The organism is Haloferax profundi (assembly GCF_001469865.1).
Lineage (GTDB): Archaea > Halobacteriota > Halobacteria > Halobacteriales > Haloferacaceae > Haloferax > Haloferax profundi.
The window spans coordinates 1-54,123 of the sequence record NZ_LOPV01000091.1 but is presented as its reverse complement, the minus strand read 5'-3'; the positions used below and the strand labels follow the sequence as shown (position 1 = coordinate 54,123).

The 54,123-nt window shown below is 63.2% G+C and carries 64 protein-coding genes and 1 tRNA gene (1 of these 65 only partly in view); 28 read left to right on the top strand and 37 right to left on the bottom strand.

The window, feature by feature from the left end:
* Positions 1–695 carry the 5' portion of a M20 family metallopeptidase gene (locus tag AUR66_RS04360; RefSeq protein ID WP_058571270.1) on the bottom strand. The gene continues 400 nt to the left of window position 1, outside the view, so 695 of the gene's 1,095 nt are visible here — the first part of the coding sequence; its start codon is at positions 693–695; the stop codon falls past the left edge of the window.
* 116 nt (positions 696–811) lie between these two features.
* On the opposite strand from AUR66_RS04360, the gene AUR66_RS04355 reads away from it, so the two are divergent.
* Together AUR66_RS04355 and AUR66_RS04350 are read left to right on the top strand one after the other, a co-directional pair.
* Complete coding sequence (locus AUR66_RS04355; protein WP_058571269.1) at positions 812–2,449, top strand: methyl-accepting chemotaxis protein; 1,638 nt, start codon at positions 812–814, stop codon at positions 2,447–2,449.
* Positions 2,450–2,532: 83 nt separating this feature from the next.
* Positions 2,533–4,398: a PINc/VapC family ATPase gene (locus tag AUR66_RS04350; protein WP_058571268.1), complete on the top strand. Its 1,866-nt coding sequence runs from the start codon at positions 2,533–2,535 to the stop codon at positions 4,396–4,398.
* Positions 4,399–4,498: 100 nt separating this feature from the next.
* Here the strand turns inward: AUR66_RS04350 and AUR66_RS04345 are convergent, their stop codons facing one another.
* Positions 4,499–4,792 (bottom strand): MarR family transcriptional regulator, encoded by a 294-nt coding sequence (locus AUR66_RS04345; protein WP_058571267.1) that lies wholly within the window; start codon positions 4,790–4,792, stop codon positions 4,499–4,501.
* A gap of 125 nt (positions 4,793–4,917) precedes the next feature.
* Here AUR66_RS04345 and AUR66_RS04340 point away from each other — a divergent pair, with 125 nt between their 5' ends.
* The 4 genes from AUR66_RS04340 (at position 4,918) to AUR66_RS04325 (ending at position 8,624) form a co-directional block, all read left to right on the top strand.
* A complete protein-coding gene (locus AUR66_RS04340) occupies positions 4,918–5,226 on the top strand; it encodes an EMC6-like membrane protein (protein WP_058571287.1) in 309 nt (102 codons plus the stop codon).
* 2 nt (positions 5,227–5,228) lie between these two features.
* Positions 5,229–7,043, top strand: a complete 1,815-nt coding sequence (locus AUR66_RS04335) for a ribosome biogenesis/translation initiation ATPase RLI (protein WP_058571266.1) — start codon at positions 5,229–5,231, stop codon at positions 7,041–7,043.
* Positions 7,044–7,199: 156 nt separating this feature from the next.
* Positions 7,200–8,057 (top strand): VOC family protein, encoded by an 858-nt coding sequence (locus tag AUR66_RS04330; protein ID WP_058571265.1) that lies wholly within the window; start codon positions 7,200–7,202, stop codon positions 8,055–8,057.
* Between the two features lie 84 nt (positions 8,058–8,141).
* Entirely contained in the window at positions 8,142–8,624 is a 483-nt protein-coding gene (locus AUR66_RS04325) for a YbhB/YbcL family Raf kinase inhibitor-like protein (RefSeq protein ID WP_058571264.1), read from the top strand.
* Positions 8,625–8,631: 7 nt separating this feature from the next.
* Here AUR66_RS04325 and rtcA read toward each other — a convergent pair whose 3' ends face one another.
* Genes rtcA through AUR66_RS04310 form a run of 3 tightly spaced genes read right to left on the bottom strand, consistent with a single transcriptional unit; the run spans position 8,632 to position 10,679 of the window.
* A complete protein-coding gene (gene rtcA, locus AUR66_RS04320) occupies positions 8,632–9,648 on the bottom strand; it encodes an RNA 3'-terminal phosphate cyclase (RefSeq protein ID WP_058571263.1) in 1,017 nt (338 codons plus the stop codon).
* Complete coding sequence (locus AUR66_RS04315; RefSeq protein ID WP_058571262.1) at positions 9,649–10,098, bottom strand: universal stress protein; 450 nt, start codon at positions 10,096–10,098, stop codon at positions 9,649–9,651. It lies immediately after the preceding gene.
* Between the two features lie 59 nt (positions 10,099–10,157).
* Complete coding sequence (locus AUR66_RS04310) at positions 10,158–10,679, bottom strand: archaemetzincin family Zn-dependent metalloprotease (protein ID WP_058571261.1); 522 nt, start codon at positions 10,677–10,679, stop codon at positions 10,158–10,160.
* A gap of 39 nt (positions 10,680–10,718) precedes the next feature.
* Here AUR66_RS04310 and AUR66_RS04305 point away from each other — a divergent pair, with 39 nt between their 5' ends.
* The 4 genes from AUR66_RS04305 (at position 10,719) to npdG (ending at position 13,148) form a co-directional block, all read left to right on the top strand.
* Entirely contained in the window at positions 10,719–11,138 is a 420-nt protein-coding gene (locus tag AUR66_RS04305) for a UPF0146 family protein (protein WP_058571260.1), read from the top strand.
* Positions 11,139–11,252: 114 nt separating this feature from the next.
* Positions 11,253–12,107, top strand: a complete 855-nt coding sequence (locus AUR66_RS04300; RefSeq protein ID WP_058571259.1) for a TIGR01548 family HAD-type hydrolase — start codon at positions 11,253–11,255, stop codon at positions 12,105–12,107.
* 40 nt (positions 12,108–12,147) lie between these two features.
* Positions 12,148–12,357, top strand: a complete 210-nt coding sequence (locus AUR66_RS04295; protein WP_058571258.1) for a DUF7534 family protein — start codon at positions 12,148–12,150, stop codon at positions 12,355–12,357.
* A gap of 122 nt (positions 12,358–12,479) precedes the next feature.
* Complete coding sequence (npdG, locus tag AUR66_RS04290) at positions 12,480–13,148, top strand: NADPH-dependent F420 reductase (RefSeq protein ID WP_058571257.1); 669 nt, start codon at positions 12,480–12,482, stop codon at positions 13,146–13,148.
* Between the two features lie 57 nt (positions 13,149–13,205).
* On the opposite strand, the gene hisE is transcribed toward npdG, so the two are convergent.
* From hisE to AUR66_RS04275, 3 genes are all read right to left on the bottom strand, one after another.
* On the bottom strand, positions 13,206–13,508 hold the full coding sequence (hisE, locus tag AUR66_RS04285; RefSeq protein ID WP_058571256.1) for a phosphoribosyl-ATP diphosphatase: 303 nt from the start codon (positions 13,506–13,508) through the stop codon (positions 13,206–13,208).
* Between the two features lie 85 nt (positions 13,509–13,593).
* The gene (pdxT, locus tag AUR66_RS04280; protein ID WP_058571255.1) at positions 13,594–14,202 is read right to left on the bottom strand and encodes a pyridoxal 5'-phosphate synthase glutaminase subunit PdxT; all 609 of its coding nucleotides are present in this window, start codon (positions 14,200–14,202) and stop codon (positions 13,594–13,596) included.
* A 56-nt stretch (positions 14,203–14,258) separates the two neighbouring features.
* Positions 14,259–14,423, bottom strand: coding sequence for a preprotein translocase subunit Sec61beta (locus tag AUR66_RS04275; RefSeq protein WP_058571254.1), 165 nt, complete (start codon positions 14,421–14,423; stop codon positions 14,259–14,261).
* Between the two features lie 135 nt (positions 14,424–14,558).
* Here AUR66_RS04275 and trxA point away from each other — a divergent pair, with 135 nt between their 5' ends.
* On the top strand, positions 14,559–14,840 hold the full coding sequence (gene trxA / locus AUR66_RS04270) for a thioredoxin (protein WP_225317698.1): 282 nt from the start codon (positions 14,559–14,561) through the stop codon (positions 14,838–14,840).
* Between the two features lie 95 nt (positions 14,841–14,935).
* The gene (locus AUR66_RS20400) at positions 14,936–15,082 is read left to right on the top strand and encodes a 50S ribosomal protein L40e (protein ID WP_082682128.1); all 147 of its coding nucleotides are present in this window, start codon (positions 14,936–14,938) and stop codon (positions 15,080–15,082) included.
* Between the two features lie 17 nt (positions 15,083–15,099).
* Here AUR66_RS20400 and AUR66_RS04265 read toward each other — a convergent pair whose 3' ends face one another.
* A complete protein-coding gene (locus tag AUR66_RS04265) occupies positions 15,100–15,471 on the bottom strand; it encodes a hypothetical protein (RefSeq protein ID WP_058571252.1) in 372 nt (123 codons plus the stop codon).
* A gap of 1 nt (position 15,472) precedes the next feature.
* Positions 15,473–16,099, bottom strand: a complete 627-nt coding sequence (locus tag AUR66_RS04260; protein ID WP_058571251.1) for an MBL fold metallo-hydrolase — start codon at positions 16,097–16,099, stop codon at positions 15,473–15,475.
* Positions 16,100–16,270: 171 nt separating this feature from the next.
* Here AUR66_RS04260 and AUR66_RS04255 point away from each other — a divergent pair, with 171 nt between their 5' ends.
* From AUR66_RS04255 to AUR66_RS04245, 3 genes are read left to right on the top strand one after another with little or no spacing between them, the layout of a single operon-like run.
* Positions 16,271–16,441, top strand: coding sequence for a DUF5786 family protein (locus AUR66_RS04255; protein ID WP_058571250.1), 171 nt, complete (start codon positions 16,271–16,273; stop codon positions 16,439–16,441).
* The gene (locus AUR66_RS04250; protein WP_058571249.1) at positions 16,438–17,100 is read left to right on the top strand and encodes an endonuclease dU; all 663 of its coding nucleotides are present in this window, start codon (positions 16,438–16,440) and stop codon (positions 17,098–17,100) included. The genes AUR66_RS04255 and AUR66_RS04250 overlap by 4 nt, the downstream gene beginning before the upstream one ends.
* Before the next feature lie 24 nt (positions 17,101–17,124).
* The gene (locus AUR66_RS04245; protein WP_058571248.1) at positions 17,125–17,721 is read left to right on the top strand and encodes a uracil-DNA glycosylase; all 597 of its coding nucleotides are present in this window, start codon (positions 17,125–17,127) and stop codon (positions 17,719–17,721) included.
* 3 nt (positions 17,722–17,724) lie between these two features.
* Here AUR66_RS04245 and AUR66_RS04240 read toward each other — a convergent pair whose 3' ends face one another.
* The 3 genes from AUR66_RS04240 to AUR66_RS04230 all read right to left on the bottom strand — a co-directional run bounded on the left by AUR66_RS04240 (position 17,725) and on the right by AUR66_RS04230 (position 20,501).
* The gene (locus AUR66_RS04240; protein ID WP_058571247.1) at positions 17,725–18,762 is read right to left on the bottom strand and encodes a PhnE/PtxC family ABC transporter permease; all 1,038 of its coding nucleotides are present in this window, start codon (positions 18,760–18,762) and stop codon (positions 17,725–17,727) included.
* Complete coding sequence (locus AUR66_RS04235) at positions 18,759–19,505, bottom strand: phosphonate ABC transporter ATP-binding protein (protein ID WP_058571246.1); 747 nt, start codon at positions 19,503–19,505, stop codon at positions 18,759–18,761. The genes AUR66_RS04240 and AUR66_RS04235 overlap by 4 nt, the downstream gene beginning before the upstream one ends.
* A gap of 63 nt (positions 19,506–19,568) precedes the next feature.
* Positions 19,569–20,501 carry a phosphate/phosphite/phosphonate ABC transporter substrate-binding protein gene (locus AUR66_RS04230; protein ID WP_058571286.1) on the bottom strand — a complete coding sequence of 311 codons (933 nt, stop codon included), beginning with the start codon at positions 20,499–20,501 and terminating at the stop codon, positions 19,569–19,571.
* A 184-nt stretch (positions 20,502–20,685) separates the two neighbouring features.
* On the opposite strand from AUR66_RS04230, the gene hisH reads away from it, so the two are divergent.
* The 6 genes from hisH (at position 20,686) to AUR66_RS04200 (ending at position 26,671) form a co-directional block, all read left to right on the top strand.
* Positions 20,686–21,345, top strand: a complete 660-nt coding sequence (hisH, locus tag AUR66_RS04225; protein WP_058571245.1) for an imidazole glycerol phosphate synthase subunit HisH — start codon at positions 20,686–20,688, stop codon at positions 21,343–21,345.
* An 83-nt stretch (positions 21,346–21,428) separates the two neighbouring features.
* Positions 21,429–22,235 (top strand): prephenate dehydratase, encoded by an 807-nt coding sequence (gene pheA / locus AUR66_RS04220; protein WP_058571244.1) that lies wholly within the window; start codon positions 21,429–21,431, stop codon positions 22,233–22,235.
* Between the two features lie 88 nt (positions 22,236–22,323).
* Positions 22,324–22,734: an archaeal heat shock protein Hsp14 gene (hsp14, locus tag AUR66_RS04215; protein WP_058571243.1), complete on the top strand. Its 411-nt coding sequence runs from the start codon at positions 22,324–22,326 to the stop codon at positions 22,732–22,734.
* Positions 22,735–22,849: 115 nt separating this feature from the next.
* Complete coding sequence (gene hsp14 / locus AUR66_RS04210) at positions 22,850–23,296, top strand: archaeal heat shock protein Hsp14 (RefSeq protein WP_058571242.1); 447 nt, start codon at positions 22,850–22,852, stop codon at positions 23,294–23,296.
* A gap of 224 nt (positions 23,297–23,520) precedes the next feature.
* Positions 23,521–26,397, top strand: a complete 2,877-nt coding sequence (leuS, locus tag AUR66_RS04205) for a leucine--tRNA ligase (protein WP_058571241.1) — start codon at positions 23,521–23,523, stop codon at positions 26,395–26,397.
* Between the two features lie 55 nt (positions 26,398–26,452).
* A complete protein-coding gene (locus tag AUR66_RS04200) occupies positions 26,453–26,671 on the top strand; it encodes a DUF7535 family protein (RefSeq protein WP_058571240.1) in 219 nt (72 codons plus the stop codon).
* 45 nt (positions 26,672–26,716) lie between these two features.
* On the opposite strand, the gene AUR66_RS04195 is transcribed toward AUR66_RS04200, so the two are convergent.
* The 12 genes from AUR66_RS04195 to citZ form a co-directional block, all read right to left on the bottom strand.
* Positions 26,717–27,715, bottom strand: coding sequence for an ornithine cyclodeaminase family protein (locus AUR66_RS04195; RefSeq protein ID WP_058571239.1), 999 nt, complete (start codon positions 27,713–27,715; stop codon positions 26,717–26,719).
* Positions 27,716–27,946: 231 nt separating this feature from the next.
* Positions 27,947–29,590: a thermosome subunit beta gene (gene thsB, locus AUR66_RS04190; RefSeq protein ID WP_058571238.1), complete on the bottom strand. Its 1,644-nt coding sequence runs from the start codon at positions 29,588–29,590 to the stop codon at positions 27,947–27,949.
* A 215-nt stretch (positions 29,591–29,805) separates the two neighbouring features.
* Positions 29,806–30,198 carry a DUF7383 domain-containing protein gene (locus tag AUR66_RS04185; protein WP_058571237.1) on the bottom strand — a complete coding sequence of 131 codons (393 nt, stop codon included), beginning with the start codon at positions 30,196–30,198 and terminating at the stop codon, positions 29,806–29,808.
* Between the two features lie 66 nt (positions 30,199–30,264).
* Positions 30,265–30,435: a hypothetical protein gene (locus tag AUR66_RS21760; protein WP_191965802.1), complete on the bottom strand. Its 171-nt coding sequence runs from the start codon at positions 30,433–30,435 to the stop codon at positions 30,265–30,267.
* 463 nt (positions 30,436–30,898) lie between these two features.
* Positions 30,899–30,979 (bottom strand) — tRNA-Ser (locus AUR66_RS04180).
* A 33-nt stretch (positions 30,980–31,012) separates the two neighbouring features.
* Positions 31,013–31,219, bottom strand: a complete 207-nt coding sequence (locus AUR66_RS04175; RefSeq protein WP_058571236.1) for a hypothetical protein — start codon at positions 31,217–31,219, stop codon at positions 31,013–31,015.
* Positions 31,216–31,602: a Rid family detoxifying hydrolase gene (locus tag AUR66_RS04170; RefSeq protein WP_058571285.1), complete on the bottom strand. Its 387-nt coding sequence runs from the start codon at positions 31,600–31,602 to the stop codon at positions 31,216–31,218. Before AUR66_RS04170 ends, AUR66_RS04175 begins: the two co-directional genes overlap by 4 nt.
* Before the next feature lie 58 nt (positions 31,603–31,660).
* Positions 31,661–31,867, bottom strand: coding sequence for a hypothetical protein (locus AUR66_RS04165; RefSeq protein ID WP_058571235.1), 207 nt, complete (start codon positions 31,865–31,867; stop codon positions 31,661–31,663).
* Between the two features lie 23 nt (positions 31,868–31,890).
* Complete coding sequence (locus tag AUR66_RS04160) at positions 31,891–32,889, bottom strand: cytochrome d ubiquinol oxidase subunit II (RefSeq protein WP_058571234.1); 999 nt, start codon at positions 32,887–32,889, stop codon at positions 31,891–31,893.
* Complete coding sequence (locus AUR66_RS04155; RefSeq protein ID WP_058571233.1) at positions 32,882–34,303, bottom strand: cytochrome ubiquinol oxidase subunit I; 1,422 nt, start codon at positions 34,301–34,303, stop codon at positions 32,882–32,884. Before AUR66_RS04155 ends, AUR66_RS04160 begins: the two co-directional genes overlap by 8 nt.
* A gap of 193 nt (positions 34,304–34,496) precedes the next feature.
* The gene (ilvA, locus tag AUR66_RS04150; RefSeq protein WP_058571232.1) at positions 34,497–35,708 is read right to left on the bottom strand and encodes a threonine ammonia-lyase; all 1,212 of its coding nucleotides are present in this window, start codon (positions 35,706–35,708) and stop codon (positions 34,497–34,499) included.
* A gap of 428 nt (positions 35,709–36,136) precedes the next feature.
* Positions 36,137–37,276: a citrate synthase gene (gene citZ, locus AUR66_RS04145; RefSeq protein ID WP_058571231.1), complete on the bottom strand. Its 1,140-nt coding sequence runs from the start codon at positions 37,274–37,276 to the stop codon at positions 36,137–36,139.
* 318 nt (positions 37,277–37,594) lie between these two features.
* Here citZ and AUR66_RS04140 point away from each other — a divergent pair, with 318 nt between their 5' ends.
* On the top strand, positions 37,595–38,803 hold the full coding sequence (locus AUR66_RS04140; RefSeq protein WP_058571230.1) for a potassium channel family protein: 1,209 nt from the start codon (positions 37,595–37,597) through the stop codon (positions 38,801–38,803).
* A 6-nt stretch (positions 38,804–38,809) separates the two neighbouring features.
* Here AUR66_RS04140 and AUR66_RS04135 read toward each other — a convergent pair whose 3' ends face one another.
* Positions 38,810–39,100, bottom strand: a complete 291-nt coding sequence (locus tag AUR66_RS04135; protein WP_058571229.1) for a DUF7536 family protein — start codon at positions 39,098–39,100, stop codon at positions 38,810–38,812.
* 125 nt (positions 39,101–39,225) lie between these two features.
* Here AUR66_RS04135 and AUR66_RS04130 point away from each other — a divergent pair, with 125 nt between their 5' ends.
* Positions 39,226–40,182, top strand: coding sequence for a succinylglutamate desuccinylase/aspartoacylase family protein (locus tag AUR66_RS04130; RefSeq protein WP_058571228.1), 957 nt, complete (start codon positions 39,226–39,228; stop codon positions 40,180–40,182).
* 6 nt (positions 40,183–40,188) lie between these two features.
* Positions 40,189–41,292 carry a pyridoxal-phosphate dependent enzyme gene (locus tag AUR66_RS04125; RefSeq protein WP_058571227.1) on the top strand — a complete coding sequence of 368 codons (1,104 nt, stop codon included), beginning with the start codon at positions 40,189–40,191 and terminating at the stop codon, positions 41,290–41,292.
* A 15-nt stretch (positions 41,293–41,307) separates the two neighbouring features.
* Here AUR66_RS04125 and AUR66_RS04120 read toward each other — a convergent pair whose 3' ends face one another.
* Positions 41,308–41,583 carry a YgaP family membrane protein gene (locus tag AUR66_RS04120; RefSeq protein WP_058571226.1) on the bottom strand — a complete coding sequence of 92 codons (276 nt, stop codon included), beginning with the start codon at positions 41,581–41,583 and terminating at the stop codon, positions 41,308–41,310.
* Positions 41,584–41,726: 143 nt separating this feature from the next.
* Here AUR66_RS04120 and AUR66_RS04115 point away from each other — a divergent pair, with 143 nt between their 5' ends.
* Entirely contained in the window at positions 41,727–41,933 is a 207-nt protein-coding gene (locus AUR66_RS04115; RefSeq protein ID WP_058571284.1) for a hypothetical protein, read from the top strand.
* Between the two features lie 34 nt (positions 41,934–41,967).
* Here the strand turns inward: AUR66_RS04115 and AUR66_RS04110 are convergent, their stop codons facing one another.
* The 3 genes from AUR66_RS04110 to AUR66_RS04100 form a co-directional block, all read right to left on the bottom strand.
* Positions 41,968–42,702, bottom strand: a complete 735-nt coding sequence (locus tag AUR66_RS04110; protein ID WP_058571225.1) for a protein-L-isoaspartate O-methyltransferase family protein — start codon at positions 42,700–42,702, stop codon at positions 41,968–41,970.
* Positions 42,703–42,723: 21 nt separating this feature from the next.
* A complete protein-coding gene (locus AUR66_RS04105) occupies positions 42,724–43,662 on the bottom strand; it encodes a class I SAM-dependent methyltransferase (protein WP_058571224.1) in 939 nt (312 codons plus the stop codon).
* A 72-nt stretch (positions 43,663–43,734) separates the two neighbouring features.
* Complete coding sequence (locus AUR66_RS04100) at positions 43,735–44,391, bottom strand: HVO_0476 family zinc finger protein (RefSeq protein WP_058571223.1); 657 nt, start codon at positions 44,389–44,391, stop codon at positions 43,735–43,737.
* Between the two features lie 129 nt (positions 44,392–44,520).
* Here AUR66_RS04100 and AUR66_RS04095 point away from each other — a divergent pair, with 129 nt between their 5' ends.
* Entirely contained in the window at positions 44,521–45,795 is a 1,275-nt protein-coding gene (locus tag AUR66_RS04095) for an outer membrane protein assembly factor BamB family protein (RefSeq protein ID WP_082682127.1), read from the top strand.
* A gap of 47 nt (positions 45,796–45,842) precedes the next feature.
* Here the strand turns inward: AUR66_RS04095 and AUR66_RS04090 are convergent, their stop codons facing one another.
* On the bottom strand, positions 45,843–46,802 hold the full coding sequence (locus AUR66_RS04090) for an aminopeptidase (protein WP_058571283.1): 960 nt from the start codon (positions 46,800–46,802) through the stop codon (positions 45,843–45,845).
* Positions 46,803–47,003: 201 nt separating this feature from the next.
* On the opposite strand from AUR66_RS04090, the gene AUR66_RS04085 reads away from it, so the two are divergent.
* Positions 47,004–48,071, top strand: a complete 1,068-nt coding sequence (locus AUR66_RS04085; RefSeq protein WP_058571221.1) for a type II glyceraldehyde-3-phosphate dehydrogenase — start codon at positions 47,004–47,006, stop codon at positions 48,069–48,071.
* 126 nt (positions 48,072–48,197) lie between these two features.
* On the opposite strand, the gene AUR66_RS04080 is transcribed toward AUR66_RS04085, so the two are convergent.
* From AUR66_RS04080 to gap, 5 genes are all read right to left on the bottom strand, one after another.
* Positions 48,198–48,686: a metallophosphoesterase gene (locus tag AUR66_RS04080; protein WP_058571220.1), complete on the bottom strand. Its 489-nt coding sequence runs from the start codon at positions 48,684–48,686 to the stop codon at positions 48,198–48,200.
* A 65-nt stretch (positions 48,687–48,751) separates the two neighbouring features.
* Positions 48,752–49,933, bottom strand: a complete 1,182-nt coding sequence (locus tag AUR66_RS04075; protein WP_058571219.1) for a thiolase family protein — start codon at positions 49,931–49,933, stop codon at positions 48,752–48,754.
* 118 nt (positions 49,934–50,051) lie between these two features.
* Positions 50,052–51,260 carry a phosphoglycerate kinase gene (locus tag AUR66_RS04070; protein ID WP_058571218.1) on the bottom strand — a complete coding sequence of 403 codons (1,209 nt, stop codon included), beginning with the start codon at positions 51,258–51,260 and terminating at the stop codon, positions 50,052–50,054.
* Between the two features lie 57 nt (positions 51,261–51,317).
* Positions 51,318–51,890, bottom strand: coding sequence for a hypothetical protein (locus AUR66_RS04065; protein WP_157532993.1), 573 nt, complete (start codon positions 51,888–51,890; stop codon positions 51,318–51,320).
* 102 nt (positions 51,891–51,992) lie between these two features.
* On the bottom strand, positions 51,993–53,045 hold the full coding sequence (gene gap / locus AUR66_RS04060) for a type I glyceraldehyde-3-phosphate dehydrogenase (RefSeq protein ID WP_058571216.1): 1,053 nt from the start codon (positions 53,043–53,045) through the stop codon (positions 51,993–51,995).
* Between the two features lie 255 nt (positions 53,046–53,300).
* On the opposite strand from gap, the gene AUR66_RS04055 reads away from it, so the two are divergent.
* A complete protein-coding gene (locus tag AUR66_RS04055; RefSeq protein WP_058571215.1) occupies positions 53,301–53,663 on the top strand; it encodes an Hsp20/alpha crystallin family protein in 363 nt (120 codons plus the stop codon).
* A gap of 21 nt (positions 53,664–53,684) precedes the next feature.
* On the opposite strand, the gene AUR66_RS04050 is transcribed toward AUR66_RS04055, so the two are convergent.
* Positions 53,685–54,123, bottom strand: a 439-nt coding sequence (locus AUR66_RS04050) for an ATP-grasp domain-containing protein (RefSeq protein WP_394326252.1), incomplete at its 5' end; no start/stop codon positions are given.

Genomic DNA, 54,123 nt, shown 5'->3' with positions numbered 1-54,123 from the left:
CCGTCTATCTCGGTGACGGCGATGCTCCCGGAGACGGTGTGTCCGAGTACCTCTGTTTCGGGGAACGTCGATTCGCGGACGATATCCACCGCGTCGCAGGCGCGGTAGACGGCGTTCTCGCCTCGCTCGGGTTCGCTCGCGTGGCAGGCGGTTCCGCTCACGACCAGCGTGCTCGCCCGGCGACCACGGTGGGCGACCACCACGTCGGTGCGGTCCGGTCCCGAGTAGTTCGTCGAGCCTTCGGCGACGATGGCGTAGTCGAGCGAGAGGCCGGCGTCGAGGGCCGCACGGACGCCCGTCCCACCGATTTCCTCGCCGACGAACGACGCGAAGACGACTTCGTTCGTCGCTGACTCGGCCGCGTCTCGGAAGGCGAGCATCGACGCCGCGACGGCACCTTTCATATCTGCGGACCCCCGCCCGTAGAGTCGTCCGTCACCCGATTCGACGACGTAGTCGCCGTCGTCGGTCAGTTGCCGGGGTGCTGGCGGAACGACGTCGTGGTGCCCGACGAGTGCGAGCGATTCGCCGACGCCGGCGTTGACGCGCGCGACGACGTTCCCCGCGTCGTCTCTGGTCACGTCTGCGTCCGTCTCGTCTCGAAGCCACGTCTCGATGAAATCGCCGGCGGCAGTCTCGTCTTCGTGGCTCGGAATCGAGACGAGGTCGGTCGTCAGCGCGTCGAGTTCGTCCATGCCGTCGTGTCGCGGCACCACCGCAAAAGTATGCGCCGTGGCGGCAGGACACACCGTGTTCTCAATCCTCGGGAATACGGGACCGGGATTATACCAGAATCTGTGAATGTCTGTGTATGCGCATCGCCTCGGCATACGAACGGGTGCTCTGGGGAAGCATGGACGCCCTCGGTGTCTCGGACTCGGTCGAACGAAAAATCGTCGCGGCAGTCGGCATCCAATTCGTGGTGTCTGTCGGGCAGGCCGCGTTGCCGTGGGTCGCGACGGGAACGACTCGCCTCGTCCTCTCGGCCGTCCTCTTCTTCGGCGCGACTCTCGCGTTCGTGAACACCGTCTTCATCACTCGCAAAGATATCGTCTCGCCAATCGAGCGAATCTCTGAATCGGCCGCCGGTGTCGCTGCGGGCGACCTCTCGTCGACGCCGCCGACCGTCGAGGGCGACGACGAAGTCGCTCGACTCGCGGACGACTTCGGGTCGATGCACGACCACCTCTGTATCGTCTCGGCGCAGGCGACTGCCCTCGCAGACCAGGACTTCGACCACCCGTCGTTCGACGAGGAGATGCCGGGTGAGTTCGGCGAGGCGTTAGACCGGATGCAACGTGACCTCGCGGACTACACGCGGAACCTGCAACACCTGGTCGAAGCGTTCGCCGAGGCCACTGCACGGGCGCAGACCGGCGACCTGACGGCGACTATCGACACGAGCGAGTGGGGCGTCGACGACGAACGCTACGAGGCCGTCGCCGAGACGTACAACGACCTCGTCTACACGCTCTCGACGACGCTTGGCGAGGTCCAGACGTTCGCCGAAGAAGTCTCGGAGATGAGTGCATCTGCACAGCAACACGTCGAACAGGCGAACGCCGCCAGCGAGGAAGTCGCCGCGGCGGTCAACGAAATCTCCGACGGTGCGAGCACGCAGACGACCCACCTCCAGACGGTCGCCGACGAACTCAACACGCTCTCGGCGACGGTCGAAGAGATTGCGGCCTCTGCGGACGAAGTCGCTCGGACTGCGGAGACGGCGTCTGAACGCGGTGAAGTCGGGCGTGACGCCGCCACCGCGGCGATGAAGGAGTTAGACGCCGTGGAGGCCCGCATCGACGACACTGCAGAGGCGGTTGCCGAACTCGCCGACGGTATCGAGAAGATAGACGAAATCGCCGCCTTCATCGACCACGTCGGGTCACAGACCGACCTGCTGGCTATCAACGCGGCAATCGAGGCGGCCCACGCCGGCGAGGCAGGCGACGGGTTCGGTGTCGTCGCACAGGAGGTCAAATCGCTCGCCGAGGAGACCCGAGATTCGGCCGACGAAGTGTCCACGCTCATCGCCGACATCACCGAGCACTCCGAAGAGACGCTGGCCGACGTGCGCGACATGAACCAGCAAGTCACCGACAGTCTCGACACCGTCAGCGAGGCAATCGAGGAGTTCGAGACCATCGTGGACATGGTGACCGATATCGACGCCAGCGTGGCCGAAGTGAGCGACGCGACAGACCAGCAGGCGCAGTCGGCACAGGACATCGCCGTCCGCGTGGACGACGTGGCGAACATCTCCGAAGAGACGGCGGGGCAGTCGCAGACCGTCGTCGAGACGGCGGACTCCCAGTCCGAATCCATCGGTGACCTCTCCGAGCAAGCGGCAGTCCTCTCGTCGCGGGCGGCGAACCTCGAAGGACTCGTGGGGTCGTTCGAGGTCATCGACGAAGACGAGCGACAACGCGCCTCGCCGGCAGACGACTGACGACTTCGACCCCCCTCGATTCGCCCTCCCGAAGGGTCCTCTCCATCTATACCCTTATCCGTCCCCACCGCGAAAATCCGCGCATGAAGATAGTGCCGGACACGAGCGCGGTCATCGATGGCCGTGTGTCCGAGCGAGTCGACGACGGAACCTTCGACGGTGCCGACGTTCTCGTCCCCGAGGCAGTCGTGAGCGAACTCGAATCGCAGGCCAACGATGGCCGCGATACGGGGTGGGAGGGTCTCTCTGAACTCCAGCGCCTCGCCGAGTTCGCCGACGACGGCGTCATCGAACTCAAATACGTCGGTCGACGCCCGAGCGCCGGTGAGACGAAAGGCGCACACGAAGGTGACATCGACGCGCTCATCCGCGACATCGCCGCCGAGCGGTCTGCGAAACTCCTCACCAGCGACGTCGTGCAAGCCGAAGTCGCCAAAGCGAAAGGCCTGTCCGTCGAGTACGTCGAACCCGTCGTTCGCGGGTCTGGTGACCTCATCATCGAGCGGTTCTTCGACGACCAGACGATGTCTGTCCACCTCAAGACGGACACCAAGCCGAAAGCCAAGCGCGGCGCAATCGGCGAGATGCACTACCAGACTATCGACGACGAGGTGACAGACGAGGCGACCATGAACGAGTGGGCCGACGACATCGTCAACTCCGCTCGCGCCTCGCCCGACGGCTTCATCGAACTCTCGGAACCGGGGATGAACATCGTCCAGTTCCGCGACTACCGTATCGCCGTCGCCCGTCCGCCGTTCGCCGACGGTATCGAGATTACCGCTGTTCGCCCCATCGTCAAGACCGAACTCGAGGACTACGAGTTCGCCGACGAACTCCGTGACCGCCTCGCCGAGCGCCAGCGCGGTGTCCTCATCGCCGGGTCGCCCGGTGCCGGGAAGTCCACGTTCGCGCAGGCCGTCGCCGAGTTCCTCAACGACAGCGACTACGCGGTCAAGACGATGGAGAAACCGCGTGACTTGCAGGTCGGCCCGCACATCACGCAGTACACCGCTCTCGGCGGCGACATGGCCAAGACGGCCGACTCACTCCTCCTCGTCCGTCCCGACTACACAATCTACGACGAAGTCAGAAAGACCGAGGACTTCTCCGTCTTCTCCGACATGCGCCTCGCCGGTGTCGGCATGGTCGGCGTCGTCCACGCGACGCGCGCCATCGACGCTCTCCAGCGTCTCGTCGGCCGGGTCGAACTCGGCATGATTCCGCAAGTGGTCGACACCGTCGTCTACATCGAAGACGGTGCGGTCCACACGGTCTACGACGTGAGTACCGAAGTGAAGGTGCCCGAGGGCCTCTTCGCCGAGGACCTCGCGCGCCCCGTCATCCAGATTCGCGACTTCGAGACGGGCACGCCGAAGTACGAGATTTACACGTTCAACCGGCAGGTCGTCACCGTTCCGCTCGGCGAGGAAGGCGACAAGAAAGAAAGCGGCGTCTCCCGACTCGCCAAGCAGGAAATCGAGCGCGAGATTCGGTCTATCGCCCGCGGCCACGTCGAAGTCGACTTGAAGGGACAGAACCGCGCCGTCGTCTACGTCGAAGACGACGACATCTCGTACGTCATCGGAAAGGGCGGCGGACGCATCTCCGACGTGGAAGACCGCCTCGGAATCGACATCGACGTGCGCACCCACGACGAGAAACCGTCGCAGGGCGCTCCTGCCGGCCAATCGACCGGCGGCCAGTCGTCTGGCGGCCAGTCGAACGACGGCGTCGTCGTCACGCCCGAAGTGACCTCTCGGCACGTCATCGTCCGGATGGACGGCCACGTCGGCGAGACGGTCGAAGTCCGCGCCAACGACCAGTACCTGTTCACTGCGACAGTCGGCCGCGGCGGCGACATTCAGGTCTCACGCGGCAGCGCTATCGCCGAGGAACTCGAAGACGCGATAGACAAAAAGCAGCAAATCACGGTCGTCCCGGCCTAACGTCGGCCCGCGGCCGAATCGTCGGCAGTTTCGACTGGTTTTCGACACGTCACAACACGTCGGTGAGGGAACCGACTGCGAAGCGGTGAGCGGTTCGCGCTTACTCGGCGCAGCAGGCCTTCTCTTTACCGCCGTCGGCTTTCGCCTGCGCTTGCTGGGGCGCGAGGTCGGTCAGTTGATAGAGATTCTGGCGAGCGTCAGCAAAGTAGACGTCCTCGTCGACGATTCCAATCCCTTCCAGTCGTTCGAGCGCGTATCGAACAGTTCGCGCAGAGAGCATAGACTCCTGTACGATGCCTTTCTGGGTGAGTGGGCCGTTGTATTCGAGTACTTTGAAAACGAGCTTCGCACTCGGTGGGAGGTCGTCTAGACTCTCCTCTTCTGTTCCAGCCATCGTTACGAATCCAGACGCGCGACCAGCATAAACCTTGTTGGCTTGCGATTGGCCGACAACGCTTTATCGACAGACGCTGCCGGAGGAACGAACGCCTTTTGATGCCGGCTATCGCAGGGGAACACATGGCCACGGAAACGCAGACCGAACTCTCCGGCCACCTACGCGGAGTGACGGTCACAACACTTGCCTGCCTCGCCGGCATCGCCGCCGCGGTGCTCTCCGGCGTGGTGGTAGGGACGACGGTCGAGGCCGCGACCAATCAGTTGGCGGTTGGTATCCTCGGCGCGTTCATCCTCGTCCAGCTCCCGGTGCTTCGAGCCGTCGGCATCGACATCTCCGGGGCGAAAGATTACCTCTACGTCGTGTTCATGACGTTCGCGCTCTGGTTCATCTCGTTCGCCATCCTGCTGACCTCGGGTGTTCAGCTCTAATCATGGCAGACGATAGTATCGCAGTCGTCGACTTAGACCGGTGTTCTCCGGACCGCTGTAGCTACGAGTGTTCGAACTTCTGTCCGCCGAACCGGACGGGAAAAGAGTGCATCACGCTCCGCGGCGAGGACGCCGAACAAGGAGGCCCGGACCAGGTCCGAATTTCCGAGGAGATATGTCTCGGAGAGACGTGTGGTATCTGCGTCGAGAAGTGCCCGTTCGACGCCATCGAGATCATCAACCTCCCGTCTGAACTCGACGAAGACCCGACCCACCGCTACGGCGAGAACGCCTTCTCGCTGTACGGCCTGCCGGTCCCCGAGGCGGGGTCCGTCACGGGTATCCTCGGGCCGAACGGTATCGGTAAGACCACCGCCGTCCGCGCACTCGCCGGCGAGATGGTGCCGAACCTCGGCAACTACGACGACGACCCGACGTGGGAGGCGGTCCTCGACCGCTTCCGCGGCACCGAACTCCAGAACTACATCGAGCGAGTTCGCGACGGTGACGTGACCATCGCACGGAAACCGCAGTACGTCGACCAGATTCCCAAGCAGTTCGACGGGAAGGCCCGGGAACTGCTCGAAGCGACCGACGAGCGTGGCGCACTCGACTCGTACATCGAGCGCCTCGACATCGGCCCCGTCGTCGACAACGACATCGACACGCTCTCTGGCGGTGAACTCCAGCGCGTCGCCCTCGCGGCGACGCTGGCCCGTGACCGCGACTTCTACTTCCTCGACGAGATCTCGCCGTACCTCGACATCGGCCAGCGTGTCACTGCGGCGCGTCTCATCCGCGAACTCGCCGAAGAAGAAGACAGAGCGGTCCTCGTGGTCGAACACGACCTGGCGATTCTCGACTTGCTCGCCGACACGCTCCACGTCGCGTACGGTGAACCCGGGGCGTACGGTGTCGTCACCGACCCCAAGTCTGTCAGAAACGGCATCAACGAGTACCTGAAGGGCTATCTCACGAACGAGAACATGCGTATTCGCCCGGGAGCGATTACCTTCGAGGAACACGCGCCTCGTGAGACGACGAAGGCCGAACCTCTCATCGAGTACCCGGAAATCCGGAAGTCCTACGGCGAGGGCGAGTTCTCCCTCGACGTGGACGCCGGGACCATCTACAACGGTGAAGTCCTCGGTATCGTCGGCCCCAACGGTATCGGGAAGTCGACGCTCGCACAGATGTTCACGGGCGACCTGACGCCCGACGTGGGCGAACTCGACTTCGCACTCGACATCTCGTACAAGCCGCAGTACATCGAAATCGACCAACCGATGCGCGTGGACGCGTTCCTCTCGTCTATCACCGACCAGTTCGGGTCGTCGTACTGGAACACCGAGATTGCGAACCCACTGCAACTCAACCGCATCATGGAACGCAACCTCACCGACCTCTCCGGCGGTGAGCGCCAGCGTGTCGCCATCGCGGCGTGCCTCTCGCAGAACGCCGACCTCTACCTGCTCGACGAACCGTCGGCCCACCTCGACGTCGAACAGCGTGTGCAGGCTACGTCGGCTATCCGCCGCTACGCCGAAAATCACGACGCGACGGTCATGGTCATCGACCACGACATCTACATGATGGACCTGCTCGCGGACCGCCTGATGGTCTTCGACGGCGAACCATCCATCGAAGGTCACGCCTCGAAACCGCAGGAGATGCGCGACGGCATGAACGACTTCCTGTCGGACCTCGACATCACGTTCCGCCGCGACGAGCGCACCCAGCGCCCGCGCATCAACAAGCCGAACTCGCAACTCGACCGCGAACAGAAGCGGTCTGGCGAGTACTACTACGCCGAGTAGTCGGGCTCGCGTTTCCGGCCGTTCTCAGTCAGTCGATTCTTCAGCGAACAGCGAGTGTCTCTCGTCGTCTGACGAACCCGGCCCAGTGACACTCGCCGTCGTTGGTTACACCCGTGATACTGCAGTATTTTTCTCGATTACTGGCGAACACCGAGTATGACGAACTCCACTTCTGAATCCGCTTCGTTGACGGATGCGACGCACCTCGGGAGAGTCACGCTTCGTGTCGGGTCGCTCGATACTCTCGTTCCGTTCTACCGTGATGTCGTCGGCCTCGACGTAGAACGCGAGGGGTCCCAGGCCGTCTGCACTGCCGGTGACGACCCACTCGTCGTCCTCGACGAAGACCCGGATGCACCCAGACGAAGACGCGAGCAGACCGGACTGTTCCACCTCGCGGTTCGCGTCCCCGACCGGGGCGCACTCGGTGACGCCCTCGCTCGAATCCGAGACAACACCTCGTTGTCTGGCGCATCCGACCACCTCGTGAGTGAGGCACTGTACCTCCGCGACCCGGAAGGAAACGGCGTGGAAATCTACCGTGACCGGCCGCGAGACGAGTGGCCACGGACAGACGATGGTCGCGTGAAGATGGACACGCTCCCGCTGGACCTCGAATCACTCCTCGCGGACGCCCATGGTGACGACTCTGCGCCGAGCGGGACCGACCTCGGACACGTCCACCTCGAAGTTTCGGACCTCGCGCAGTCGCTCGCCTTCTACACCGACGCCCTCGGGATGAACCTCCGCGACGATGGCTATCCAGACGCCGCGTTCGTCGCCGCAGGCGAGTACCACCACCACGTCGGACTCAACCGCTGGAACGGACGACGCGCGCCGGCGGGTGAGGGTCGTGGCATCTCGTGGTTCGAAGTCGTCGTCCCCGACGCCGACACGCTCCACGTCGTCCGCGAGTCGCTGACGCAAGCAGGTCACGCCGTCGAGGAGTCGAACGGCACACTCGTCGTCTCCGACCCAGACGGAATCGAGATACGTGTGACCGCCTCGCCGTAGTGCCCAGTAGAACGGCCCTCTCACCTGAGACCAGTCGTTTCGACCGAACCAACCGTTTTGTCACTGGTCGACCAAGGAGTTCCTATGGAACCAGCCGACCAGAGCGACGCGTCGGGGACACTCACGCTGCGGAGTCCCGCGTTCGACGACGGAACCGCGATTCCCCGAGAGTACGGCTACACGAAGCAAAACGTCAGTCCCCCACTCGAAATCGAGGGCGTCCCGGCGGAGGCGAAGTCGTTGGCGCTGGTGATGGACGACCCCGACGCGGTGAAACCAGCGGGACAGGTGTGGGACCACTGGGTCGTCTGGAACGTCGACCCCGCCACGTCGGAAATCGCCGAAGACGATTCACCGCCCGGTGCCGTCGAAGGGACGAACAGTTACGGCAGTCGCGGGTACGGCGGCCCCAACCCGCCGGACGGCGAACACACCTACCGATTCGTGCTGTACGCTCTCGACACGGAACTCTCACTCGAATCGGGTGCGACGAAGTCGCACCTCGAACGCGCCATCGACGGCCACGTATTGGGTGAGACACGACTGACCGGGACGTACGCGCCCTGAAAAGCGACTATTCGAGGTGTTCGACGAGCACCCCGTCGTCAGCCTCACGCACGTCGATATCGTAGCCAAAGGCCCGAATCACGTCGAGGTTGGTCTGGACGTGTTCGGTCACTGCCGGAATCCGGATGCGCCCTCCGGCGAGCGCGACCCAGACGAGCAGTTGGTCGGCCATGTGCCGGTCGAGTGGTGCGTCACCACGGTACCACTCGGTGAACACCTCGGCCGCCCGCGACCCAATCGTCTCTGCGGGGACGCCACGCTCGCCGTAGGCGTCGAATCCGGCGACGACGTCTCCGCACCGTGCGGCGAGAACCACAGCAGTCCCCGGTGAGGTACTCTCGGTGTAGGTGACAGACGGTCGAATCGGTACGTCGATTCCCGCATCGGCGAGGGCGTCGCGGACGCCTTCGACTTGCCTGTCGGCGACCGACGCCTCGGCGAGTGCGTCGCTGGCGACTGAGTACACGTCGAGGGCGTCGAGTGGCGGACGACTGCGGAAGTCGAGTGGGTCGGGGTCCGACGGGTCGATTCGAACCGTGAGTTGTCCGCCGCCTGCTGGGTAGAACCCACGTCGGTTCACGGCGACGTCGAAGGAGACACCGAACCGCGAACACAGCGGGCGCTTCACGTACCGGAGATAGTCTGCGGGCGGCGACCACCGAACGTCGGTTCCGCCCGAGACGGTGAGTGTCAGTGGGTCGTCGAGGGCGACGGCGACGGGAAGTAGTGTCTCACTGACCAGTGTCGTGCTTCCGGCCGTCCCCACCGACACGTCGACGGGCGAACTCGTCACCGTGCCGGGGTCGAACCGGAGGGTTTCGGACCCTTCGACGCCGCCGTCAACGTCGGCATCTGCGACCGATTCGGCGACCGAGACACACGCGACGTGTTGTGCTTTGAGCCCCGGCGGTGAACGGGTGCCGCGGATGTTCTCCATCTCGAACGCCTCGCCAGTCACGAGTGAGAGCGAGAGTGCTGTTCGAACGAGTTGTCCGCCGCCTGCGCCCCCGTCGAGGTGGAGCATTCAGCGGACGACGGTGACCGGGCACGACGCCCGTTCGACGATTTCCTTGGCGACGCTCCCCACGAGACCCTCGTACCGTTTCGAGATGCCGCGGTGGCCGACGAAGAGACCGTCGGCACCGACGTCGTCTGCGTACGCCGGAAGCGCCTCGACGGGGTCGCCGTAGAGGAGTTCGGTCGTCGCTTCGACGCCTGCCTCGGTGACGTGTTCGAGTGCCTCTTCGAGGACACGCTCTCCGCGCGCTTCGGCGTCTTCGAGACTCTCGGCGGCGAGTCGGTCACCCGCGTCACCGATTCCGGTCACGGGTTCGGTTCCTCCTTCGACCACGACGTGCGGTTCGACCGAGTGGACGATGGTAATCGTCGCACCCAGCGGTTCGACCATCGTGAGGGCGTAGTCGAGTGCACGGTCGGCGGCCTCAGACCCATCTACTGCAACGACGAAGTTCATGGATGAATACACGTGCCGTGACGAGAAAAAAGGAGGAGACTGCTATCGCGTCCGGAGAATTAGTGGATGAGACGACTACAGGTGCCGCAGAGGTTCTCTTCTTTGACGTCGACTTCGCGGACCGTCGGCGAGAAGGACATCACGCACTTGTTGTTGTCGCAGTGTTCGAGGCCGAGTGTGTGGCCGATTTCGTGGACGACTTCCTTTCGAACGCGGTCCGAGAGGACTTCGTCGGCGGGTTTGTTCGTGATGCCGCCGTCTGAGGAGGTCTGGAGGCGGTACGTCGAGATGACAGAGCCGTTGCCGTTGAGGTACGCCAGCCCGAAGACGTAGTTTCGGCGACGGTAGTAGAGGTCCTGTGCCGTGATTCCGATGTTCTTTTCGCCGCGCCCCACCCGACTCGTCAGTTCGATAAATTGTTCTGCCCGGTACTGATTTCGGCTTCTATCGAACGCGCCTTCGGGGATGGCTTGATTCGACTGGACGGTCACGTCACAATCGTAGACGGACCGAAGCCCCGCGGATGCCTCTCGCTTGACTGCGGCAGAGATATCCCCGATAGGCACGATATCGACAAGCATGCGAGGGATTAAGCGGTGGCGCTTCATAAATATCCCGACGTGAGAGATTCGTTGCGCGACGCTCTCGTAACTCGGTTGGATGGGTACGAGCGAGTGGTCGAAGTTGGTATCGGACGGGCGTCTGCCGTCGCCGCCGAACTCGCCGAACGCGGCGTCTCCGTCGTCGCCGTCGACGTGTACGACGTTCCCGTCCCCGAGGGTGTTCGATTCGTCCGCGACGACGTGGTCGCCCGCGCAGACGCCCCCGAACTCGGCCCCTACGAGGGCGCCGATGCAATCTACGCGCTGAACGTCCCCGTCGAACTCCACGCACCCACTGCCCGCGTCGCCCGTCGCGCAGACGCTGATTTTCTTTTCACGACGCTCGGCTACGACGAACCGTCGATTCCGGTCCGCAGAGTGTCGCTTCCCGGCGATACGCTCTACGTCGCCGACGATGGACCCGGCGCTCGGCGGTAGTTTGGCAGGCCACACGTCTCTTGCAAGCACCTCGGGGCCTACGAGCACCCAACGGCCCGCACCCACCTCGCCGACAAGAGTAAGGCACTTGCCTCCCCGTTACACCGTTCAGGTATGCACGCGGACGCTGTCGTCTTCGACATCGACGGGGTACTCGTCGACGTCGCCGACTCCTACCGGCGCGCCATCGTCGAGTCTGTCGACCGAACCTACGGCACGACCATCTCCCGTGACGACGTCCAGCAGTTCAAGGACGCCGGCGGGTTCAACAACGACTGGGAACTGACCTACGCGGCAGCACTCTACGTTCTCGCCGCCCGTGAAGTCGATGTCTCACTCGCCGAGTTCACCGACGAGATTGCCGAACGCGGCGGTGGTCTCGACGCCGCCGAGGCCGTGGTCGAAGCGACGCTCGACGACCCGGCTATCGTCTTCGAGCAGTGGGATACGGATGGCCTCCGTGAGACGTTTCAGGCGCTCTACCTCGGCGCTGACCTCTATCGTGACCTCGAAGGTGGCGACCCGCCGTTCGAAGCAGCTGGCTACATCCACGACGAACCAGTCTTGCTCCGCCCCGAGACGCTCGACGCCCTCGGTGACCGTGAAGTCGGCGTCGTCACTGGTCGACCATCCGCGGAGGCCGACATCGCCCTCGACCGGGTCGCACTCGACGTAGACGACGACCACCGATTCACGATGGACGACTGGGACAACGGCAAACCACACCCTGCAGCACTCGTGACTGTCGCCGAACGACTCGACGCTCGGTCTGTCGTCTTCGTCGGCGACACCCTCGACGACGTGAAGACGGCGCTGAACGCAGATGCCGCCGACCCAGAACGCGTCTACTACGGCGTCGGCGTCCTCTCAGGTGGCCTCACCGGCGACGAGGGCCGACAGAAGTTCGCCGAAATCGGCGCATCGGCGGTCGTAGAGGACGTGAACGACGTTCCGGGCCTCCTCGACTGATGATGGGTTCGTCGACGAGACAGCCGGTGGGTGGTCGCTGATGGGGCACTTCCGCGCGTTCATCGTCACGCTCCTCGCACTCGACGCAGTCGTCTTCGTCGTCGGAGCGTACCTCACCCCACCAGACCCGTTCGTGCAACTCCTGCTCGTCGGCCCTGCGCTGTTGTTGGCACCGGCGGTGGCGTGGTGGTTGGTCTACCGCGACGGATTCGAACGGGTACAAGCGCTCTTCGAACCCGACGACGAGTGACGGACGTCGTGTCGAATCCAGCGACGAGCGGCGGACGGCACCGAAGTTGTCGCCCGAAAAACACGAGGCAGAACCCACCGGACGCGTAACCCTTTACGTCACCCCAGTCCGCACATGTGGGTATGCGAATCGCACTCCTCGGTGGGACCGGCGACATCGGCGAAGGACTCGCTCTCCGCTGGGCCTACCACACCGACCACGAGGTCATCATCGGGTCGCGCGACCCGGACAAAGCCCGCGCGAAGGCAGACGAGTACGAGACGGAACTCTCCAGTCGCGGACTCGACGTGAAGGTCAACGGCTTCACGAACGAGATGGCCGCCGACCGCGCGACGGTCGTCGTCCTCGCCGTGCCGCCGTACCACGTCGCCGACACCATCGAGACTGTCTCTGACTCACTCGCCGATGGAGACATCCTCGTCACTCCCGCGACCGGAATCAAACGCGACGACGACGGGTTCCACTACCACCCACCGAAAGCAGGGAGTGTGACGGCACTCGTCGCCGACGCGGCACCCGATGGAATCCCGGTCGTCGGTGCGTTCCACAACCTCGCGGCCGGTCGTCTCGCCGACCTCGACGCCGACCTCGGCATCGACACACTCCTCGTCGCCGACGACCCCGACGCGAAAGAGACGGTTCGACTCCTCGCCGAAGGCATCGACGGACTCCGTGCTCTCGACGGCGGTGCCCTCGCCAACGCGGCGGAAATCGAGGCGGTTACCCCGCTTCTCATCAACGTCGCCCAGCACAACGAGGGACTCCACGACCTCGGCGTTCGATTCCAGTAACCGGGCGACAGAACCAGTCGAGGCTACTGTCCCTCCGACAGAATCGGCTCGTCGACCTCAGAATCGACTCTTCAGTTCTTCGCGCAGGTCGTCGAGCGACGCGTCGTTCATCGCCAGTACGACGAGCAGGTGGTAGACGAGGTCTGCACTCTCGTAGAGCAGTTCCTCTCGGTCGTCGTCTTTCGCCGCGAGGATGGTCTCTGTCATCTCTTCGCCGAGTTTTTCGAGGGCGTAGTTCTCGCCTTTCTCGTGCGTGAACAGGGTCGTCGTGTACGACCCCTCGGGTAACTCGGCTTTCCGCGACTCGATAGTAGAGAAGAGTTCGTCGAGAACCTCGTCGGTCGGCGTGTCCGCGTCCATGGTCGCACGACGGGCGGGGGCGGAAAAAGACCCTCTGATTCCGGCGGCAGTCGCCGTGTCGGCGTTGGCTCGAATCCCGTATTCCCTACGCTTGCGCTTCGACTTCCAGTTCGTCGAAGAACGCCAGGTCGTGAATTCGGCTGTCAGGGGTCAGTTCGGGGTGGAACGAAGTGCCGACGACGGGGCCGGCGCGGACGGCGACGGGATTACCGTCCCACTCGGCGAGGACTTCGACGTCGTCTCCAACGTCGTCGATGAGTGGTGCGCGGATGAACACCGCCGGGAACGGCGAGTCGAGGCCCTCCACGTCGAGAGGCGCTTCGAAACTGTCGACTTGACGACCGAAGGCGTTGCGGTCGACGGTCACGTCGACGAGGTCCAGCGTCTCGACGCGGTCGTCTTTCGCGTCGCTGGATGCGACGATGAGACCCGCGCAGGTAGCGAGAACAGGCTTTCCGGCGTCGACGTGTGCCTCGATTTCGTCGTCGATTCCCTCGCGTTCGAGGAGGCGCGAGATGGTCGTCGACTCGCCACCCGGCATGAGAAGCACGTCACAATCGGGGACGAGTCCAGCACGTCGAATCTCGACGATTTCCGCGGTGACGCCGTGGGCCTCGGCGGCGCGTTCGATGGCGTCGGCGTGCTCGGAGACGTCGCCCTGAACGGCGACGACACCGGCGCGTAGCGTATCCATAGACGAATCTCGGGAATGCGAGGACAAAAATCGACCGTTCGTTCGGTGCGCCGTCGTCAGAACGCGAAGGCGTTCAGCACCAAGATGCCGATGCCGAACAGGGTTCCTAACGCCACGACGGTCTTCGGGTCGACTCGAATTGCGTTGCGGTCCTCCGCGTCGAAGTAGCGGACGAGACCTGCGCTCGACATCAGACCGCCACTGTTCTGGCCCTTGCTCATGCCCCATGGTCTGTGCGTCCGCCGCCTAAACGTTTCGGCTCGAGGCCGCCGACGGGAAGGAATCGATGCCGCGAGTCACGTAGATGGCGGGTCAGGACGCCGCATGAGTAATCCTTATGCGCGGGGGCAAGCAAGGTGCGTCGGGATACGATGACTGTTCGACTCTTGGACTTTTACGCGGACTGGTGCGGCCCTTGTAAGACGCAGGACCCGATTCTCGACGACCTCGAAGACGACTACGAGAGCGTCGCGTTCGAGAAGGTCGACGTCGACGAAGAACAAGACGTGGCCAACCAGTACCAGGTGCGCTCGCTCCCCACGCTCATCGTCGAGAACGACGATGGCATCGTCGACCGATTCGTCGGTGTGACCCAGCGTGAGGACATCGAGGCAGCGCTGAAGCAGGCCGGCGCGTAAGCGCTCACACGCATTTCTTCGACCATCCGTATCGACCGCGAGCGGCGGCGATGTGTCTCGCAAGCGTTATACAGACGGGGACGGGAGTCGTATGCATGGCTAGTGACGCTGCGACGAAGCGGACGCTCGAAAAGCAGATTTGCATGCGCTGCAACGCGCGAAACCCGAAGAAAGCGAAGCGGTGCCGCAAGTGCGGTTACAAACACCTCCGTCCGAAGTCCAAAGAGCGCCGCGCTGCGTAAGACCGCTCGTCTTTCTTCTACGATTCTCGACGGTACAGCACGACGAGCACCGCGACCAGTGCTATCTGGACGATTTTGTCGACGACACCACCGACGCCGAAGACGTCCGGCCAGTTGAACGCGACGTAGAGGACGATTTGCCCGACGGTGAACGGAATTCCGAGGAGAACCGCCCGCGAGCGTGTCTGTTTGTCTCCTCGGAGGACTGCGACGATACCACCCGCGAACCCTGCTGCCGCCCCGATGAAGGCGAGTCCGAGTGGGTCGGCGAGGTTCGACGCGAGTGCGCCCGCACCGAGGACGAGGTGGATGACGCCGGTGATTGCCGCGAGGACGATTCCCAGATAGTGGAGGCGCGTCAGTTCGGGAGGGCCGGTCGGTGCGGCCATCTCACTCCTCCGGGTACTTCGGTTCCCGGCGCTCGGCGCGTTCGAGGGCGCGGGCGACCACGTCGCGGACGGTGTCGCCGCCAGTCTCGTTCTCGAATACGTCGCCGTGGCCGGCGTACATCGCTTCGACCGTCTCCGGGAGTCTGTCGAAGAGCGTCTGTAAACTGGAGATGAGGCGCTCGCGAGATTGCCCCGGCAGGTCGGTGCGGCCGAAACTCCCGTCGTCGAACGCGCCGTCGTTGTACACGACCACGTCTCCGGAGAACAGTGACCGACCGCTCACGAGCGAGACGTGGTCGTCGGCGTGGCCCGGTGTGTAGACGACTTCGAACGACTCGTCGCCCATCACGACTTCGTCGCCGTCTTCGAGTTCGTGGGTACGCAGTGGGTGGTCTGCGTAGGCGTATACGTCCGGGTCGAACCGGTCCACGACGGCGTCCAACTCACCGACGTGGTCTGAGTGTTGGTGGGTGACCACGACGGCGTCGAGGTGGTCTGTGTGTTCTGCGACCACGTCTTCGACGCCAGTCATCGTCCCGGCGTCGACGAGAACCGTCCGGTCGCCGAGGACGAGATAGGCGTTACAGGTAAAGACGTCGGCGTCGGCGGTGACTGGGATGACTTCCATACGACCGTGTACGTGTCCGAACGAAAAAAGCCGGTGGGCGCAGGCCAGTGCTCCGGCGTGAACCGGTGTGGTCTGATTCGAGAACGACAGTGCCGCCGAAAAAGCGGCCCCAGAACACCGGGATTCGTGCGGCAAACCATTTTTCAGTGTCGGTCGTCTATATGAGACTGTATGGGATTCGGGAGCTACGACGAGTCTGAGCAGGGCGACCAGAACGTCGATTTCGACGAAGAAGACGGCGTAGAGACGAGCAAAGAGAACCACGAAGGCAAAGTCGACTTCGAGATTGGCGCGTCGAACGACGAGTTACTCGACCGCCTGCAGGAAATCAAAGAAGAGTGAAGACAGGGACCCGCGCGCTCGGGATTGCGGAGTCGTACTCCGGGACAGCGCGCGTGCCCACAGCGGACCACACTGACTCAGGACATTCTTCGGCAGTCTCGTCTCCGGACAGCGACGCCGATACCGACGCGACGGCCACACCCGACGGTCACACGAAGAGCGTCCTCTGCGGCGCTGTCGTCCGTGCCGACCGTGTGGTCGACGGACTCGCGTTCGAGACGTGTACTGTCGGCGGTGACGACGCCACCGACGCCATCGCCTCGCTGTACCGGTCGCTCGGCCGTGAAGACGTTCGCTACGTTCTCGTCTCGGGTATCGCTCCAGCGTGGTTCAACCTCGTCGACATCGGTCGTCTCGCGTCTACCCTCGACCGACCGGTCCTCTCCGTCTCGTTCGAGGAGAGCGAGGGCCTCGAACCTGCACTCTCCGAACACTTCGCTGGCGACGCACTCGACCACCGTCTCGAAATCTATCGCAACGCCCCACCCCGTCGTGCTGTCGAGGTGAACGCTGAACGAGTCTTCGTCCGTGCCGCCGGGTGCGACGACGACGAAGCAGCGCGGGTCGTCCGCGCGTTCACGCCGACCGGTGGCCGACCAGAACCACTCCGTGTGGCGCGGATGGCCGCCCGTGCGGCGCGGCAGTTCGTTGGGAATTAAGCCGGTCCCCTCCTCGAAGCGAGTATGGAACACATGGAGGGCCTCTGCGTGACCGACTGCGAGCAGTGTCCCGAACTCGTCGAGTCACGGAGTCGCATCGTCAACGGGGTCGGCCCCGACGACGCCGACCTGCTCTTCCTCGGCGAGGCTCCCGGCGCGAAAGAAGACGAAGGCGGTGAACCGTTCGTGGGACGCTCCGGGTCCGTCCTCGACGACGCACTCCGCGAAGCAGGACTCGCCCGCGCCGACGTCCGCATCACCAACTGCGTCCGCTGTCGGCCGCCGGACAACCGCGACCCGAGGGCCGAGGAACTGGCCAACTGCAAGGGCTACCTCGCCCGCGAGTTCGAACTCGTCGACCCCGAACTCGTCGTCACGCTCGGGAAGGTTCCTTCACAGCACCTCCTCGACCGGAGCGTCGCCATTACGAACGAGTCGGGGTCCGTCGTCGACGCCCGCCTCGGCGACGAGTCGTACCGCGTGCTCCTCTCTGTCCACCCCGCGGCGACGCTCTACGACCGGAGTCAGCGCGAGGGGTTCTTCGAGACTATCGCGCGGGCCGCCGACCTCTCCGGCCTCGCGGATTCGTCCGACGGGCAAGCGAGTCTCGGCGACTTCTGACAGTCACTTCGACGACGTCCCGAACCACTTGCTGGTGTCGGCGAGGTCGACGAGGACGTCGGTGATGCTCTTCGCTTCGGACTCACCGGGACGGAGTCGCGCGCGGAGCCGTGACGACGTGAGTTCGACCGACAGCACGATGACGATAATCATCGCGATGCCGGCGGCGGCCTGGTCGTACGCGAGGAGACTGAGTCGACCTTTCACGTACTGACCGATACCGCCAGCACCGACGACACCGAGGGAGACGGCGATTCGGACGTTGATCTCCAGGATGTAGAGCGTCCACGCGACGAACGACGACGATACCTGGCTCAGCATCCCGAAGACGACCGTCTGTGACGACGCTGCCCCAGTCGACGAGATGGCTTCGATGGGTCCGTCGGAGACCTCTTCGAGTTCGTCCGTAAATAGCCGCCCGAGGTTCCCGATGGTGTCGGTCCCGATAGCCAGCATCGCACCCACGGGGGTGATGCCGACCAGCGGAATGTAGATGAGCACCCAGACGAGCGCCGGCACTGCCCGGATGACCGACATCGTGCCACGGAAGATGAAGTTGAACGGGAACGGCGTCACGCGCTCGGAACCGAGAACACCGAAGACGAGCGCGAGCGGAAAGCCGATGACCGTGCCGGTGAACCCGATGACGATAGTCGCGACTGCCCCGCCCACGATGCTCAGCCCATCGTCTCTGTTGAGGACCGCGTCGAGGAGCGAGGCAGGATTCAGCAGGCTCTCGACGAGTGCCGTGAAGCCGTGGAGCTCGTTCTGAATTGCGAAGAGCGTGAAGTAGTGGAAGTCAGGAGAGACGAACTCGGCGACGTTGTTCAGGAACTGCGGAAGTTGCCGATAAATCTGGGCGACGGTGAAGCCGAGGTACGTCATCCCGATACCAGTCAGCGACAGCAACGCGACGAGGCCGACGAAGGTGAGTACTCGACGAATTAGCTGTGCCCGCTCGATACTCACGAGCGCATCTTCGATGTACCGCGGCGTCGAACTGTGTTCGCCGCCGTCGGTGCGGACGTCGTCCTCGCTCATCCCATCGCCTCCACCATTCCGGCTTCCTCGTCGTCGTAATAGATGTGGTCGACGACGTCCATCGTCAGGTCGTCGCGTCCTCCATCGAACACGACCTGTCCGTCTCGCAGACCGATGTATCGTTCGCCGAACTCACGTGCGAGGTTGACCTGGTGGAGACTCGCAACGGTCGTCAGGTCTCGCTCGTGGGCGGCTGTCTTCATGTAGCCCATGACCTCCTCCGCGGCTTTCGGGTCGAGACTCGCGACGGGTTCGTCGGCTAACAGGAGATTCGGTCGTTGGACGAGGGCTCGTGCGATGCCGACGCGCTGTTTCTGTCCACCCGACATCGAGCCCGCGCGCTGTCGCGCTTCGTCGAGGAGTCCGACCGTGTCGAGGGCTTCGAGAGCAGCAAGTTTGTCCGACCGTTCGTACTGCGTCGTGAGACTCTCGACGAGCGAGACACGCGAGAGGGCACCGGTCAACGCGTTGCGGTAGGCGCTCATGGTCTCGACGAGATAGTGCATCTGAAAGACCATCCCGACGTCCGACCGACGACCGGTAACCGGGTTGTCGTTGATGTGGACGGTCCCCTCTGTTGGCTGGGTAAGTCCGTTGAGGATGCGGAGGAGCGTCGACTTCCCTGCCCCCGATGGTCCGAGAAGGACGACGAACTCACCTTCGGGTATCTCGAAGGAGATGTTCTCTACGGCGACGGTGTCGCCGAACCGTTTCGTGACGTTCTGTACGGAAACTGCAGGCATTGGTTTGTTTTCTGGAAGAAAGTAGTTCGTTGTGTCCACCGATACGTCCACTGAGGCGACCGATTAGCCCTGATTCAGGAGGTCGGTCGAGAGGTCGAGTTCGTTGGCGACTTCGATGACCGGCTGGTACGTCTCGAGGTTGGCCTCGCGGACACTGTCGAACCAGAGGTCGTCGTCGGTGCCTCCCTCACCGTCGGCTCCGTTGTAGACGCTCTCAGGAGCGTTCTGAAGTGCATCGACGAGGTCCGTCTGCTCCTGTTCGGAGAGGTTCGGGCTGACGACCATCGGAGCGCGAGGAATCCCGTCGTACGTCTTCACGTACTCGTAGCCGTCTGCGACTTCGCCGTCGTCGCCGAGTGTGATGAACTGCCCAACGCCGGCGGCGGCGACCTGGTCGTTTTCGAGCGCGGCGAACGCTTCTGCGTGTCCCGACCAGACACCCGTGAAGTCCGCGCCGGAGTCACTGACCGGTGCCTCACCGATAGTGAGGCCCGCTTTCTTCAGCATGTAGAGTGGATACAGAGAGCCAGACGCGGAAGTCATGTCCGCGAAGCCAACTTTCTCACCCTCGAGGTCGGTCAGCGAGTTGATCTCCGAGTCCTTCTTCGTCACGATGACACTCGTGTAGTCCCACGACCCGTAGGCGTGCCGCTGGAGTGCGATGTTCGCTTTGTCAGCCTTCACACCGAGGGCTGCCGCGAAGGGTCCAGTTTCTGCGATGTCCGCTGTTCCGGAACCGAGGCCCTGTAGCACTGCGGAGTAGTCGGCGGCGTACTTCAGCTTGACCGTCGTTCCAACCTGCTCTTCGAGATACTCAGCGTACGGCTTGTACTGCGACCGCATGTAGTCTTGCGGCTCAGTTGGCGACATCATGAAGTTGATCTCGCCGTTTCCGTACGCTTGTTCACCGAAATCACCGATACACCCGCTGAGTCCTGCCATACCGAGTGCCCCTGCAGCACCGGCCTTTTTGAGGAAATTCCGTCGAGAGGACATGTATTCCAGTCTGAAAGTCATAGAGTTTGAGGTTAAGTCTTCCTATTTTTTCTACGTATCAATCCCTAAAACCAAGATTCTATTGCGGTCTCCCGAAGAAAACATAGAACGGTCGGTCGATTTCTAAATTCGCGACGGTCGCCGAGACGGAAACTCACTTGCCCACCCTCTTCGAAGAGAGAGTATGAGCACGACACAGGCGTCTGAGGAGACGCTCGCCGACGTGGTGATGGTCGACTACGGTCTCGGCAACCTCCGGAGCGCCATGCGCGGCCTCGAACGTGCGGGTGCGAACGTCGTCATCTCTGACGACCCGGCCGACTTCGAAGACGCAGACGGCATCGTCCTCCCCGGTGTCGGTGCCTTCTCCGAGGGGATGGAGAACGCGGGCCCGTTCCGCGAACCGCTCGCAGAGGCCGCCGACGCAGGGACGCCGATATTCGGTATCTGTCTCGGCATGCAGATGTTACTCACCTCGTCCGAAGAAGCAGACCACGCAGGTGAGGGCGAAGTCGAGGGCCTCGACTTCATCCCAGGACGAAACGTCCGCTTCGACGAGGGCCAGAAGGTTCCGCACATGGGGTGGAACGAACTCAATGTCCAGCGCGACCACCCACTCGTCGAGGGCGTCGACGGCGAGTACGCCTACTTCGTCCACTCCTACTACGCCGACCCGGACGACGAGGATGCTATCGTCGCAACCACCGACTACGGTGTGGAGTTTCCGGCCGTCGTCGCTAACGAGGAAGGAACGGTCTTCGGCACGCAGTTCCACCCCGAGAAGTCCGGTGAGACCGGACTGACTATCCTCCGCAACTTCGTCCAGTTCTGCGCCGACCGATAGGTCGCGTCTGGCTTTTCTGACGGCCATCGGTCGAATCTGCCACCCCCGACGGTCTTTTGTCGTCCCTGCGTGAAGGGAGCGTCATGCAGGCAGTCACCCTCGGCCCGGCGGGCACCTACTCTCATCGCGCCGCCCGCGCCGTCGCGGACGACGTCGCCTTCCGAGAATCGGTCACGTCCATCGTCGATGCCGTCGCCGACGGGTCGTTCGAGCGAGGCGTCGTCCCCATCGAGAACAGTATCGAAGGGAGCGTCACGGAGAGTCTCGACGCCGTGGCGAACTCGAACGTCAGCGTCGTCCAAGAGATTGTCACGCCGATTCGACACGCGCTCTTGGCCCAAGGCGACGACTTCGATATCGTGGCGAGTCACTCGCAGGCCCTCGCACAGTGTCGAACCTACCTCGACGAGAACTACCCAGACGTGACCCTCGAAGCAGTCGCGAGCACTGCTCGCGGTGTCGAACGTGCCCGCGCCGACCCGTCTGTGGCGGGTATCGGGCACCCCGACAACGCAGGGGACGATTTAGAGATAATCGCCGAAGACATCCAAGACCGCTCGTCGAACGCGACGCGCTTCCTCGTCGTCGCTCCCGAGTCCGCGCGCTCCGACGCCGGCGGGAAGACGTCGCTCGTCGTCTACCCGAACGCGAACTACCCCGGCCTGCTCCTCGAACTCCTCGAAGCGTTCGCCGAACGCGACATCAACCTCTCGCGTATCGAGTCGCGTCCGAGTGGGAACCGTCTCGGCGACTATCTCTTCCACATCGACGCCGACGCGGGACTCTACGAAGAACGGATGCAAGGAGCACTCGACGACGTGGAAGGCATCGCCCGAAACGGGTGGGTCCGCGTCCTCGGGTCGTACGACACGCGGCACGTCCTGTACTGACGTTCGGTCGATATCGACCGCGTCCCCGCTCCCAACATGTGAGGACGGGCACATCTTTCATTGCCGTCGCTGACGAAGTATGAGACGTATGCAACGAAATCCATTCGACGAGATAGAAGACCTGTTCGACCGGATGGGCCGGTCCTTCGAGGACTCTGGCCTCGCGCGATTCCAAGACATCTCACTCGACGTCGTCGAGTCCGACGACACCATCGAAGTCGTCGCCGACCTGCCCGGATTCGAGAAAGACGACCTCGACGTGAGCGTCCGCGGGCGACAACTCTCTATCGCCGCCGAGCGCGAGGCGTCGACCGAAGCAGAAGAGGAAACCTACGTCCGACGAGAGCGCAGTCACCGCTCAGTCTCGCGGTCGGTCACGCTCCCGGCCGAAATCGAGCGCGAGAACGTGTCTGCCACGTACCGCAACGGCGTCCTCACTATCACGCTCCCGAAGGCAGAACCGGACGCCGACGATTCGCAGAGCATCGACATCGAATAACGGAATCAAATTTTTAGGATACTGGCGCGAGGCGTCCTGTGCGTGCTATTTGCTACACTAGTTCCGGAAATGGTTATCTCCTCAGATGGCGTCACTATCCCTCGGTGAAGTACCGATGATGCGCCGAAACAACCCATTCGAAGACGTCGAAGAACTGTTCGAACGACTCTCTCGCCAATTCGACGAGATGGGCCACCAGTTCGACCGATCGGGCATGATGCCCTCGCCCCGCATGTACGACATGGCCGTCGACGTCTCCGAGTACGACGACAGACTCGTCCTCTCTGCCGACCTCCCGGGCTACGAGAAAGACGACATCTCCCTCTCTATCGCCAACCAGACGCTGACCATCGAGGCCAAGCGCGACGTGACAGAAGAGCATGGCGAAGGCGAGTACCTCCGCCGTGAACGCCGCCAGCAGTCCGCCCGCCGGACGATTCGTCTCCCCGAGATGGTCGACGAAGAGAACGCCTCTGCCTCCTACCGCAACGGCGTCCTCACTGTCACGCTCCCCAAGATGGACGTGACGCCCGACGACTCACACCGCATCGATATCGACTGAGTCCTCGGTGTCTCTCCCGCTGCCTGCTCAACTGGGCCACTTACACGTTGTTTGTTTTATCTCGCTGTTACCACTGACTCTGCTGCCCCGCTGACCTTCGTCCGATTTCCCCCGCCACTCACGTTCGACTCGGTGGTGTGTCTGTGACAACATCTGCCGCAATCAGACAGCGCCGGAAGTCGAGTATAGGAGTTATTTTAGGTCGGCGTGCCACTACCACGGATATGGACTACGACCCGCAGGAACTCGAAGCGCGTTGGCGAGAGCGCTGGTCCGAGTCCGGCCGATACGAGGCCGACCCGGACGCAGACGCCGACGACGCGACGTTCGTCACGGTTCCGTATCCGTACCCGAGTGGTGGGATGCACATCGGGCACGCACGAACCTACACCGTCCCGGACGTGTACGCTCGCTATCGACGTCAGCAAGGCGACAACGTTCTGTTCCCCATCGCCTGGCACGTCACCGGCACGCCGATTATCGGTGCCGTCGAGCGACTGAAGAAAGGCGAAGAGAAGCAACTGTCCGTCCTGAAGGACACCTACAACGTCTCCGAAGACACGCTCTCTGACCTGGAGACGCCGATGGGGTGGGCACGCTACTTCATCGAGGAACACTACAAGAAGGGGATGCAGTCGCTCGGCCTCTCCGTCGACTGGCGTCGTGAGTTCACGACGAACGACGAGCGCTACTCGAAGTTCATCGAGTGGCAGTACCGGACGCTCCGCGAGCGCGGACGACTGGAGAAGGGCCTCCACCCCGTCAAGTTCTGTACGAACGAAGAACAGCCAGTTACGACGCACGACCTGCTCGAAGGCGAAGAAGCGGAGTTCCAAGAGTACACGCTCGTCCGCTTCGGATGGGAACGCGACGGCGAGTCCGTCGTCGTCCCGATGGCGACGCTGCGCCCCGAGACGGTCCACGGCGTGACGAACGCCTACATCGACCCCGAAGCGACCTACGTCGTCGCCGACGTGGAAGGCGAGACGTGGTTCGTCTCCGAGTACGCGGCCGCGAAACTGGAGTACCAGGCCCACGACGTAGAGATTCTGGAGACGGTCGAAGGTTCTGAACTGGTCGGCCAGTTCGTCGAGAACCCCGTCACCGGCGACGAAGTCCCCGTCTTACCGGCCGGATTCGTCGACGCCGACAACGCGACGGGTGTCGTCATGTCCGTTCCGGCACACAGCCCCGACGACTACGTCGCACTGCAAGAGGCGAAAGCCGACACCGACTACCTCGAATCGTTCGGCATCGACCCCGCCGACGTGGAAGCCATCGAGCCGATTCCAATCCTCGACATCGACTCCGAGGACGACGAGTACGGTGAGATTCCCGCGAAGTCGGCAGTCGAGAACGCTGGCATCGAGTCGTCCGACGACCCCGCACTGGAGAAGGCGACGAAGGACCTCTACAACAAGGAGTTCCACGCCGGCCGCCTGAAGGAGTTCTACGGCGACTACGCTGGTGCCATCGTCGAGGAGGTCCGCGACGACTACAAGGCCGACGGCATCGACGCCGGCCAGTTCGACGTGATGCAGGAGTTCTCTGAGGAAGTCGTCTGTCGCTGTGGCGGCGACGTCGTCGTCGCCGAACAGGACACGTGGTTCCTGTCGTACGACGACGAAGACTGGAAGCAACTCGCCCACGACGTGGCCGACGGCCTCGACGCCATCCCGGAGAACACGCGCGACGAGTACCACCACACCATCGACTGGCTGAACGGGTGGCCCTGTATCCGCAACTACGGTCTCGGGACGCGCCTGCCGTGGGACGACCAGTTCGTCATCGAACCGCTGTCGGACTCGACCATCTACATGGCGTACTACACCATCGCCCACCGCCTGCAAGATATCCCGACGGAGGAACTCACGCAGGACTTCTTCGACACGCTGTTCTACGGTCCCGAGGCGGCCGACGAGGCCGACGAACGCGCCCTCGAACTGCGCGACGAGTGGGACTACTGGTACCCCGTGGACTACCGGTTCTCTGCGAACGACCTCATCACGAACCACCTGACGTTCTACCAGTTCCACCACGGCGAACTGTTCGACCAGGCTCAGTGGCCACAAGGCATCGTCATCATGGGCATGGGCCTGCTCGAAGGCGAGAAGATGTCGTCCTCGAAGGGTCACGTCGTCCTCCCCGGCGAGGCCATCAGTGAGTACGGCGCGGACACCGTCCGCTTCTTCCTGCTCAACTCCGCCGAACCGTGGCAAGACTACGACTGGCGCGACGACCTGGTCGGGTCGGTCCACAACCAACTCGAACGGTTCTGGAACCGCGCACAGGAGATTATCGCCGACCCCGGTCCAGAAGACCGCCCCGACCTGGAGACCATCGACCGATGGCTCCTGTCGAAGCTTCAGGACACGGTTCGCGACGTGACCGATGCGATGGACGAGTCCGAGACGCGCTCTGCTAGTCAGGCCGCCTTCTACAACTTCGAAGAGGACCTGCGCTGGTACCGCCGCCGGACGGACCTCGACCGCCCGGCCGCCAAGTGGACGCTCCGAACCGTCCTCGAGACGCGCCTGCGCCTGCTCGCGCCGTTCGTCCCGTTCATGACGAACGAACTCCACGAGCAGTTGACCGGCACGCCGGCCGAAGACGCACCGTGGCCCGAACCGGACACCGAGTTCGACGACGAGACGGTCGAACTCGAAGAACAGCAGGTCGAACGCCTGACCGAAGACATCCGCGACATCATCGACGTGACCGACTCGGACCCCGAGACGCTCCGTGTCTACGTCGCGGCGGACTGGAAGCGCGACGTGTTCGAGACGGTCGTCGACCAGGGTGACAACGTCGGTGCCATCATGGGTCAGGTCATGCAGGACCCCGACCTGCGAGAGAAAGGCAACGCCGTCAACGACCTCGTCCAGGACCTCGTGAGCCAGACACGTGGACAGGACGAGACGACGCTCCACGCCCAACTCGAACTCGACGAGGCGGGGACGTACGAGCGTGCTGCCGGCTTCCTCGCCCGCGAGTTCGACGCCGACGTCGAGGTGTACGTCGAAGACGACGAGGACATCGTCGACCCGGCCGACCGCGCGTCGAAGGCGATTCCGTTCCGCCCCGCGGTCCACCTCGAATAACCGCGAGCACCTGCTCGCCGGTCATCTTATCCTCTCGGCCAACGTACAGGAATCCATGAGCGAAGAGGAATCCCTGTCTCTCCCGGAGAAGGCCTACCAAACTGTCACGCCGGGGTCGAGCACGCGTCCCGACATGGAGATGGACTCTATCGGGTGGACGATGTTTCTCATCCTCGCCGTGCTCTTCGTCCCGCTCTTGCCCTTCATCGTCATCGTGTACGTGTTCTCCAAACTGTTCGATTACCTCGCGGCACAGCGTGGGTCCGGGGAATAACGTGAAGAAAGAGGAGAACCGCTAGCGGGTGGATTCGTCGTCGAGTTACTCGTCGGCGAGGCCCAGCAGGTCGAAGGCGTAGCCGTTGTCGTTCTCGATAGCGTGTTCGTAAGCGACGTGTGCGGCTGCGACGTCCTGAATCGCGAGTCCGGTCGAGTCGAAGACGGTGATGCCGTCGTCGTCGGTTCGGCCGTCTTTGCTTCCTACGACGATTTCGCCGATTGCGCCGTAGATGTCGTCGTCGGAGAGGACGCCCTCGTGGTACGGGACGTTGATTTCGCCGGAGTGAGTCGTCTGAGCGTGGTCGTCGATGACGAGTTTCGCGTCCAGAAGCACCTCGTCGGCGAGTTCGTGCTTGCCCTCCGCGTCGGCACCCATCGCGTTGATGTGGGTGTGGTCGCCGACGGCGTCGCGGGGGACGATGGGCGATTCGACCGGCGTGACCGTCGAGAGCACGTCACACTGAGCGGCCTCCTCGATGGATCCTGCGCGGATGTCGAACTCGGCTTCGAAGGCGTCGATGAAGTCGGCGACGCGTTCTTCGTCGAGGTCGGAGATGACGACTTCCTCGATGTCGCGGACCTCGCTGATTGCGCGCAGTTGCGTGTACGACTGGACACCAGCACCGATGATACCCATCGACGAGGCGTCTTCGACGGCGAGGTAGTCGGTGGCGACTGCGGCGGCCGCGCCCGTGCGGAGCATCGTCAGTTCCGTGCCGTCGAGGAGCGCGAGGGGGAACGCGTTCTCGGGGTCGGAGTAAATCATCGTGCCCATGACGGTGGGGAGGTCGAATTTGTCGCCGTTGTCGGGGTGGACGTTGACCCACTTGATGCCTGCTGCGTCCCAGTCGCCTGCGTCGAGGTATGCGGGCATCGACCGGAAATCGCCGTTGTACTGCGGAAGGTCGATGTACGACTTCGGCGGCATCTGGGCGTCGCCAGATTCGTAGGCGGCGAAGGCGTCCTCGATGGCCGAGATGAGCTCCGGCATCTGGACGTTCTCGTGGACGTCGTCTTTGTTCAGTAGCAGCGTCTTGCGCATGGAGGCACGTTCCCGTACTACCTACTTAGTTCGTTCTATTTCTGGATGCAAGTCCAACTCTTACTCTGAAAGTGAGAGAATCGTCCAACTTGTTTAGAGTGTGACTAGTTGACACAGCGTGTCACGGCGAGCGGTGCAGTGGCTACTCGGGTCAGCGGTGTCTGTCGAAAAAGAATCGGTCTGTCGTGCGGTGCTGGCGTCGGTGTGGGTGTATAGGGTATTAGCCTAACTTCACATTGCGCCGCCCATGCCGCCCATACCGCCCATGCCACCCATGCCGCCGGGTGCGCCGCCCTCTTCGTCGTCGTCGCCGCCGGTGGAGAGGTCACCAGCAGCGATGATGTCGTCAATCTTGAGGACGAGGTTCGCGGCTTCGGAGGCGGAGGCGATAGCCTGCTCCTTGGCGTGGGCCGTCTCGACGACACCAGCCTCGAACGCGTCTTCGACGTCGCCCGTGAAGACGTTCAGGCCAGCGCGGACCTGTCCGTCTTCGTGGGCCGACCGGAGGTCGACGAGCGTGTCGATGGAGTCGAGACCAGCGTTCTCGGCGAGGACGCGCGGGACGAGTTCGAGCGCGTCGGCGAACGCTTCGACGGCGAGCTGCTCGCGGCCGGAGACGGAGTCCGCGTAGTCGCGGAGGCGCGAGGCGAGTTCGACTTCGATGGCACCGCCGCCAGCGAGGACGCGGCCGTCGGCGACCGTCGAAGCGACGACGTCGAGGGCGTCCTGAACGCCGCGTTCGAGTTCGTCGACGACGTGGTCGGTCGAGCCACGGAGGAGGAGCGTGACGCCGTGGACGTCGTCGCCGATGCCTTCGACGTAGAACAGTTCGTCGTCGGCGTCACGGCGGATGGAGGCCGTGCCGAGGTCGGCGGACTCGATGGAGTCGAGGTCCGAGACGATGGACGCGCCCGTGATGTTCTTGAGGAACTTGACGTCGGACTTCTTCGTGCGGCGGACCGCGAGGATGCCCTTCTTCGCGAGGAAGTGCTGGGCGAGGTCGTCGATGCCCTTCTGGCAGAAGACCACGTCAGCGCCGGAGTCGACGATCTGGTCGACCTTCTTCTTCAGCTGCGCTTCTTCCTGGTCGAGGAACTTCTGCAGCTGGTCGGGGCTCTCGATAGAGACGTTCGTGTCGATGTCGGTCTCTTCGACTTCGACGGGCTCGTTGAGGAGGAGGACGTCGGCCTCGTCGAACTGGACCGGCATGTCGTCGTGGACGGGGTCCTTGTCGATGACCGCACCGGTGAGGAGTTCGGACTCGGACGCGGAGCGGCCGGTCTGCGTCTCGATGGAGATGTTCTCGAGGTCGACGACGTAGGAGCCATCGTCGGCTTCGACGGTGACCTGCTTGACGGCGCGGACGATGAGGTCCGCGAGGAGCTCCTTGTTGAGTTCGGAGCTCTTGCCGGTCATCGAGGTCTCGGCGACCTTCTTCAGGAGTTCTTCGTCGTCGGGTTCGACGCGCTCTGCGATGTCGTCGACTTCCTCGCGTGCCTTCTCGGAGGCGAGGTTGAACCCACGGATGATGGCCGTCGGGTGGATGTCCTGTTCGAGGAGGTCCTCGGCGTTCTTCAGGAGTTCACCCGCGATAGCGACTGCCGTCGTCGTGCCGTCGCCTGCTTCGTCTTCCTGCGTCTCGGCGACTTCGACGATCATCTCGGCCGTCGGGTTGTCGATGTCCATCTCCTTGAGGATGGTGACACCGTCGTTCGTGATGGTGACGTCGCCCATCGAGTCGACGAGCATCTTGTCCATCCCCTTCGGACCGAGTGTGGAGCGTACTGCTTCTGCGACCGCTCGTGCGGCGCGGATGTTGTACGCCTGCGCGTCGCGGTCTTTGACGCGCTGGGAGTCTTCACCGAGAATGATCATCGGCTGACCCTGTTGCATTCGCTGGCTCATAGACACCCGCTGATTGTTTGTGATTCTATATAAATGCTACGCCGAAGGTTCGCGGGTCGAATTCGTCTCACGGAACGCGCAACGCACGTAATCGAGAGATAGTGCCGCCCTCACAGTGGTTTCGGGCCTCTGTGTGGGACGCCAACGCATGGCACAATTGGGTGCGATTATCCTCGATTTATATACTATTCGTCGACCGGTTCTTTCCAGTGGACGGTTATGGTCCCGACGGCGAGGGCGTCGTCGCTCGACTGGTCGCGCACGACTTGAAGCGTGTTCGTCCCACCGACGAGGTCCGCGCCGACGATGGTGTCGACCCAGTATTGCCAGCCATCTCTCGGCGGGATATCGAACCCGGAGAGTGGGTCGCCGTTGATGTGTATCTCGTGACCGTAGTCGCCGACGTCGAACGCCTGAATCCCAAGATACGCCTCTCGAGGGTCGTCAGTCGGGACGTCGAACTCGAACACGTCCGTCTCGTCGCCGACGTCGTCCGCCCAGTCGAGATTCAGCGCGTCGTCGTCGGGGTGGAGGTGCGACCCGACAAATATGGTCGCGTAGTTCGCACGGTGTGGCACACTCGAAGGTTACGAGTGCGTCGATAAAAATGGAAGTGGCCAGATAGCCGAGACTGGCCTCGCGCGTCAGTTTTCGTCTGGAAGTTCGTCCGCGATGAACTCCCCGGAGATGTCGTCGAGCGAGGGCTCGTCGTCTTCACCGTCTAACACCTCTAATTCTTGTTCGTACAGCCGTTCGGTAAGCTGGGTCCGCTTGTTGAGGCCCTTCTTCTCACGGCCGCTTTTGGTGTCAGGCATTGTCAAACGTGGTATTGTGTCGCATGGTGATGAATGTTTTGGAGGCGGTACCGAGACGGGAGGTGTCGCTGTCGAAACTCGAACGGCACATCCTGTCGGCCAATAACTGTGTTGTAGATTGTTATTGTATCCGTGTCACAATATACTTGTTCGCCGTTCTCTGCCGCCGAGAACAGTCACGACACTGTTGACGGTTGGAGGCGAACGTTATTGGATTCGGGAGAATAGTGTGGTTAGTGCAGGTCTGGTCCGGTCCGGGCTGTCTTCGGAAGAAGCGCCAGGAGAGGGATTTGAACGCCGTGAGACGGACGTCTCACGTACTCACGCTCACTTCGTTCGCGTGAACTCCACTCGCAACGCTTCGCGTTGCTCGCTAGTTCAAATCCCCTCGTCAACGTTCTCCCGAACTCGCCGTCCGCAGCGCGACGAGACGCGCTGCTACGAGAGTTGAGTTCGGAAGAAGCGCCAGGAGAGGGATTTGAACCCCCGATCCCAGAGGGAACACGCTTTCCAGGCGTGCGCCTTACCGCTCGGCCATCCTGGCTGGCTTACACCGCAACGTTTCCGCCTGACTAATTTAAGCCCTTCCTTTCCGTTCGAGTCGTGGCTCGATGACGTATGTCACAGACGCGACGACGACACCGGAGACGATAGCCACCGCTGCCACGGCCCCGAACGACGCCTCGATACCGAGGCCAAGGAGGGTCGCAGTCTGTGCGAGGACGCCCACGAGGAGGAGACTCACCGCGCCCCACGCGAGGGCAGACCGAGTTCGACGGTTCACTCCTCGTCGACGATGGCGACGGCTTCGATTTCGACGCCGACGCCCTTCGGCAGGTTGCCGACTTCGACGGCAGACCGGGCCGGTGGTTGGTCGTCGAAGTACGTCGCGTACGTCTCGTTCATCTCCGAGAAGTCGTCGATGTCGGCGAGGAAGACTGTCGTCTTCAGCACGTCGCTGGCGTCCGCGCCCGCCTCGTCGAGGATGGCCATCACGTTGTCGAGCGACTGCTTCGTCTGCGTGGCGATGTCTTCGTCGTCGAGGAGTTCGCCGTCCGGCGTCAGGGGAATCTGGCCGGCGGTGTAGAGGAGCGAACCGTTCGTCGTCGCTTGACTGTACGCACCGACTGCTGCCGGCGCTTCGTCCGTCTCGATGACGCGCTTCATACCGGCAGATTTCGCCACGGCGTGATAAAATAGGTGGGAATGGCGGCGTAGTCGGGCGTTAGACCGACTTTCCGGAGAGACCGATTCCGGCCGCGAGGACTCCCGAGACGAGCAGCATGCCCATCCCGAGTGCGGTGACGACGTCGCCGTCGTTCAGTGCGAGGGCAGCGACGGCGATGCTGACGACGACCATGAGGAGGCCGAGGAGCGTGAGGGGACTCGTGAGCGATTCGACGGTTGGTTTGGTGTTGGGGAGTGTGACCATGATTTTCGAGTTGGAGTGCGTGTTCAGGAGTACGATTCACCTGCGTCGATGGGGCCGCTGAACGTCGAGTAGAGGATGCCGAAGTAGGCGAACACCAGTGGCAACAACAGTGCCGCCGAGACGGTCATGATGTTCAGCGGGAGTATCGAGACGATGGCGTCCGAGACGGAGAGCCCCGCAGCGGGGTCTATCATCGGGAACAACAGCGCCGCGACGAGGCCGACGAAGGCGAACACGAGGACGGGAACGCTCCCGAACGCGAGGGTGTAGCGTTCGCGTCGGAGCGCCACCACGTATCCACCGGCGGCGAGGAGTGTGACGACGACGAGTGCGAGCGGAATCGGCGCGAGGACACCGAGGTCAGGACGCATCACGACGAGGTAGCCGAGCACGACGACGACGAGGGCGAGGTAGGCAGTGATTGCCTTCGGCCCGTACGAAGCCATGTCGCGCTGGAGGCTCCCGCGTGTCTTCAGACCGAGGAACCCGACGCCGGCGACGATGGTGAGTGCGACGACAGCGAGGGCGACGACGACGCCCGGCAGCGACACCAGTGACTCGATGCCGAGGAGCCAATGGGCCGCGAAGAGGCCGAGGAAGAACGGCGCACTCACGCTGCCGACGACGAAGGCCCGGCCCCACCACGTCTGCCACGCCTCGTCGTGACGCTGCTCGTACATCTCCGGGGCGAGGCCACGGACGATGAGTGCCCCGAGGATGGCGAACATGAGCAGGTAGTGACGGCTGAACAGGTTGGCGTACACTGCGGGGAACGCCGCGAAGAGAGCGCCGCCGAAGACGACCAACCACACTTCGTTGCCGTCCCAGAACGGCCCGATAGCGGCGAGGAGCGTCTCGCGTTCGTCGTCGTCGTCGCGGGTGGCGAACAACGCGCCGACGCCGAAGTCGAACCCATCGAGGAACAGGAACATGGCGAGGATGAAGAACACCAGTCCGAACCACAGATCCTGAAGCGGAAGGCCGAACAGCGGTTCGGTCGCGAAAGGCCCGTAGTCAGTCATCGCCAGTCACCCCCTTCGGCGCGGGCGAGTCAGTCGTCTCGATGCTGTCGATACTCGGCGGTCCCTCGCGGATGATGCGCCGGACGACGTAGGTGTAGAGGGCCAAGAGCCCAGTGTACACCAGTGCGAACCCGACGAGTGTGATGGTCGCTTCGAGTCCGGTCAATCCCGGCGAGACGCCGTCTTGCGTCTTCAAGATGCCCTGGATGACCCACGGTTGCCGGCCGACTTCGGTGACAATCCACCCGACTTCGACGGCGAAGATGCCGAGGAGCGACGACCCGACGAACGCCTTGTGCAACAGGTCGTCGTCGTACAAGTCACCGGTCAACCACCGATATCCGGCCCAGAAGGCGAGCAGGATGAACCAGAACCCCGCGGCGACCATGAGGCGGAACGACCAGAAGACGATGGCGACGGGGGGTGCCTCCGTCTCGAACTCGTTCAGCCCCGTAATCTCGGCCTGTGGGTCACCGCCGCTGGCTAACCACGACGCCCCACCGGGAATCCCGATGCCGAACAGTTCCTTGGCGCGTGGGTCGGTAATCTGGTCGAGGCTGGTCGGGATGGCGAAGATGTACTCGGGGACGTAGCTATCCGTCTCCCAGACTGCCTCCATGGCCGCGAACTTCTGCGGTTGCGTCTCGTAGACGTGACGCCCGTAGGCGTCCCCGTGAATCGCCTGAAACGGCGCGGTGACGAGGAGGACGACGATAGCGACTTTCAGTGTCTTCCGCCAGAAGCGGGCCGCCTCTCTGTCGTCGTCGGCACCGATACCGCGACGCCAGATGTGATAGGCCGCGACGCCGGCCATAAACAAGGCGACAGATAGGACTGCCGCGTTCTGCATGTGGACGAACATCCACGGGAACCGTGGGTTGGCGTAGGCGGCGATTGGGTCGACGAGCAGGACGACGAGTTGTCCGCCTTCCTGCGCGAGTTCGAACCCGCGTGGCGTCTGCATCCACGAGTTGGCGACGAGAATCCAGACTGCCGAGAGCCACGTTCCGAGGCCGACGGCGACGGCTGACACCATGTAGAGGGCGTCAGAGACTTTCTCACGGCCGAAGACGAACACACCGAGGAAGGTCGCTTCGAGCATGAACGCCATCATACCCTCGGTGGCCAACGGTCCGCCGAACAACTCGCCGGCGGCCGTCGAGAACGCTGCAAAGTTCGTCCCGAACTCGAATTCGAGGACGATACCTGTCACCGTCCCGACGACGAACGAGACGGCGAATATCTTGGTCCAAAAACGACGCAACTGCTCGTACACCGGGTCGTCCGACCGAATGTCTTTCCACGTGAAGTAGATGAGAAACGGGGCGAGGCCCATACTCATCACGGGGAAGATGATGTGGACGATGGTGGTGAGCGCGAATTGAAGTCGGCTGGCTATGACTGGGTCGAGCATAGTGTGGGGAGTGTCTGAGCGTGGCGAGACGGACGGCAGGTGCCGACAGAGCCTCAAAAAGTACCTAAGAACTGTGGGTAGTCAATGCGCACGCCGTTTCCCACGAGCTGAAAACCATCGTAGCCCGGGTTAAACACTCGAATTCTGGATATTCGCTCTTTTGGAATGGCCGATTTTGTCGGGTATCTCCGACTCAGTCGAGGACTTCGACTTCGTACCCCTCTCCACGGAGCGCGGTGAGGAGTGTGTCGACGTGTTCTGGCCCTCGCATCTCGAGGTCGATTTCGACCTCTGTGGCGTTCAACGCAATCTTTCGCGAGGTCCGGTCGTGCCGAACCGCGTAGATATTCGCTTTCTTGTCGGCAATAATCTGGATGAGTTGCTCGAGTGACCCCGGTCGGTCTTTGAGTTCGGTTCGAATCTTGAGGTACCGACCTGTCTCGACGAGGCCACGCATCACCACGGTGGTCAGCGTGTTCATGTCGATGTTGCCACCGCACAGCGCGGGGACGATGACCTCGTCCGCTTCGAAGTCGAACTTCTCGAAGATGAGCGCCGCCAGCGCCACCGCGCCTGCGCCTTCGACGAGCGTCTTCGAGCGTTCGAGCAGGTACATGAGTGCGACGGCAATCTCTTCGTCTGAGACGGTGACGACTTCGTCGACGCGTTCTTGGATGACGTCGAACGTCTTGTCCCCGATTCGCCGGACTGCGATGCCGTCGGCGATGGTGTCTGCCTCGTCGATTTCTTGTACCGACCCTTTGTCGAGCGAATCTGCGGCGCTGGAGGCCTGTTCCGCCTGCACGCCGACGACGCGAACGTCGGGGTACTGCTCTTTGATGGCCGTCGCGATGCCGGAGATGAGGCCACCGCCACCGATGGGGACGACGACCGTATCGAGGTCAGGGCAGTCCTCGGCGATTTCGAGACCAATCGTCCCCTGGCCGGCCATCACGTACTCGTCGTCGAAGGCGTGGACGTAGGTTCGGCCCTCTGCCTCCTCGATTTCGTGGGCTTTCGCCTGCGCCTCGTCGTAGTCCGCGCCGTGGAGGACGACGTCGCCGCCGTAGCGCTCTGTCGCTTTTACCTTCGTGATGGGTGCGTACTCCGGCATCACGATTTTCGAGTCGACGCCCGCCCGTGTCGCCGCGAGTGCCACGCCCTGTGCGTGGTTACCGGCACTGGCCGTCACCACACCGGCGCGCTGTTCGTCTTCGGACAGCGTCGTGATGCGGTTCATCGCGCCGCGAATCTTGAACGACCCCGTCCGTTGGAAGTTCTCCAGTTTCAGGTGCACCTCGGCACCAGTCATATCTGAGAACGTGTGCGAGTATTCGAGCGGTGTGCGTCGGGCAACCGCTTCGACGCGCTCGCGGGCGTCTTGAACGTCGGAAAGAGAGAGCATGGTCACGAATCGCCGCCATTCGTGTTTAATCGTTCGGGATAGTTTCCAATCACCGGCGTGTTGTCAACTCACAAGGGCCGTCGGGCGCCGTCGCTCGCCAATCAGAATGTGGGGGAAAGGGGGAATGCACGCGTGTGACGTGCAACTGTGTTTCTGCGCCCTATGTATATAAACGTCTCCCACCCGCGGTGAAAGTGAAATCGCAAGACAGCGGCGACCTGAACTCGGTGTATGACGCTCGTCATTCAGGTGTCGTCTCAGTGCTAATTCGTTGATGTGATAATTGGACAACAACTCGTCCACCACGTTCGTCGTAGACGCCTGACAGGAGCAGACGGTCGCGACTCTCCGGGTCTCGTCTCACGGATACCACACGACAGACGCATCGCTCGGCAGCGACTCAAAAAGAACCCGTGCCCGTGTCGTCTCTACCGGTCGTCCAGCGCGGGGAACTCGAGGTCCTTCTCGCCGACGTAGCGAGCGCGTGGCCGGATGAGACGGTTGTCGTCGTACTGTTCGAGGATGTGTGCAATCCATCCGCCGGCGCGCGAGACGGCGAAGATGGGGGTGTAGAGGTCGATGGGGATGCCCATCTGGTAGTACGTCGACGCGGAGTAGAAGTCGACGTTGGGTGCGAGACCCTTCTCCTCGCCGATGTACTCCTCGATGGCGACCGACATCTCGTACCACTTCATGTCACCGGCGGCCTCGCCGAGTGCCTCGGACTTCTCGCCGAGAATCTTCGCGCGGGGGTCTTTGACGTTGTAGACGCGGTGGCCGAACCCGGCGACGCGTTCGCCGCGTTCGAGGGCGTCTTTGACCCACTGCGTGGGGTCCATGTCGCTGTCGTCGACGTCTTTCAGCATCCGCATGACGTTCGCGTTCGCGCCGCCGTGGAGCGACCCCGAGAGCGTGCCCACTGCCGAGGTCACTGCACTGTACATGTCCGAGAGCGTAGACGCGGTCACCATCGCGGAGAACGTCGAGGCGTTCAGACCGTGGTCCGCGTGCAGGACGAGGGCCATGTCGAACGTCTCGGCGAGAACGTCGTTCGGTTCCTCACCGTTGAGCATGTAGAGGAAGTTCGCTGCGTGGTCCAGGTCGTCGCTCGGAGCGACGTAGTCGTCGCCGCGTCGGAATCGCGCGTAGGCGGCGAGGACCGACGGCATCTTCGCGGTGATGCGCTTTGCCTTCTCGAGGTTGACCTCGCGGTTGGTCACGTCCTCGAAGTCTGCGTCCTCGTCGTACGCCGACATCGCCGAGACGAGCGTTCGGAGTGCCGCCATCGGCGACTCGTCCTGCTCGGCGAGTTCACGTGCCACGTCGAGAATTCCATCGTTCAGGTCGCGGTGCGCCGCGAGTTCTGTGGAGAACGCGTCGAGTTCGTCACTATTCGGAAGTGTCCCGTGCCAGAGGAGATACAGCACTTCCTCGTAACTCGCGTCGCGTGCGAGGTCATCGATGTCGTAGCCGCGGTAGATGAGTTGTCCAGCGTCGCCGTCGATAAAGCTGAGCTCCGACTCGGTGACCAGCACACCTTCCAGCCCCCGCTTCAGTTCGCCTGACATACCCGGAACGTTGCTTACCATATCAAAAAAGCGTTATCGTTTCCCTGCATATGTTATCGACCGGCATACACATACGATACGAGCGCTGTCGTGCGATTCTGAACACACAGACTGACTACACGCACTCTCGACAGTTGTCGTAATTTATTCCCTCATTATACGGGGTTGTCTCATCATCGGCCACGGGCGTGTCTCTGTGTGGCGCGCGACTCGGTCGCCCGCCCATGTCATATGTGATGACGACGTAAGACTAGTCGAGAAACGGTGGCACCGATATTCCTGGCAAGTCTTTTCCCGTCACGTCGTGAAGGCGGGCGCATGAATCCGGAGGACGTCGAGTACGAACCTGTGAGTGTGAAGGCCGTACTCGCAGAGATGAAAGATACGGCGGAGTTACTCATCGACCTCTCGTACTCGTCTGTCCTCCACGGGAACGACGAACTCGCGGCCGAGGTGCTGGACCTCGAAGAGCGGATGGACATCCTGCAACTGCAAGCACGCATGAGTCTGATGATGGCCGCGCGGAGTCCCGAAGACGCAGAAGAGCTGTCTCCCGTCCTCGGTGTCGTCGGCGCTGCGGAGAAAATTTCGGACGCTGCGGGCGACATCGCGAAGGTCGTCATCGAAGATATCGGCCTGCCCGACGCCATCCGCGCCGCTCTCCCCGAGGCCGTCGAGACGACGATTCGCTGTGAACTCACGCCGAATTCGCCCTACGTCGGCCGGTCACTCGGCGACATCAACATGGAGACGGAGACGGGTGTCCGGGTCGTCGCTATCCACCGCGCGGGCGAGTGGGTGACCAACCCGGACCACGAGACTACCCTCCGCGCGGACGACGTCCTTCTCCTCCGCGGCCGCGACGAGGGTCTCCGAACCGTCCACGAGGCGGCGACGGGAGCGCCGTACGACCCACCCGAGGTCGAAGAATCGACCATCGAAGACCTCGAACGCGCCGTCGACTCCATCGTCCTGATGAAGGACATGAGCGAACTCGCCGTCGACCTCGCGTACGGCGCGGTCCTCTTCGATAGCGAAGGTGTCGCCGAAGAAGTCGAAGAACTCGAAGCGGAGGTCGACGCGCTGAAGTCGCGCTTCGAGGCGTGGACGCTCCGCGCGGCGAGTCGCGTCGAAGACCCCGTCTCCCTCCGTGGCCTCGTCCAACTCGCCAGTGCGACGGAGATGATAAGCGACGCAGCCCTCGAAATCGCCGAGGGAGTCCTCCGCGGCATCGACGCACACCCAGTCGTCGCCGCGGCAGTCAAAGAGTCCGACGAGGTCATCATCCGCCTGCGCGTCGCGCCCGGGAGCGTCCTCGCGAACTCGACGCTCGGCGACCGTCGCGTCAAGACCGAGACCGGAATGCGCGTCATCGCGGTTCGCCGCGCCGGCAACAACGAGTGGGTCGTCTCACCGGGGCCGACCACCCGACTCCACGACCGCGACTTGATAATCGCCAAGGGGACGCGCGCCGGGGCAGAACGACTCGGAGAACTCGTCGGCGACGAACGCGAGTTCGACGAGTAAGTAGAGTCAGAGTGTTTTGCTCAGTCGATACGCCGACACGAGCGTCAGCACCGTCGCCACGAGAAGTGCCGTCGCCGACGCGAGCACGAACGCGAGGATGAGGAACCAGCCTTCCGGCCCGAGGACGGGATACTCGCGCGTGCCCGCGAACGGACCGAACAGTTCCAGCACGCGGAACAGATAGGCCACGACGGCGAGTCCGAGGCCGACGACGGCACCGATGGCGGCGTTTCGCGGCACGTCGAGCGCCTGGACGAGTCCGCCGGCCGGCGGTCGTTCGGGAACGTCGTCTGTCACATTCGCCAGTTACGACCCGGTGACCAAAGCGGCACCGCTTTTTCGACGTCTCGACCACTCGCCGGGGACGTGGCGATACTCGCCGGACCGAACCCCTAAAGGGAGGTGGGTCCGAGTTTCGCGATATGATTACCTTGGGAACGGCGAGTGCGGCCCCCGGGGAGATGGACGTGGGCCGCCTTGAGGTGGGTGAATCGCGCGACGGCGGGTCCGTCGGCCTGCCTGTCGCCGTCATCAACGGCGCGTCGTCCGGAAAGACGCTCTACATGCAGGCCGCCTCGGACGGCGACGAACTCAACGGCGTCGGCGTCATCCAGCGTGTCGTCCCACAAATCGACCCTGCGGAACTCTCCGGCGCGATTCTCGTCGTCGGTATCGTGAACTACCACGCGTTCCAAGTCGCCCAGCACCGCAACCCCATCGACGATACGAAGATGAACCGCGCGTACCCCGGCGACGAACGTGGGACTTCGTCAGAGCGCATCGCGGCCGCGACGTTTCAGGCCGCCCGGCGCGCCGACCTCATCTTGGACCTCCACCAGGGGTCGACCAGTCGGATGATAAACGAGGTCCGCGTGCGCTGTGGTCGCCACCACCGGATGCACGCCAAGTGTCTCCGTCTCGCCAAGACCTTCGGGTGTGGCTACGTCCTCGACCAGAAGGGCCCCGATGGCCAACTCGCCCGTGCTGGCCCAGACGCCGGGATTCCGACCATCGACCCCGAACTCGGAGGCTGTGTTGGATGGGACGAAGAGAGCATCCGCAAGGGCGTCGAAGGCGTCCACAACGTCCTGCGCGGATACGGGTTCGTCGACGGCGACGTCGAACTCCAAGCGCAGACTCGCGCCCGCGGATTCGACCAGTACGGGTCGCCCGCCGGCGGTCTCGTCCGCTTCAAGCGTGACCTCGGCGAGAGAGTCTCGTCGGGCGACGTGCTCTTCGAAGTCACCGACGTGTTCGGCCAACTCAAAGCCCGCGTCACCGCCGACCACGCCGGTATCTTCTGGCGCACCCGACGACTGCCGCAGGTCGCGAGTGGCGAATACGTCTGTTCGGTCGGCATCGACATCGACACGTACTAACTGACGATGACAACGAGCAATCCCCTCCCGTCTCACCTCCGTCTCGACTGTCCCGACTGTGGGTCGACCTTCGACCAGTGGCGCTGGCGGTGTACCTGTGGCGAACCGCTCGACTTCGCGGCCGACTTCGTTCCCTCGGTAGCGACGCCCGAAGACGCCGAACTCGACTTCCGTCGTGGCCTCTGGGCGTTCGACGACTTTCTCCCGACGGACCCGCACGCGACGCTCGGTGAAGGTATGACTCCCCTCGTCGAGGCACCCGAGTGGGACGCCTCGTTCAAACTGGAGTACGTCTTTCCGACCGGGTCGTTCAAAGACCGCGGGGCGACGACGACGCTCTCACTGGCCCACGAACTCGACGTGGACCGCGTCGTCGAAGACTCCTCGGGGAACGCCGGTGCCGCCATCGCCACCTACGCCGCACGCGCCGGCATCGACGCCGAAATCTACGTTCCCGCGTCGGTGAAGCCCTCGAAACTGCGCGCTATCGAACGCGCCGGCGCGAAACCCGTCCGTATCGAAGGCGACAGACAGGACGTGACCGACGCCTGCGTCGAGGCCGTCGAGGCGAACGACGCGTGGTACGCGAGCCACGCCTGGAACCCCGCGTTCTTCGCGGGGACGGCGACGTTCGCGTACGAACTCGCCGCGCAGCGAGACTGGAGTGCACCCGACGCCGTCGTCACACCACTCGGACACGGGACGCTCTTCCTCGGTGCCTACCGTGGCTTCCAAACCCTGTACGACGCGGGGTGGATAGACAGTATGCCGCGCCTCTACGGCGCACAGGCCGCTGGCTACGCTCCAATCGCGGAGGCCCGCCACCGAACCCCGACCGAGACGAACGACGTCGCCGACGGTATCCAGATTCTCGACCCCGTCCGCGAGTCGGAGATTCACGAGGCACTCGACGAGACTGACGGCGACGCTATCGCGCTGTCGGCCGACGCAGTCGAAGACGAACTCGACAGACTCCACCGCCACGGGTTCTACACCGAACCCACCTGCGCCGTCGCACCCGCCGCGCTCCGTGAACTGCGCATCTCGGGCGTCATCGACGAAGACGACGACGTGGTCGTTCCGCTGACGGGCAGCGGTCTCAAGACCTGACGGCCGAAGAAAAGATTACTGTACCCGGGCTTTGCCCGTGGTCTCTGGTTCGGTCTTCGTCGCACCTTTGTAGGTGTTGAAGCCGAGTGCGTTGTTGAGCGGGCATTTCTGCGTCACCGCAGTCGTCGTCAGCACTGCGCCGACGAGGAGTGCGGCACCTGCGACGACGAGTCCGAGTGTGCCTGTTGCAATCGTCAGGAATCCAGCGAGCGCTGCTGCGCCGACGATGATGAGGACTGGTCCGACGATGAATCGAGCGATGCGGTCGTATCCGCCGACGTTCTTCTCCATGAGTGATACACCAGACATATCTATGTCATCCAGTCCCATAGTCTGTGGCGCAGGTTCCCGGAATAAAGGAACCGTGAGTGTCTGTCGGCGAGACGTGTTTGACCGACGACACCGTTTTGTTCGCCGATTGTGATGGACGCAGTATGTCCCGCCTGACGTACCTCCTCCCCGGCGAAGACGAACCAATCGGCCGGTTCCTCGCGCTCACACTGGTCATCTACCTCGTCGCGACCGGGTTCGCCTCTGCCCCACTTCTCCTCGGGTCGGCGTTCGCTGCACTCGCAGTCTGGACACTCGTGACGGTGGTTCAGGCACTCAGAGTCGGCTACCTCGAAGGTAAAGCTCAGTAGTCGGCTCCGCCCGTCTCGGCGTCGCTCTCCCGAGTCAGCGCTGCGTTCCCCAGTCTATCCAGTCTTGTTCCCATCCGTGGCCGGCGTGCCACCCGCGGCCTTCGTACTCTGGGTCTTCACGCTTCGTCCGATTTCGGACGATGCTGCCGGTCTGCTCGCCGTCGACGAGTAACGGTTTAAATGCGATTGGGCCGAACTTCTCGGCGACGTTCCCGTCTTCGATGGCGACGAGGGTCTGTTCGCCCACGCCCATCGGCATGACGAGTCGGCCGTCGTCGGCGAGTTGCGCGAGGAGACGACGCGGCGGGTTGACCGCCGAGGCTTCGACGAGGATGCGGTCGAACGGCGCGTACTCCGGAAGGCCGTCTGCGCCGTCGCGGCAGTCTACGAGCACACCACCGTACCCCGCACGCTGGAGGTTCTGGCGGGCCTCGTAGACGAGGGTCCGGGTGATGTCCACCGCGTGGACGTTCGAGTCGCCGACGATTTCGGCGAGGACGGCGGCCGTGTAGCCGACGCCAGCGCCGACGACGAGAACCTCGTCGTCCGGTTCGACGGCGAGTGCCGACAGGAGTCGAGCGACTGCCGTCGGCGCGAGAATCGTCGTGTTCGTCTGTCGATGCTCAGTCGGGCGATTTTGGTAGGGTCCGTCGGTGACGAACTCGTGTCGCGGGACGCTGCGCATCGCGACGCTGAGCGCGTCGGGGAACTGGTCGAGGGATTCTTCTAACCCGTCGACCATGTCGTGGCGCAGCACCGAGTTGTCCATACCAGCGTTCGGTGGTGGTCACTAATCAACCGCACGTTCGGCGATAATCGCCTGCACGTCGGTTCCCGGAACGTCTTGAGTCATCTGCCGGTCGAATCCTGCCGATTCGGTCCACGACAGGACCGTCGCTTCGTCGTACAAGTCGCCGCGGCCGAGTGCCAGTGCATCGACTGCACGCCTCGTCGTCGCTGCCGTCGAACATTGCCCGTAGAGGGCGTCCACGAACACGGCAGTCCCTCCGGGTTCGAGAGCGTCGTGTGCACCTTCGACCAGCAGGACCGCTTCCTCTGCGTCTCTTCCGGCGAACGCGTCGCCCACGAAAACGAGGTCGAAACCACTGACGGGCGGATTGGTCGGGTCTCCCGCGACGACGTTCACACCTGCCCGCGAGAGCAACGGTCGGACGACGTCGACCGTCTCGGGGTCGTCGACGAACGTCACGTCGTACCCGCGTTCGACGAACTCGCGAGCGAAGACGCCCGACGCGCCGGCGAGGTCGAGAACACGGGTCGCATCGGGTTCCTCGCGAACTGCCGCGGTCACACAGGCCCGGACCACTGACTCGTCGGTGGCGTCGTGCGCCCCCAGTCGATTCCGAACCCACTCGTTGGGGAAGTCGGGCGCGTCCCCCGTCGCCATCGTCTGCGGGAGGTCGGTGTACAGCGAGAAGTAGTCGAGCGCGTGCGGGAGGCGACCGATAGACCGAACGTCGCGCTTGGCGAGGAACCCGAGCGCCCGATTCGTTATCTCGTACTCGTCGCCAACGCGTTTGATGAACCCCATCGAAGCGAGTGCTTCGACGGTGATTCGCGCCGCTCGGAGGTCGATACCGGTACGCTCGGCGACGGCCTCGGCGGTTCCCGCGCTGGTGGTGAGTGCGTCGATGACGCCGCTCTCGCGGGCGGCCCAGAGGAGTGCGAGTGATTCGACAGAGGACTGCGACCGGTCGCGCGTCGGCATGTCCGAACCGACGGGGTGGGAGGAAAAAAAGTCGTTCCGTGAGAACTGCAGTGCGGACGCTATCCCGTCGCCTTACCAGGCAGACCACGCCGTGGAGGTCTGGTCGCGGGCGTAGACACGCTTGGCATCCTTCGCGTAGACCATGTCTCCGGGGTGGTCGAGTTTGCCGTGTCGGTACTCGGGAGCGTCGGCACGGACGACGAGGCCTTCGATTTTGACCTCTTCGTCACCGAACGACTCGGTCTCGCCGACGACGAACTCGTAGTCGCCGGGGACGTTGACGGTGATGCTGCGCGTCTCCTCGCGCTTGCCGTCTTTCGGGTGGACGGTGACGTTCACCGCGACGTTGTCGACGACGCGGGTCCAGACCGTCTGTACGTCCTCGACGAGTGCTTCGTCGACGCGTTCGTCGGGGCCGACTTCGATACCTGTGATGCGGACGAGTTGAATCGCTTCGGGGGTGTCGACGATGAACTCTTCGCCGAGGGCGATGTCCGCCTCTTTGGGCGCGGAGACGGTGGTCGAGACGGACGACCCGTCTTGCGAGACGACGACGTCCATGTCGATTTCGTCGGGAATCTCTACTTTCTCTTTGTGGACCTGACCGCACTCGGTACAGCGGACGGTCGAGTGACCGCCGGGTTTCAGTACCTCGTGGACGGTGGGTTCGTCGGGCGAACACGACGGACAGGGGAGAGGGACGCGTTCGCCGGCGTCGGGTAGGCTCATGCTGGCCGCTAGCCCGTCAGGCCGTAAAAAGCCGCCTTTCTCCTCGTCCGCGTGGGAGTCGGTGCCGAGGTGGTGTGCCGGTGAGTCCACGACTGACTCTTTTCTCGCTGGACACCCTACCTCTATGACGTGTCTGGTCCATCCCGTCGCCAGTTCCTCGCCACTGTGGGCGTCTCTGCACTCTCGGCGACCGCCGGGTGCCTTTCAGGCGGCGACCCCCCAACCTACGAGGGGACGTGGTCGCGGCGCGGGTTCGACGACGCGCGAACCGGGTTCTCACCCGTCGACGGCCCGACTGGAAACCTCACCGTCGCGTGGCGTGCGGACGTGTTCGACGCCTACCCGACGAGTACGCCAGTCGTCGCCGACGGGCAGGTCTACTACTTTCACACGCGGGGCGGACCAGACGGTGAACACGAGTCGGTCGTCTCCGCGTTCGACGCGGCAACGGGCGAGGAACGCTGGCAGACCACCGTCTCGGTCGCTCCCCTCGACCAGATTGCCTACCACCACGACTCGATGGTCGTAGCCGATGGACGCCTCTACGTGCGAACGTTCGAGGGACTGCACGTGCTGACGACCGACGGTGAACGAAGGTGGACCCATCCCATCCCCACGACAGAGCAGTCGTATCCGGTCGTCGCACCGCCGGTTGTCTCCGACGGGATGGCCCTGACGGCGACGTTCGGCGACCGGACGCCACCCGCGGGTGTCGTCGCTGTCGACGCCGAGAACGGCCGCCCACGGTGGCGTGCAGGCTTCAACGCCCGAAAGGTTCCGTGGACACTCTCTGCCAGCGAGGGGACGGTCTACGTCCCGTTCGTCGGCGGCGACTCGGGACTCGTCGCGCTGGATATCAGAACCGGAGCACAGGAGTGGGCCGTCTCGCTCCCAGTCGACGGGCCTGTGACCATCGCAGGCGACACGGTGTTCGTCCCACTCGCCGGCGACCCAGAATCTATCGCGGCAATCCACCGTCGGACGCTCGACCTTCTGTGGCGAAAACCGGTGAGCAGACGGACCGAGTCGGGACTCGCCGTCGCGGGTGGACTCGTCTACTACGTCACCGAGAGGACCCTCGTCGCGAGACGACTGGACACCGGTGAACTCGTCTGGTCGTTCGGCCCGACACCGGTCGTCTCGCTCAGTTGGACGCCAGTGGTCGCGGGACCGAACGTCTACGTCGTCGCCGAACGGGCGAACGAACCGGAGTCGCCGAACTATCTCTACGCGCTCGACCGGTCGACAGGGGAGAGCCGAGGGTCTGGACGGATTCCGGGGTCACCTGACACCGCTGGGCTGGCCGTCGTCGACGGCGCGGCCTATCTGGCACTCGGCAGGGGAGAACTGCTGTGTTTCGAATCCTGTGGACTCACGCTCGGCAGTCGTTGTTTCAGTGGATGAGTCGAAAACGGGCGGGTGTCGGGCCGTTCGAGTGAGTGGCAGGCGTCCTACGGTTGCGGCAGGTCGACTTCTTCGCCGTCGGCGTACACCGTCGGGTCGCGGATGATGCCGTCGAGGTGGAGTGGGGCGTCGGTGTCGCCGCCGATGCCCGCGTCGTCGCCGATGGCGATGTGGACCGTGCCGGCGGCCTTCTCGTCGAGGAGGACGGAGCCAACGAGTTCGGTCACGCCGACGTTGGTGCCGATACCGATTTCGGCGAGGTTGAACGCGTCTTGGCCGACTTCCTCGGCCGCGGCTTCGACCTGTTCGCGGATGTCGTCGTCAGAAATCTCGGTGACGTAGCCGTCTTCGACCTCGAAGCGGAGGTCTTGGCCCTCGTCGAGGAGTCCGTGGGGCATCATCGTCCCGTCGACGACGTAGGTGCCCGTTGCGGATTCGGGGCTGAGGAAGATTTCACCGGCGGGGAGGTTCGAGAACGACCCAGCGTCGGAGATGTCGCCCGTGTCGGCAAGCCACTCGCGGTCACCGCGGACGAAAGTGATGTCCGTACCCTTCTCGGTGGTCACGCGAACTTCGTCGGCGTCGCCGACGGCGTCGAGCATCGCCTCGCTGTGGTCGTAGATGCGGTCGTAGTCGGCGTCGAGGCCGGTGACGAACACGTCTTCGGTGATTCCCGGAAGGGTCGCTCCGCGAGCACCGGCGTCGCAGGCGGTGCCGCGGGCGCGGGTGTGGCTGAGGCTCTTCGTCGTCGGCGCGAGGAAGGCGTCGGATTCGGCCATCGCCGCGGCGACCGGTGCAGGCGGTTCTTCGCCGTGTTGGTTGCCCGGCGGGTACCGGACGATAGACGCGTCGTCGGTCACCTCGCAGGCAACCTCGTAGAGCGCCTCGCCGATGCGCTGGCGCTTGTCGTCGGTGACGACGAGGAGAGATTCGTCGGATTGGAGGTCGAGACACTGATGGACTGCCGTCTGGCTGGCGGCGCGGAGGTCGGAGTCGTCCGTCGTCATGCGACACTCTGCGATACCTGCCGGGTTAGGCGTTCCCATCTGGCCGCCCCCGGTCGGTTCTGTCGTCTATCTGGCCGCCCAGCGTCCCAATCACAACTTCACTCACTTCGGAGAAAATCCAGTGACTCACTCGCCCCAGAGTTAATTTCTGGCCATTAACCATCGAAATAACTATGGTCGCCTACGGTCGTCTCTCATACCATGATACGAGTGGGTGTCAACGGCTACGGTACAATCGGAAAGCGCGTCGCCGACGCGGTCGAGGCGCAACCCGACATGGAGATTATCGGCGTGGCCAAGACGCAACCCAACTTCGAAGCGCACACTGCCGTCAAACGCGGGTACCCGATGTACGCCGCCATCCCCGAACGTGCACCACTGTTCGCCGAGGCTGGCATCGAACTCGCTGGCGAAGTCGACGAACTCGTCGCCGAGGCAGACGTCATCGTCGACTGTACGCCGTCTGGCATCGGTGCGAAGAACCGAGAACTGTACGAGACTCACCACACGCCCGCCATCTTCCAGGGTGGCGAGGACGCCGACGTCGCAGACGTCAGTTTCAACGCACGGTCGAACTACGCCGCGGCACGCGACGCCGACTACGTCCGCGTCGTCTCGTGTAACACGACCGGTCTCTCGCGCATCATCGCGCCCCTCGAAGAGGAGTACGGTGTCGAGAAGGTTCGCGCGACGCTCGTCCGCCGTGGCGGCGACCCCGGCCAGAACTCTCGCGGCCCCATCAACGACATTCTGCCGAACCCAATCAAGGTGCCTTCGCACCACGGCCCCGACGTGAAGACTATCTTCCCGGACCTCGAAATCGACACGCTCGGTCTGAAGGTTCCGGCGACCCTGATGCACGTCCACGCTCTCAACGTCACGCTCGAAGACGACGTGACGGGTGCGCACGTCCGCCAACTGCTCGAAGGCGAAGACCGCATCTACGTCGTCCCGGAAGGCCTCGGCATCGATGGCGCGGGCAAACTCAAGGACCTCGCACTCGACGCAGAACGCCCGCGTGGTGACCTCTGGGAGAACTGTGTCTGGGGCGAGTCCATCGGCGTGAACGGCCGTGACCTCTACCTCTTCCAGGCCATCCACCAGGAGTCCGACGTGATTCCCGAGAACGTCGACGCGATTCGCGCGATGTTCGAACTCGAAGACCAGAAGACGAGCATGGAACTCACCGACCGCAAACTCGGCGTCGGTATCTCCGGCGACCCTTCTGGATTCTCTGAGCAGGCGCGCGCGGAGTTCGCCGACGACTAATCGGCGAATCGTCTGTTCAGCCCACTTTCTCGCGTATTTCGACCACCCACTCCCTCTCGTCTCTCCTCGCCCCGTGTGAGAGCATCCCTTACACGTTCTGTCGTGCGTGTCTGTCGGCCGATTCGACTACAGTGTCTCGAACGAGACGTTTCCAGTTCCTAAGTCCACGACGGCGACGTGGAACGACTCGTCTGCTCCCGGAATCGGCAGTCCACCGGGGTTGATGTGCGTCGTCTTGCCGTGATATTCGAGCGTCTTCTCGTGGGTGTGGCCGCGGAGGACGTAATCGTACGTCTCCGAGTCGACGAGGGCGTCCACGAGACCCGATTCGGTCCCGTGGTAGACGGCTATCTCCTGTCCGTCGAGTGTCAGGTGTGCGAAGTCGTCGTGGTAGGTGCCAATCGACTGGACGATGCCGCGGAGTTTCCACTCGCCGTCGTTGTTGCCGCGGACCGCGTGGAACTCGAAGTCCGCGTCGAACGGCGTGGCCGAGAAGGGCGAGACGATGTCTCCGCAGTGGACGACCACGTCGACGTCTTCTGCTTCGAAGTGTGCTACTGCCGCCTCGACGTAGTCGAGGTTGTCGTGCGTATCGGAGACGACACCGAGTTTCATAGCTGACACTTCGTGGGCATCGGGTTTCAACGTTAGCCGAGGGTTTCTCCCGGTCGGCGCTGCTCTCAGACGCGTTCGACGAGCGTCGCGATGCCCTGTCCGAATCCGATACACATCGTACACAGGCCGTACCGCCCGCCGCAGTCTTCGAGTTGGTACGGGAGTTTACCGAGGAGTGCCGCCCCCGTCGCGCCGAGGGGATGCCCGTGTGCGATGGCCCCGCCCCAGACGTTCGTCTGTTCCCAGTCTGCACCGGTCTCGGCGAGCCACGCACCGATGACCGACGCGAACGCCTCGTTTACTTCGAATCGGTCGATGTCGTCGATGTCCAGCCCGTTTCGGTCGAGAATCTCCTTCGTCGCCGGAATCGGTCCCGTGAGCATCGTCGTCGGGTCGACGCCGACGACGTGGGTATCGACGATGCGGGCTTTCGGTTCCCATCCGTACTCCTCGCAGGCGTCACCGGATGCGACGAGTGTCGCCGCCGCGCCGTCGACGATGCCAGAGGCGTTTCCAGGATGGATGACGCCCTCTCCTTCCTCACGGAACGCGAGCGGAAGGGTTCCAAGCGTCTCCACGTCAGTCGCCGGGCGCGGGTGTTCGTCCTCGGTCACGACGCGAGTCTCGCCGTCCACCGCCACCTCGACTGGGACGACCTGTTCGTCGTACTTCCCGGCGTCGGCGGCACGTCCCCACCGCGACTGCGAGTCGACTGCAATCTGGTCCACGTCGTCTCGCGAGAGTCCCCACTGTTCGGCGATTCGTTCGGCACCTTCGCCCTGCGACGTGAGTTCGTCGTAGTGGTCGAAATACGTTTCAGAGACGTTTGCCGGGTCTGCGAACGTCAATCGGTCGACGGCTGAATCCGACGCCATCGGGACGCGCGTCATGTGTTCGACGCCGCCCGCGACGAGGATATCGTGCATCCCGCCTCTGATTTGGCCCGTGGCGAAGTTGATTGCCTGCTGGCCGGACCCGCACATCCGATTGAGTTGGACGCCCGGAATGGCGTCGCCCCACCCGGCGACCATCGGTGCCAGTCGGCCGATGTTCATCCCCTGTTCACCGATGGGGGTGACGCATCCGTAGATGACGTCCTCTGGGTCTTCGCTGCCCGTGAACCCGACTCGCTCTTCCAGCGCGAGAAGCGGTTTCGCCGCGAGGTCCTGCGGGTGGACGCCGCGGAACGACCCGTTCCGTCTCCCGAAGGGCGTCCGCACGGCGTCCACGATGTACGCATCCTGCATAGTACCGTCCTCAGGACGACCACTCATTATTGTTTGTGTACTATCACGCCGACCCCGTGCTGCGCACTCGGTCCACGTCGTCACACCCACCACCGAAAAAACTCGAAAAGAGCGGTCCTCAGTCCTGTTTCAGCACTTCGACGCCCGCGAGTGGCGCGCCGGTGAGGGCGCGGATGTACGCGCCGCCCGCGATAGAGACGTGGCCGAAGTCAGCCTCGTCCATGCCGTACATCTCGATGGCGCGGGACGTGTCGCCGCCGCCGACGACGGAGAAGCAATCGGTCTCCGAGATGGCCTGAAGCACGCCGACGGTGCCGACGGCGAAGCGTTCGTCTTCGAACAGGCCGAGTGCGCCTTTCACGAAGACGGCCTCGGAGTCGCGGATGATGGGGTCGTATTCGTCGACAGTCGTCGACCCGACGTCGAGGTACGGGCGGTCTTTCTCCGTGATGTTGGCGACGGCGATTTCGCCGCGTTCGTCGTTCTCGTCTTCGTACGCGAGGTCCACGGCGAGTTTGATTTGGTCGCCACGTTCGTCGAGCAGGGATTCGATGGTCTCGCGGTTGGCCTCCCACTGGTCGTCGAAGAAGTCCATGCCTTCGAGGTCGAATCCGACGTCGTTGCCGGCGGCGCGGAGGAACAGTTCGCCCGCGATGCCGCCCAGCAGGAACTGGTCGACCTTGTCGCCGAGGTTGTTCATCACGTCGATGACGTCGGTCGCTTTCGTGCCGCCGACGACCATCGTGACCTGTCCGTCGAACTCACGAGTGGCGATGGAGGAGTTCGCCTCGTACTCGGTTTCCATCACGCGTCCCGCGTAGGCAGGGAGTTCGAGGGCGAACCCGACCAGCGAGGCGTGCGACCGGTGGGCCGCCGAGTAGGCGTCGTTGACGTACGCGTCGAAGTGCGGTGCGAGCGTCTGGACGAACTCGGTGTCGGCCTTGACTTCAGGGTCTTCTTCGGGGAGTTCCTCGTCGCACATGCGTGTGTTTTCGAGGAGGAGAATCTCGCCCGCGTCGAGCGACTCGATGGCGTCGATGGCCTCGTCGCCGTAGGTGTCGGCGACGAATTTGACATCCTTCCCGACGTGGTCGGCCACGATGCCGGCGTGCTGTTCGAGCGAGACGAAGTCGTCGCCGCCGGGTCGCCCCTGGTGGGCCATCAGGACGACGCGGTGGCCTCCTTCGGCGAGTTCTCGAACCGTCTCGGCGTGGCGGTCGAATCGTCGGTTATCCTGTACTGCGCCGTCTTCGACGGGCGAGTTGAGGTCGAGGCGAACGAGGACACGCTGTTCGGATTCGAGGTCGTCGAGGGTCTTGAACGTCATCACGCGAGGGAAGGGTGGCGAGTCACTTAGTCGTGGGCAAAACGGGCGAGAACCGCCTCACTGTTCGGCGAGTTCGACCGTCGCTGTCGGTTCGGCGACGTATCGACGGCCGCCGTCGCGTTCGGTCACGACGATTCTGGCCGCCACCGTGAGTTCCGTCGGCAACTCGTCGTCCGCCAAGAGAAAATGCATGGGGAACTGAGCGAAGTCGGTCTCGTCGAACTCGTCGATTCGGAGAATCGTCGCGTTGCTGTGCCCGTCCTCGACGAACGTAAACGGCGGGAACTCGGTCGTACCCATCTTCCGCACGTACACTCTGGGATGCATCCCGGGAGAACTCGTCGTGAACGCGTACCGAACCGAGTCGAACGCCACTCGGTCGCCCCGCCCGACGTAGACGTCGAACGGAGCCATGTTATTCGAGGATGTGTCGGCGGCGGTATCGACTGTGGTGGCGCTGAACTCGACGAGACGCTCGTCGTCGAGGCGGTAGACGAGAGACGGTTGGCTGCGCATCTCCCCCGCTTCGGGGTCAGAGAGTGGTGTCGGTGATGACGTAACCGGCGCAGTACACCCGGAGAGGGGAACGACCATCGCAGCCAGCCCAGAGAAGAACTGTCGGCGTCGCATCATTCGAGCGTCACGCGCCTGCCGTATCGGTCTTGCGCCGACCGTCTGTACGAACAGGCGGTCAGCCCACCGGGGGTGGGCGGACGTGGAGACGAGACGGGGTTACTGGTGCGTGATGAAGTGTGCGACGTCGAGCATCCGGTTGGAGAAGCCGTACTCGTTGTCGTACCACGTCAGAATCTTGTAGAGGCCGCCGTCGTTGACCTGGTTCGTCGTGTTCAGGTCGACGGTACTGGAGAACGGCAGGCCGAGGATGTCACGCGACGTGACTTCGTCGTCGGTGTAGCCGAGGACGCCCGCCAGCGGACCGGAGTCGGCAGCGGCGCGGAAGGCGTCGTTGATTTCGTCGACAGACGGCTTGTCTTCGAGTCGAACGACGAGTTCGGTGAGCGAGCCGTTCGGAACAGGGACGCGAATCGCCATGCCGTCGAGTTTGCCGTCGAGTTGGGGCAGAATCTCGGTCGTCGCCTGTGCGGCACCCGTCGTCGTCGGGACGATGTTCTCGGCGGCGGCGCGGCCACGACGCTGCTTCGAGTGGGGGCCGTCGATGAGGTTCTGGCTCCCCGTGTACGCGTGAACCGTCGTCAGGAGACCGTTCTCGATACCGAACTCGTCGTCGAGGACTTTCGCCACTGGCGTGACGGAGTTCGTCGTACAGGAGGCGTTCGAGACGATGTCTTCGCCCTCGTACTCGTCGTGGTTGACACCGTAGACGAGCTGCTTGACCGGTTCGTCGCCCTTCGGCGGTGCGGAGATGACGACTTTGTCTGCGCCCGCGTCGAGGTGGGCCGAGGCGTCTTCTTTCGTCCGGAAGATGCCCGTACACTCGAGTGCCACGTCGACGTCGAGTTCGCCCCACGGCAGTTCTGCCGGGGACTGGACGTTGTACAGTCCGACCGACGTGCCTTCGATGGTCAGGGAATCGCCGTCACGTTCGACGCCGTCGAGGTGCCCCATGACGGAGTCGTACTTCGCCAGATACGCCATGTCGTCGAAGTCCATGACGTCGTTGATGGCGACCAGTTCGGCCTTGGGGTTGTCGAGGACGGCACGGAAGATGTTCCGACCGATTCGGCCGAATCCGTTGAGTGCCACCCGCACCACGTCCGACTCGTCCACGTTCTCGCCCGCGCTGAGGTAGGATTTTTCACTCATGTTCGAGTAGTATCCACGTGAATATCCCTCAGCCAACAGTATATCTGTTTCGGTAAATCCGATTGAATCGAACGTTACCTTTCACCATCAATCAAAAACACTTCAGAAACGAGCACAATCAGTCACACGTACACCTCGACTGCCAGACCGAGGGACGGCGTGTAGACGGGTTCTCCCGGTCAAATCATGCCGATTCACTGCCAGATGACTGTCACAGGCAGAAACGTTTTATCCTCCGATTTCATAGCGGCCCCCATGGTCAGAGACGACCGCGACGACCCGTTCGACAACATCTTCGATGAAATCGAACGGATGATGAACGACATGACTGGAGGAGACGCTGGATTCGCCTCCGAAACCCACATCGACGTGTACGATGAGGGTTCTACACTCCGACTCGTCGCGGACCTTCCAGGCGTCGACAAAGACGCTATCGACCTCAAGTGCGATGGAGAGACGCTGACTATCAGCGCCGCCGGTGACCGCCGCGAGTTCGACGAACGCATCCGCCTTCCGGTACGCGTCGACGAACACTCTGCGACGGCCACCTTCAACAACGGTGTCCTGCAAGTCACGTTCGACCGCGCTGAGGATTCTGCCGCCATCGACGTCGAGTAATCGGCGACCGAGACGGCAGCGTCACGAGTTTTTCGCGACCCGCTCGACCAGCGCCGCCAGTCTGTCGAAGAAGTCGTCGTCGTACTTCGCGTCGTCGTCGATGGTCGGGCGGGCGTTCGTCTCCGAGACGACGACCCGTCCGTTCGATTCGAGGAGGTCCACGCCGAGGTAGCGAATGCCGAGTTCGTCGGCCACGGTTTCGGCGATTTGGCGGTGTCGCTCCGGCAGGTCGACGCCGACTGCGTCGGCCCCGCGGTGGACGTTGTGTTTCCACCGCCCGTCCGCACGTGCGCGGTCGGAGAGGCGTCGTTCGACCGCACCGACGACAGTTCCGTCGACGACCATCGCTCGGTAGTCACGCGCGTCGGGAAGCCACTCTTGGACGAGATAGGACTTGTCGCCGGTCGCCCGGTAGTCGTGGACGAGGTTCAGGTGGTCCACGAGACCCGACAGTGAATCC

Excerpts from the sequence above, each read along its gene's own strand:
- AUR66_RS04265 (WP_058571252.1), bottom strand. The coding sequence starts at position 15,471 with ATGGCCGCACCGACCGGCCCTCCCGAACTGACGCGCCTCCACTATCTG.
- AUR66_RS04105 (WP_058571224.1), bottom strand. The coding sequence starts at position 43,662 with ATGCCGACGCGCGACCGGTCGCAGTCCTCTGTCGAATCACTCGCACTC.
- AUR66_RS21760 (WP_191965802.1), bottom strand. The coding sequence starts at position 30,435 with ATGCCTGACACCAAAAGCGGCCGTGAGAAGAAGGGCCTCAACAAGCGG.
- AUR66_RS04085 (WP_058571221.1), top strand. The coding sequence starts at position 47,004 with ATGATACGAGTGGGTGTCAACGGCTACGGTACAATCGGAAAGCGCGTC.
- AUR66_RS04330 (WP_058571265.1), top strand. The coding sequence starts at position 7,200 with ATGACGAACTCCACTTCTGAATCCGCTTCGTTGACGGATGCGACGCAC.
- AUR66_RS04255 (WP_058571250.1), top strand. The coding sequence starts at position 16,271 with ATGGGATTCGGGAGCTACGACGAGTCTGAGCAGGGCGACCAGAACGTC.
- AUR66_RS04090 (WP_058571283.1), bottom strand. The coding sequence starts at position 46,802 with ATGACGACGGACGACTCCGACCTCCGCGCCGCCAGCCAGACGGCAGTC.
- ilvA (WP_058571232.1), bottom strand. The coding sequence starts at position 35,708 with ATGCTCTCTCTTTCCGACGTTCAAGACGCCCGCGAGCGCGTCGAAGCG.
- AUR66_RS04065 (WP_157532993.1), bottom strand. The coding sequence starts at position 51,890 with ATGCGACGCCGACAGTTCTTCTCTGGGCTGGCTGCGATGGTCGTTCCC.
- AUR66_RS04160 (WP_058571234.1), bottom strand. The coding sequence starts at position 32,889 with ATGACTGACTACGGGCCTTTCGCGACCGAACCGCTGTTCGGCCTTCCG.
- AUR66_RS04355 (WP_058571269.1), top strand. The coding sequence starts at position 812 with ATGCGCATCGCCTCGGCATACGAACGGGTGCTCTGGGGAAGCATGGAC.
- AUR66_RS04275 (WP_058571254.1), bottom strand. The coding sequence starts at position 14,423 with ATGAGCAAGGGCCAGAACAGTGGCGGTCTGATGTCGAGCGCAGGTCTC.
- AUR66_RS04195 (WP_058571239.1), bottom strand. The coding sequence starts at position 27,715 with ATGCGCAAGACGCTGCTACTGAACAAAGACGACGTCCACGAGAACGTC.
- AUR66_RS04125 (WP_058571227.1), top strand. The coding sequence starts at position 40,189 with ATGACAACGAGCAATCCCCTCCCGTCTCACCTCCGTCTCGACTGTCCC.
- AUR66_RS04300 (WP_058571259.1), top strand. The coding sequence starts at position 11,253 with ATGCACGCGGACGCTGTCGTCTTCGACATCGACGGGGTACTCGTCGAC.
- AUR66_RS04350 (WP_058571268.1), top strand. The coding sequence starts at position 2,533 with ATGAAGATAGTGCCGGACACGAGCGCGGTCATCGATGGCCGTGTGTCC.
- gap (WP_058571216.1), bottom strand. The coding sequence starts at position 53,045 with ATGAGTGAAAAATCCTACCTCAGCGCGGGCGAGAACGTGGACGAGTCG.
- AUR66_RS04130 (WP_058571228.1), top strand. The coding sequence starts at position 39,226 with ATGATTACCTTGGGAACGGCGAGTGCGGCCCCCGGGGAGATGGACGTG.
- AUR66_RS04070 (WP_058571218.1), bottom strand. The coding sequence starts at position 51,260 with ATGACGTTCAAGACCCTCGACGACCTCGAATCCGAACAGCGTGTCCTC.
- AUR66_RS04200 (WP_058571240.1), top strand. The coding sequence starts at position 26,453 with ATGAGCGAAGAGGAATCCCTGTCTCTCCCGGAGAAGGCCTACCAAACT.
- AUR66_RS04345 (WP_058571267.1), bottom strand. The coding sequence starts at position 4,792 with ATGGCTGGAACAGAAGAGGAGAGTCTAGACGACCTCCCACCGAGTGCG.
- hsp14 (WP_058571243.1), top strand. The coding sequence starts at position 22,324 with ATGCAACGAAATCCATTCGACGAGATAGAAGACCTGTTCGACCGGATG.
- AUR66_RS04335 (WP_058571266.1), top strand. The coding sequence starts at position 5,229 with ATGGCAGACGATAGTATCGCAGTCGTCGACTTAGACCGGTGTTCTCCG.
- AUR66_RS04315 (WP_058571262.1), bottom strand. The coding sequence starts at position 10,098 with ATGAACTTCGTCGTTGCAGTAGATGGGTCTGAGGCCGCCGACCGTGCA.
- AUR66_RS04240 (WP_058571247.1), bottom strand. The coding sequence starts at position 18,762 with ATGAGCGAGGACGACGTCCGCACCGACGGCGGCGAACACAGTTCGACG.
- AUR66_RS04310 (WP_058571261.1), bottom strand. The coding sequence starts at position 10,679 with ATGCTTGTCGATATCGTGCCTATCGGGGATATCTCTGCCGCAGTCAAG.
- pheA (WP_058571244.1), top strand. The coding sequence starts at position 21,429 with ATGCAGGCAGTCACCCTCGGCCCGGCGGGCACCTACTCTCATCGCGCC.
- AUR66_RS04260 (WP_058571251.1), bottom strand. The coding sequence starts at position 16,099 with ATGGAAGTCATCCCAGTCACCGCCGACGCCGACGTCTTTACCTGTAAC.
- hsp14 (WP_058571242.1), top strand. The coding sequence starts at position 22,850 with ATGATGCGCCGAAACAACCCATTCGAAGACGTCGAAGAACTGTTCGAA.
- AUR66_RS04080 (WP_058571220.1), bottom strand. The coding sequence starts at position 48,686 with ATGAAACTCGGTGTCGTCTCCGATACGCACGACAACCTCGACTACGTC.
- AUR66_RS04245 (WP_058571248.1), top strand. The coding sequence starts at position 17,125 with ATGGAACACATGGAGGGCCTCTGCGTGACCGACTGCGAGCAGTGTCCC.
- citZ (WP_058571231.1), bottom strand. The coding sequence starts at position 37,276 with ATGTCAGGCGAACTGAAGCGGGGGCTGGAAGGTGTGCTGGTCACCGAG.
- AUR66_RS04340 (WP_058571287.1), top strand. The coding sequence starts at position 4,918 with ATGGCCACGGAAACGCAGACCGAACTCTCCGGCCACCTACGCGGAGTG.
- AUR66_RS04120 (WP_058571226.1), bottom strand. The coding sequence starts at position 41,583 with ATGGAGAAGAACGTCGGCGGATACGACCGCATCGCTCGATTCATCGTC.
- AUR66_RS04100 (WP_058571223.1), bottom strand. The coding sequence starts at position 44,391 with ATGAGCCTACCCGACGCCGGCGAACGCGTCCCTCTCCCCTGTCCGTCG.
- AUR66_RS04075 (WP_058571219.1), bottom strand. The coding sequence starts at position 49,933 with ATGCAGGATGCGTACATCGTGGACGCCGTGCGGACGCCCTTCGGGAGA.
- pdxT (WP_058571255.1), bottom strand. The coding sequence starts at position 14,202 with ATGGATACGCTACGCGCCGGTGTCGTCGCCGTTCAGGGCGACGTCTCC.
- AUR66_RS04115 (WP_058571284.1), top strand. The coding sequence starts at position 41,727 with ATGTCCCGCCTGACGTACCTCCTCCCCGGCGAAGACGAACCAATCGGC.
- AUR66_RS04230 (WP_058571286.1), bottom strand. The coding sequence starts at position 20,501 with ATGTCCTCTCGACGGAATTTCCTCAAAAAGGCCGGTGCTGCAGGGGCA.
- AUR66_RS04325 (WP_058571264.1), top strand. The coding sequence starts at position 8,142 with ATGGAACCAGCCGACCAGAGCGACGCGTCGGGGACACTCACGCTGCGG.
- leuS (WP_058571241.1), top strand. The coding sequence starts at position 23,521 with ATGGACTACGACCCGCAGGAACTCGAAGCGCGTTGGCGAGAGCGCTGG.
- AUR66_RS04110 (WP_058571225.1), bottom strand. The coding sequence starts at position 42,702 with ATGGACAACTCGGTGCTGCGCCACGACATGGTCGACGGGTTAGAAGAA.
- AUR66_RS04295 (WP_058571258.1), top strand. The coding sequence starts at position 12,148 with ATGGGGCACTTCCGCGCGTTCATCGTCACGCTCCTCGCACTCGACGCA.
- AUR66_RS04170 (WP_058571285.1), bottom strand. The coding sequence starts at position 31,602 with ATGAAGCGCGTCATCGAGACGGACGAAGCGCCGGCAGCAGTCGGTGCG.
- AUR66_RS04140 (WP_058571230.1), top strand. The coding sequence starts at position 37,595 with ATGAATCCGGAGGACGTCGAGTACGAACCTGTGAGTGTGAAGGCCGTA.
- AUR66_RS04155 (WP_058571233.1), bottom strand. The coding sequence starts at position 34,303 with ATGCTCGACCCAGTCATAGCCAGCCGACTTCAATTCGCGCTCACCACC.
- AUR66_RS04165 (WP_058571235.1), bottom strand. The coding sequence starts at position 31,867 with ATGGTCACACTCCCCAACACCAAACCAACCGTCGAATCGCTCACGAGT.
- thsB (WP_058571238.1), bottom strand. The coding sequence starts at position 29,590 with ATGATCATTCTCGGTGAAGACTCCCAGCGCGTCAAAGACCGCGACGCG.
- AUR66_RS20400 (WP_082682128.1), top strand. The coding sequence starts at position 14,936 with ATGGCTAGTGACGCTGCGACGAAGCGGACGCTCGAAAAGCAGATTTGC.
- AUR66_RS04055 (WP_058571215.1), top strand. The coding sequence starts at position 53,301 with ATGGTCAGAGACGACCGCGACGACCCGTTCGACAACATCTTCGATGAA.
- npdG (WP_058571257.1), top strand. The coding sequence starts at position 12,480 with ATGCGAATCGCACTCCTCGGTGGGACCGGCGACATCGGCGAAGGACTC.
- AUR66_RS04235 (WP_058571246.1), bottom strand. The coding sequence starts at position 19,505 with ATGCCTGCAGTTTCCGTACAGAACGTCACGAAACGGTTCGGCGACACC.
- rtcA (WP_058571263.1), bottom strand. The coding sequence starts at position 9,648 with ATGCTCCACCTCGACGGGGGCGCAGGCGGCGGACAACTCGTTCGAACA.
- hisH (WP_058571245.1), top strand. The coding sequence starts at position 20,686 with ATGAGCACGACACAGGCGTCTGAGGAGACGCTCGCCGACGTGGTGATG.
- hisE (WP_058571256.1), bottom strand. The coding sequence starts at position 13,508 with ATGGACGCGGACACGCCGACCGACGAGGTTCTCGACGAACTCTTCTCT.